The following is a 57421-nucleotide window of genomic DNA, read 5'->3' as shown; positions in this document are numbered from 1 at the left end:
AATTCCGGCGCCGTAAACACAGCCGCAAACAGCAGGGACACCGCCAATGGTTCACTGCTATTAAAATCTGCAACATTACCTTTTAAATTAAGAGGATAGGAGCACCACTCACATGGCACATAAAAAAGCCGGGGGTTCCACCCGCAATGGACGTGATTCCGAAAGTAAACGCTTAGGGGTCAAACATTTTGGTAGCGAATCGGTAAAGGCTGGCAACATTATTATTAGGCAACGGGGCACCCATTTCCACCCGGGAGTCAATGTTGGCTGCGGTAGAGATCATACCCTGTTTGCCCTAGTCAACGGCACGGTGCAATTTGAAGTCAAAGGCCCGCGGCGCCGCAAATACGTGAGCGTGGTTGCAGCAGCAGCGTCACTCATCTAACGCGCACCACACACGCGTTCTCTTCTTGGTGTCTACACCGGCTCGTCAGCAGGATAGCTGTTCGGGCGGTTTTCTTCTGCGCTTTGTTGCTAGCATCGTCGTTCAGGAACCCGCATGAAATTTGTCGATGAAGTCCTCATTCGCGTTGAAGCCGGTGATGGCGGCGATGGCTGTGTCAGCTTTCGCCGTGAAAAATATATTCCGAAAGGCGGTCCCAATGGGGGGGACGGTGGCGACGGTGGCAACGTCTATATCATCGCTGAGGATAATCTCAATACGCTGTTTGACTACCGGTTTACCCGACTCCATCGGGCGACGCATGGCCAGCCAGGTCGAGGCCAAGAGTGCACGGGCCATCGTGGTCAAGATATTACCTTAAAAGTCCCGGTTGGCACCCGCATCTTTGATCAAGACACTGACGAAATTCTCGGTGATTTAACACATCACCAGCAGCGGATTAAAGTCGCGCAAGGGGGATTCCATGGATTGGGCAATACCCGCTTTAAATCTTCAGTCAATCGAACGCCACGGCAAAAAACCGCTGGCACGTTAGGGGAAAAACGTCATCTTCGACTAGAGCTGCTGTTACTGGCTGATGTCGGTCTGTTAGGGCTGCCGAACGCTGGAAAATCAACGTTTATCCGTAGCGTCTCCGCGGCGACGCCTAAAGTGGCCGACTACCCGTTTACCACGTTAGTCCCCTGCCTTGGGGTGATGAAGCGGCCTGGTCGGCCAGCCCTGGTCATTGCCGATATCCCCGGGTTAATTGCTGGGGCCTCTGCTGGGGCTGGCTTAGGGATTCAGTTTTTGAAGCACCTGGAGCGCTGCCGAATTTTACTGCATCTCATTGATCTGCTGCCTATCGATGGCAGCGACCCACTGGACAATATTCAGATTATCCATCACGAGTTGCAGCAGCATAGCCCAGCGCTGAGCGATAAACCCCGCTGGTTGATCTTTAATAAAGCCGATCTATTGAGCCCAGACGAGGCCCAGGAACGGGCAGTCGCTATTGTGCGGCAGCTCGCGTGGCAAGCGCCCTATTGGGTGATCTCAGCAGCAGCGCATCAGGGCACGGAAACCCTGTGTGATGCCCTACTGGATCAATTGCCACTACTCGAACCAGCGATTGAACACTCGACCCCTCAGGGGGGAGCCGCCGAAGGCGTTGATGAGTGCGAGGCAATCACCACTCCACTGCCTCAAGTCACCTCCGTGATCGCAGAGCCGTGCGCGCTTTCCTTGAACCAGCAGGACTCATCTCCCTCCTGATGGCTTAAAACCGCTCGCAAATCGCTAGGCAGTCAATTGATCGCAAGCCTGCCCAATACGGATACAAGCGCTCTCTAATTCCTCTAGGGAGAGTGCATAAGAGATCCTAAAATACCCTTCGGCACCAAAGGCGCTGCCAGGAACCACCGCGACACGGGCTTGATTGAGTAGGTAGTCTGCAAAAGCGTGATCATCTTGAATGACCTGGCCTGTAGGCGTGCGCCGTCCTAATAGTGACTGACAGCAAATCAACAGATAGAAAGCACCCACGGGGGTGTAACACTCTAAGCCACTGATCGCCTTTAAAATCGATAAAGCACCATCCCGTTTTTTTTGAAAGGTGAGTGCCTGCTCTTGAATAAAACTCTGATCCCCCTGTAACGCCTCAATAGCCGCCATCTGGCTAATCGAACAGGGATTAGAGGTACTCTGCGATTGCACCAAAGTCATGGCTTTGATCAACGGAGCTGGTCCCGCACCATAGCCGATTCGCCAACCAGTCATCGAATAAGCTTTGGAAACCCCATTGACAATCACTATCCGAGGTTTTAAATCTTCAGCGACTTGAGCCAAAGTAAAAAATTGATAGTCGTCAAAGATAATGTGTTCGTAAATATCATCCGACAGAATATGCACCTGCGGGTATTGACGTAGGCACTCTGCCAGCGCCTGCAGCTCTTGTGCAGAGTAGCCAGCACCGGTCGGGTTGTTGGGTGAGTTAAGAATTAACCATTTTGTTTTAGGGGTGATCTGCTGTGCCAAGCGCTCAGGCGTCAGTTTAAAGTGATCACGTCTACTACAAGGCGTCAGCACCGGCACGCCATCAGCCAAGCGGACCATATCTGGATAAGAGACCCAGTACGGGGCGGGGATAATCACCTCATCCCCTGGGTTCAGCGTGGCCATGAAGAGGTTGTAAATCACCTGCTTCGCGCCGCTGCTGACCATCAGTTCCGCTAGGGTATAGTCTAAGTGATTGTCACGTTTGAACTTAGCTTGGATGGCTTGCTTGAGTGCTGGCAAGCCCTCTACAGCCGTATACTTGGTAATTCCCCCTTTGATAGCTTGAATAGCCGCCTGCTTGATGCTCTCTGGGGTATCAAAATCAGGCTCTCCGGCACCCAGTGAAATAAGATCAACCCCCAATTTTTTGAGTTCAGCACTCTTTTTGACAATGGCGAAGGTTGAAGAGGGTTTAATGCATGCTAAACGGTTAGCCACACCTAACATCATAGGATCTCCCTAATAGGTCTAATGACACAGTAATGAACCATCATGAATAAGACTCCTAGGGTAACCAGCGGCCCAGCGCTCAAATCCCCCTTGAATGTTATAAACCGTGCTAAAACCCTGCTGTAACAACCTCATCACGACCCCTTGGCTACTGATCCCATGGTAACACATGACCATGATCGGCGTTGTGAAGGCGAACTGCTGAAGCATAGTCAGCTCATGGTCATAACTCCAATGAATAGCCCTCAGTACATGAGCCCTGGAAAAGTGACTGAGGGCACGACTGTCAAACAGTAACGTGCTGCCCTCCTGCCAACGCTGATAGGCCTGTTCCACAGAGAGGCTGGCTAAGGAGGGAGTATCCTGGATCCCCTGATCGGTCGCTGGTGTCATTAAGTGCGCCCTGAGTGGCCAAAGCCGCCGCTGCCGCGATCGCTTTGCTCAAAGCTGTCTACGAGGGTAAAGGTGGCTTGTACTACCGGCAATAGTACCATTTGTGCAATGCGCTCTCCGGGCACTAGGGTAAAAGCCTGTTGACTACGGTTCCATACCGAAACCATCAGCTCCCCTTGATAATCTGAATCGATTAATCCAATTAAATTCCCTAAGACAATGCCCTGTTGATGCCCCAATCCAGAACGGGGCAAAATAAACGCCGCCAGTTGGGGATCTTTGATATGCACTGCCAGGCCGGTGGGAATTAATTGGGTAGCATTCGGTAGCAGATCCAAGGGCTGATCTAAGCAAGCACGCAGATCTAACCCTGCAGAGCCTATTGTCGCATACGCTGGCAATGGAAAGGTTGTCCCAAGCCGTGGATCTAAAATTTTAAGGTCGATAGTTTGCATGATAGTGTTGCATGATTTCGTCAATGAGCTGGTGTGCTAGCTGGGATTTACTGGTCAGTGGCAGCCGTTTTTCACCTTGAGACCAGTAGAGATGTAACGCGTTGGTCTCGCTGTGGAAGCCTTGATCCACGCGTGAAATATCATTGGCACAGATAAGATCAAGCTGCTTATCTAACAGCTTAGCCCGGGCATAGCGGGCGAGCTGCTCGGTTTCTGCAGCAAAACCAACCGTATAAGGACGCCGCTCTTGGAGTTGCGCCACTTGAGCGACCATATCGGGATTTTTGACCAGTGTTAGGGTCATGATGGGCTCACCTGATTTCAGCTTTTGTGGGGCACAGCTTTTCGGGCGATAATCCGCCACAGCAGCACAAGCGACGAAGAGATCCTGCAGCTGGACCCGCTCCATCACCGCCGCTGACATCTCTAAGGCACTGGTCACGCCCACTCGGTGTACCCCAGGTGGAGTAGCCAACGCCACGGGACCGCTAATCAAAGTCACCGCTGCTCCTCGAGCGGCCGCTGCCTGTGCTACAGCGAAACCCATTTTACCCGAGCTGTGATTACTAATAAACCGCACCGGATCGAGTGCCTCTTGAGTCGGCCCTGCGGTGAGTAACCAGCGCATCCCCTGTAAATCATTGCGTGGCGCCAACAGCTGTTCGATCTCAGCCACTAACCCTGCTGGTTCTAGCAAGCGCCCTAACCCTTGATCACCACAGGCTTGTGAACCCTCCCCAGGCCCCCACAGGGATACCCCCTGCTGGATTAAGGTTTGTAGATTGTGTTGGGTCGCACTCGCTTGATACATCTGTTGATTCATTGCCGGAGCCACCGCGATCGGCGCCGTGGTTGCCAGGCAGAGCGTGGTGAGTAGATCGTCGGCTAGGCCACAGGCCAGTCGCGCTAATACAGCAGCGGTCGCCGGGGCAATCAGCACCAAATCAGCCCATTTAGCCAAAGCGATATGCCCCATGGCCGCTTCGGCGGCCGGATCGAGTAGATCTTGACTGACTGGGTAACCAGACAGGGCTTGTAGGGTTAGGGGGGTGATAAAAGCCGTAGCAGCAGGGGTCATCACAACCCGCACCACCGCACCGCTATCCCGCAGCCGGCGCACCAATTCTGCGGCTTTATAGGCCGCAATACTCCCAGTCACCCCGAGCACAATCTTTTTGCCCGCTAGGTTAGCCATACAAAGCCCCTCATGAGGGTTGACGATCCCCGATCAAATCAGCCGTTTGATACAAAACGGACATCCGCTAAGGCCTTGGAATAAGCGCAGAACAGCGTGGATGATCGGTTTTATGAGGCATTGGTTCCATAAGTCACGGTACTCTAGCGTTAGCAGGGCTATCGAAGCGTATCATCGGGATCGACATGAGAGAGGTACGATGATCATACCACAGATGCCAAAAACCGAAAGACCACGTGAACGCTTACTGCAACAGGGGGCCACGGTCCTCTCAGACGCTGAACTGTTAGCGCTCTTTTTGCGTACTGGTCTGCCTGGAATGAATGCCATTGCCTTAGCACACCAGTTACTCACTGTATTTGATTCTTTGGCCAATTTAGTCAAAACGGACTGCCTGACTTTTTGCCAACAGAAGGGCTTAGGGCCGGCAAAATTTGTCCTTCTCCAAGCGGCCATGGAGATGGCCAAACGCTGCTTAGCCTACCAACTCAAGCAGGAAAGCGTCTTAAACTGCCCTGAGACCACGCGACACTATTTGCAGAACCTCTTTTATCACACTCAACGCGAGCTATTTTTGGTGCTATTTTTAGACAACCAACACCGGGTGCTGCGCAGTGAAACCCTGTTCGCTGGCACCTTTAACCGCGCCGCCATCCATCCACGCGAGGTGGTTAAAGCGGCGTTAACCTACAATGCCGCTGCCCTTATCTTGGCACATAACCACCCCTCCGGCGTCGCGGAACCCAGCGTGGCTGATCACCATATCACCCGGTTAATTGTACAGGCGTGCGACTTAATCGAGGTCACCGTACTGGACCATTTCATCGTGGGCCACGGCACCATACTCTCCTTTGCCGAACAGGGCTGGATTTAAAGTTATCTCTTGATGATGAGCTACTCTGGAAGCTGGGGATAAGCGGCTTCAACCGCTGATAGTTCCTGAGTAGTCGTCGGAAAACTCCATGGATGACTGACGACAGATTTCAGCAGCACAGTATTACACTCTTTCTCTTCATCACTCAAGCAGCTCATGTAAAATGCTAACAGAGCCCAGTCGTCATCATGGATAGCGTATTGATAAATCATTCTGGATTAATGACTATTCGTCAAACTCGGAAGAGTCTGGTTAACAGGCAAGGGAGCATTTGGCTGGACAAGATGGTGACCAGCAGTCCAGTTAGAAAAATTTTTATTGATAAAACTTTCACTGCCGGCTAACCACTGAATTAAATTGTCCGATTGATTCATCAACTGTCTACCCTTCGTTAAGGTTTCCGCTAATTCATGATCAATAGGCGGTAATAATAGGGTATTCACTAAGTTTTTTAACCGTTTTAAGCCATTCCGTAAACTGCTAGTTTGATTGACTGATGCAGTCGCAGGGGGTTCTGCCGAAATAGTCCCTACTGTAGCAGCAGTCGTTAATTCATCGCTGTGTGCGTCATCGGCAAGCCCTGTACGAACCCGAGTCACTGCCTGGGTGGTAGTGGTCTTCATCTGATTCAAATCAACGAATCCCTGAATACCGTTGACCCTCCCTTGACTACTCTGCTGCCAAATCATCCAATCGCTCCAACCCACCGGTAGTCTTGGTTGTGCTGCTGTAGTCCAATGCGCAACCCACAGTGGTTGCTGAGACAGTCGATGACCAACGTCCTGCACATGGCTATCCCACCAAGCGGGTGAGGTATAGAGGATCACCTTCTCTTGAATAATGGGTGCGGTGAGATTACTGATTATCCATAGCAGGTAATCTGCAACTTCAGCGGGAGTGAGCTTATCCTGTTTCGCGACACTGATTTCAAATAGATCATCGGCATGATTGAAACTGACCTGTTTGAGCTGAGTCACGATATTATTCGCTTGATCGCTGGGCAGTGAGGTGCCTCTAAAGTAGTGGTATGCCCCGGTGATCAGTACCCCCTGACGTTTCATGGCTTGCCAATAAGATTGAAATTTAGGATCTTGCCAAGTGGCGCCTTCCGTTGCTTTGGCAATCACAAACTTGACGGGGCTGCCACTCATTACAGTAGGCCAATCAATAGCTTTCTGCCAGTGTGAAATATCGATACCGCTTAAAATATTATTTTCTTTGTTAATGTCCATCATAGTCACCCTGCTTGATAGTAGTCTTATGAGATCAGCTATTGCTGTTCTTCATTAGCAGGTACCCTAGGGTTACCCGTTGATCATCGTCAAGGTTTTTTACCCACTGCCCAGGTTGGAATCAGCGTTCGACCCTAACCATCTTGCCGCAGGGCGCAGGCCGATCAGAGCGCCTAGGGATGAGTCCCTCACTGTTTGGTGAATAGGGATGACTTCTGCACCGTCAGTGGTTACAATGCGGGCCAGCACTCCAGAAGCCGGGCCGGGATGGCGGAATTGGTAGACGCAGCGGACTCAAAATCCGCCGGTGGCAACACCGTGAGGGTTCGAGTCCCTCCCCCGGCACCAACAAAAATAAGCCTCTCTGCCTTGAGAGCGCCCTCGGCCTGTTGATAATCACCTGAAATTCACCCTGTTCGCTCTTATGGTTGCTGACTGATTCAATCAGATACCCCCTCAGCCTCATAGAGTTTCACTCAATGCAACGCTATCGGTTTGTACGCTGCTTTCAACCACAGGCAGGGATTAAAACAGTTACCAATAAAAAACCAAATGGCTATCCCATGATCATTATTTAAATCATTGACCTAAAAATAAATAATAATAGTTCATGATTTAAAATTCATTACACAACTGACCCATTCAATAGCCCAGATTAAATACAGATTGGTAGGTAAAATTACCGGTTGCTCCTGATAGAGTGGCGCAGTATACTCCAGGATAGATGTATGCTCGGCTTCTCACAGTCTGTAGAGAGGCAGAGAAAATGACAGGCAGTTATCTCGATAAAATTTACCCTTCAAAACCAGGCACTCTCTAGCTAAATTCAGTAAAACTACTCAGGATGCTTTGATTAATCTGGATGCTACGATAAATTCCTATGAACGATTTAAGATCATCACTATGGAGAATACTATCATGCCCTTATTTCATTGCGGAAAAAACAGTAGCGTCCGTGAAAATGTTGTTAACTCACAAGCAGAAATTAATAAAAATAAAAATTTACAGAACAATCAAACCACTACAACTTTAAGGGGTGATCTTGGGGTTAATACACCACCCTCGCGCACTATTCAACAGACTAAAGAACCTCTGCAGAGCGAGCAATATTTATCCAGTAAACTGCATCTTAATGCTCAGCAATATGCCCTACTGCATTATTCTGGCCTAGCAAAAGATAATGCTATTGACCTATTGCGTAGATTTTCTTTTAGGGAGCAACAAAATCCTGAAAAACTTAAAAACTTTGATGCCAGGCTGGAAGAGTCTGCAGCTGTTGAAAAAAATTTATTAATCAATTTTTACAGAAATCAGCTTCAACTGATACTACCCTACCTTTACTTTCAGAAGCTCATAAAATTATAGAAACTACAAGAGTTTTGTTCAATGATCCACAACGGATTAAAAAACTAGTCTATCAACCAGACGCTAGATACTTTTTTCATCAAAAAAATTTCGACTGCATCAGAGTAGCTGATTTTAACCACCATTGTCAAAAAATAGCGTCTGGGACTATAGACACTGATCCAAAATTATTTTTAACTAACCTAGCGTGTGATTATGTAGTCAGCGATATTGTCAGAGGTCAATTGCCTGAAGTAAAACACAAACTAGAAGTAGTTAAAAATAAAGGTAATTTAGATAAAGAATTTATAGAATTGATTGATAACGTTATTCATCATGTGGACGTTTCATTGTATAACATGGATAATAAAAAACGTAAAGTTATTTTAGAAGCGATTGCCCCGATTGCCCAGGAAGCACGCCCTATTAATCAGCTAGATGCCGCTTTTCTTGTTTTTAAAACCAATCCCAAAATAGAAAAAAAATCAGATGATGAAATAGTGAATATATTAAAAGCGCTCAAGGCTATCCCCTTAGTGTTAGCCTGACAATCTATGACCTGAGGAGGTCATAGAGAGCTTGAAATGACTGGGCAGTTATTAGTAGCATCTTAGCATTGCTAGAATGCAAGGAGAGCTATGATGTTAAACACCACGATACCGGACGCCGGTGGGGCGACTGCTCCCGGGATTAGGAGTAGCCCCATCGGACAGAGCCCGCCAAGCAACTCGATACCTTGGCATGGTGACCGTACGATAGCTTATCTTCAGGACTCCACCCTCTTAAGTGAGATTAGTCAGCTCCTACTGATCTTGCTACCCTTTAACGGACACAACGAAGAGGAACAAAGCGTATAATTTTTTGTTACTTTTTGAGGTGAAGTTATGAATCAAGGGGAATCAAGGAGCTATGATAAGGAATTCAAGCTGAATGCGGTAAAGCTGTATCACAGCACTGGTAAAACGCTCTGTCAATTGAGCGAGGAATTGGGAGTTCCCAAGAGTACATTGGCAGGGTGGGTCCATCAGCATAACAAGGATGGTGCAGAGGCTTTCCCGGGCAAAGGATACCTGAAAGCGTCTGATGCTGAGCTCAGTCAATTGCGGAAAGAATTGGCGATAGCACGCGAAGAGAGGGATATCCTAAAAAAAGCCTTGGGCATCTTCTCAGTGGCCCGCAAGTAAAATACCAGTTTATGCAAAAGCATGCTGGGGAATTCAGCGTAGAGAGGATGTCCAACGTGTTAGGTGTATCCCGCAGTGGCTATTATCAGTTTATCAAGGCTGAGCCATCCAAGCGCTATTGTGAGGATGAGCGTTTAATATCTGAAATTAAAGAGGTTTATACCATAAGCAACCAAATTTACGGTAGCCCACGTATCCATGCTGAGTTACGAGCTAGAGGTGAGCGCTGTTCACGCAAACGGGTTTGTCGGCTAATGAAAGCAGCCCATATTGCGGCTAAGATGAAAAAACGATTTAAGGTAACCACAATAGTCGATCCAAAGGCCGCAGTGGCGCCTAATTTACTCAAGCAGAAGTTCACAGCCACTCGCCCTGATCAATACTGGGCAGCAGATATTACCTATATTCCGACCCAAGAGGGATGGTTGTATGTTGCTATCGTACTGGACCTGTTCTCTCGTAGTATCGTGGGGATGGATATGCAAGCTCACATGACCACCGAGTTAGTAGCCGCAGCATTACGCCAGGCAATAACACGGAGGAAGCCTGCTGCAGGTCTCATCCACCACTCCGACCGAGGCAGCCAGTATACCAGCAAAGGATTCAAGGCTGTATCGGCGCATCACCAGATAACGCTTAGCATGAGTAGTACGGGCAATTGTTATGACAATGCAGTAGCAGAGAGTTTTTTCCATACCTTAAAAACAGAGCACACCCACTTTGAACGTTTTGAGAGCAGAGAACAAGCCAAATTGAGCATTTTTGAATACGTAGAAGTGTTTTATAACCGACAGAGACGGCACTCAACGCTAGGCTATCTGTCTCCTGTAAATTTTGAAAAAAATTGGTTATCCCAGGTCGCTTAAGGTTTCTCTTCTCTGTGTCTAAAAAAAGGTGGCAAGATCACAGTTAGCCGCGATGGCCTGTAGAAAAAAGAAGCAGCCCTCATAACGGTCACGTGAAGTCTGACCTTCTATAGTCTCTCTTCTTACGAACCACCCTGGGTATCCTGGTAGCCACTATCCAATAAAGCGCATGGAGAGATCGAGCGCATGGATATGTTTGGTGAGCGCGCCAACCGAGATAAAATCCACCCCACACACAGCGTAGTCCCGGATCGTCTCTAAGGTGAGGTTGCCGGAGACTTCAAGGAGTGCGCGTCCTGCCGTGAGCTGTACCGCCTCCCGCACCCAGGGTAGTGGGAAGTTATCGAGCATAATCCCGGGGGCTTGAGCGGCTAACGCTTGCTGAAGCTCCTCTAGTGTTTCTACCTCTACTTCGAGGAAAGCCGTTGCATCGATCTGCCGTGCCTGCTGGAGCGCCTGGGCAATTGAGCCAGCAGCCATAATATGGTTCTCTTTGATCAGAAAAGCATCGGCTAACCCTAAACGGTGGTTATTACCACCACCACACAGTACCGCATATTTCAGGGCACTCCGCCACCCCGGTACTGTTTTTCGGGTATCTAATAAGCGGGTAGGGGTCCCTGCGAGTTGGGCCACGTAGCGCTGTACTTGTGTGGCGACGCCACAGAGGGTTTGCAGAAAATTGAGCGCGGTTCGTTCAGCAGTGAGCAGGCTGCGGGCGCTGCCCTTGAGGTAACAGAGGGATTGCTCGGCGACTAACGGCTCGCCCTCTGCAACCTGCCACTCCAGCGTGACTTGGGGATCTAATTCAGTGAATAGCGTCTCGACCCAAGCCCGCCCACAAAAAACTCCAGCCTCACGGGTTTTAATCAGTGCAGTGGCCGATTGTGTCGCTGGGATCAACTGTGCGGTGAGATCAGCCGCTGCCTCGAGGCTACCCCCTAAATCTTCACGTAAGGCTAAGCGTACCAGCACCCCTTGATCGTGTTGCAGCTGTTGTTGCAGTCGCGTACGCCGAGCTCGGGTTAGTTCGCTGATCGTTGACATGCGGTAGGGCTCTTGGTAAGAGATTCAGATCAGTCGATAGCGTAACACACTTTTTTATCCGATGGAGGGGCGATGCCCACCCGAACAGCCCAGGATTGGCCACTGCCTGCTGTTATCCGCAGGCATAAACCATTAGAATGTCCAATACCCTTTTAGTCACTGCTCAGTAGGAGACCGCATGACCGATCGACAGCCAGCACGCTCCACTCCCCTACTGCCGCAATGCGACTGGTTTACCCACTCCTTGGCTGTGTTGCCAGCATCCGTGGCCGGCTGGCTACACGATATGCGTTCGACCACCGCTAAATTTAAACAACGGAGCCGTTGTCTGCAGATTGAATGCTGTTTTGAAGGGAGGGTGGCCAGCCGCGACTTAGGTGCTGAGGCTTTGGTGCTGCCACGGTCGGTTGATGTAGTCTGGCTACGTGAAGTCTTGATGATTGCTGATGGGATGCCTTGGCTCTACGGCCGCACGCTCATCCCGCAACCCCTGCTGGAGCACGCGGAATTAGGATTGACGACCTTGGGAACCACCCCATTAGGGGAGCGACTATTTAACCTACCGGTGCCACCACAACGATCGGACATTGAGGTGGCAGTCGTTACACCGCCGCTGGTACTAGTGACTAGAGTGGCCGCTCCCCCCAGGCAACCCTGGTGGGCCAGGCGTTCACGCTTAATGCTGCCACAAGGCTCACTGTTCGTCACCGATCTGTTCTTGCCAGCCTGCCCGATCTATCAAGAAACCCATGAGTAATCCACCACCTTCGAAGACCGATTTTGGTTTTCAAACGGTCTCCCCTGAGGAAAAAACCGCCCGGGTGGCACAGATTTTTAGTGCCGTGGCTAACCGATACGATGTGATGAATGATCTGATGTCATTGGGACTACACCGTCGTTGGAAGCGCTTTGCAGTCGACTGTAGCGGCCTCAGTGTCGGGCAGCGGGTGCTGGATTTGGCCGGGGGTACCGGTGATTTGGCCTTGCAGTTAGCCCCCCTGGTGGGAGCGACAGGCCAGGTTATTTTAGCGGATATCAATTTAATGATGCTCAAAGTTGGGCGTGACAAGCTGCGCGACCGGGGGATTCTGGGGAATGTTCATTACGTGCAAGCGGATGCTGAAGCCTTACCCTTTCCCGATCGCTATTTTGATTGTGTGACTATCGCCTTTGGCCTACGCAATGTCACCAATAAAACACAAGCTTTGTCGGCCATGTGGCGGGTGCTCAAACCAGGAGGACGGCTACTGGTATTAGAGTTTTCCAAGCCGATCTACCCTTGGCTGCAGTGCGTTTATGATCGCTACTCTTTTGCGCTGCTACCGTGCTTAGGGCAGTGGGTCGCTAATAACCGCGAAGGATACCGCTATTTGGTCGAGTCGATCCGCCGGCACCCCGATCAACACCAGCTCACCCTGCTGTTACAACAGGCGGGATTTGAACAGATCAGCCACCATAATTTAACGGGCGGCATTGTGGCACTACATCGTGGCTATCGAGTTTAAGGAGCGCGGATCACCGTGAGTGCTTCATTAGTCGCCGCGGCAGTAGGGAAACTCCTTAATATTCTCTTATCAAACAATATTGATACCAGATCACAGCTCAGCCGTTTAGCTGGCATCAGGGTGCAATGCAAGCTATCCGAGCTGGCTACCCCCCTAACGCTACAGATCCAAGAGCAAGCCTTCGTTGTGGTGGCTAACGGTGATCACCCTTTCGATTGTCGGATCACTGCCCGCTTATCGGCGCTACTCAAACTGCGTGATCCCAATCAACTGATTCCGTTAATCCGTGCTGGTCAACTGGATATTGAAGGCGACTTAATACTGTTACAACGCTTAGTCAGTTGGTTCACGCTGATCGACTGGGATCTAGAAGAGCAGTTGTCGCGTTCGGTGGGTGATGTCGTGGCTCATGCCGTGGTGCGACGCATTCGGCGCACACAGCGATTAGTACAACAGCAGGCTCAGCAGCGGCGAGACTGGTTACGTGAACTGCTCGTTGAAGTGTGGCGCTTGCTGCCTAGTCGTGCAGAGGCGGTCCCTTTTTTCCAGGCGATCGCCCAGTTACAAGCAGAGACCCAGCGACTAGCCAACCGGTTACAGGCTTTACCCCTACCTCCAGTCACTGCCTTAATCTGTACCGCTCATGAGACTGAGTGATCTTCGGCGTCTCTACCAGATTGCGCGCCTGTTAATACGCTACGAACTGGTGACGTTGATCCCGTTGTACACCCTCAAGCTGCCACTTTACTTGGCCGGTCGGCTGTTCTGGTTCCGCGATCGCGCTTATCGACATCACCCCCTAGGTGTGCGCTTACGTTTAGCGCTGCAGGAACTCGGTCCTATTTGGATTAAGTTGGGTCAGATGCTCTCGACACGCCGTGATCTGTTGCCGGTTGCGGTCGCTGATCAATTAGCACTGCTGCAAGATCAAGTCCCCCCCTTTGATGCGACCATCGCGCAGGCAACGATTGAACAGCTGCTGGGAGGACCATTAACGCAGTGGTTTGATCACTTTGATGAGCAGCCGCTCGCTTGCGCTTCTGTGGCGCAAGTCCATACTGCGTATTTAAAAGTCCCTGGACGTGCAGTGGTTTTAAAGGTGATTAGACCGGGGGTGCGGGCGCTGTTACTAGCGGATATTCGGCTGCTGTATGGGTTAGCACGCTTCATTCAGTGCTGGTGGCCGGACGGTCAGCGTCTACGACCGCTGGAGGTGGTCCAGGAGTATGAAAAAACGTTGTTGGATGAGCTGAATTTGCTACGGGAAGCGGCGAATGCTATCCAATTACGCCGCAATTTTACCAATAGCCCTCTGCTCTATATACCAGAAGTCTTTGTGGATTACTGCCGAGAGGGGCTATTGGTGATGGAACGTATTCACGGCATTCCCATCTCGGATATTCCCAAGCTGCAAGCCCAAGGTATCGATCTGCAGCGGCTAGCAGAGCGGGGGGTAGAGATCTTCTTCACCCAAGTCTTCCGTGACAGCCTGTTTCATGCTGATATGCATCCCGGTAATATTTTTGTCAGCTATGAGCACCCGCATGATCCCCAGTATATTGGGGTAGATTATGGCATTGTGGGCTCTCTCAGCCGCCAAGATCAACACTACCTGGCCAGCAACTTTCTAGCCTTTTTTAATCGAGATTACCGTCAAGTCGCTACGTTGCATGTTACCGCTGGCTGGGTCCCTCGTGAAACCAATATCGAAGCCTTTGAAGCGGCTATCCGAACGATTTGCGAACCGATTTTTCAAAAACCACTGGGGGAGATCTCTTTTGGTCAGGTGTTACTGTCACTGTTTAGCACCGCACAACGATTTAATATGCCGATCCAACCTCAGCTGCTACTGCTGCAGAAGACGCTGCTCTATGTCGAGGGACTAGGCCGACAACTCTATCCTCAGCTGGATCTCTGGACCACAGCAAAACCCTTTTTAGAGTCCTGGATGCGTGATCAGATGGGTTGGTCTGCCTGCTGGCGTCGCCTCAAGGAGAAAGCACCGCTCTGGTTAGATCAGCTACCACAGCTGCCTGGACTGCTGCATGAGACCCTACAGCAACAGCAGTGCCTACAGCGTCAACTCCTACAGCAATCAGCGGCCGCTCAGCACCGACAGCGTGATAGGGTGGCACGCTACTGGTCTCAACTGGGAACGACCCTGCTGCTCTGTGCCGCGCTGCTGCTGGCGGCTCAGATCGCTTATTGGGTCTACCCAGCGATTATTGGAGTAGCCGCTTGGCTGATCAGTGGGTTCATGCTTCATGTATTGACTAGGGGAGTGTAATCCTCTAAATCAAAGGGAGGTGTATCCCCTGTTTTCAACAGTAACCTTTGAAAGGAATCACTATCCTCAAGCTCGCTGGAGATTAAATAGATGTTAATAAAAAATATCACTATGGTTTATCAAAACACACTAAAAACCCTGCAGCGCTTTCCTTTGCCAACCATTTTTAGTCTCTTAATCTGTTACTTTTGTTTGTATTGTTTCGATAGCAGCCGTTTTTGGTTACCACACAGCGTGATACAGAATTTTGGTAAATATTGTCATATTCTATTATTTGGTTTTTTGTTTTTTATTGTTTTAAAACTGTTTATGGAATATCGCAAAGAATCGTTAAACAGTGTCTATTTTTTGGGAACTACTTTGTTCTCTACGATAGCGTGGTACCTCTATACACGTCCTACGTCAATTGAACTAATTTGTACCTCAGGATTTTTAGTAACAGGGCTTTTTTTTAGCCTAGTAGCAACCCCCTGTTTTTATAAACCCAGCTTTAGCTTACAAAGCTGGAACTTTATTTATAAGCTCTGCTCACATCTCTGCTTTTCGATATTGAGCTCCAGCGTTTTATACCTGTGTCTGTTCTTTATACTGAAAAGCATTGAACAGCTTTTTGACTTTGTTTTTTATGACAATCTGTTCGTAGATATTCGTTGTATTACTTTTACAACTATTTTTCATATTGTATTTATGTCAGGTATTCCAAAAAAAATCGATAACCTAGATCATTGCGAGTTAAAATACATTAACACTATTTTAAATTACCTCATAGCACCAATGTTATTGATTTACACAGTAATCATATGGGTTTATCTGTTAAAAGCCACTTTCACTTATAATCTTCTAAAAAATCGTATTATTTTGTTAACCTCTATATTTGGTTGTCTAGGCATTATCACCTACTTGTTGAGTTATCCTATACACCATCATCAAAGTATAATTGGTGCATTTGGAAGGCATTTTTTTAAGTTGTTACCTCTCCACCTGTTGGCATTTTCTGTGGCACTGGGGACTCGTATTTATCGCTATGGCATCACAGAACCCCGTTATTTTTGTCTCTTACTTTTGATTTGGTTAATATTTTCAACAGGCGTTTCACTTTTAAGAAAAGCTGATGAAGTTCCTAAATACGTATTGTTAAGCCTGCCCATTTTATTGTTCACAGCCTCTTTGGGTCCTTGGAGGGCTGTTAATATTTCGACCGCTAGCCAACATCATCGACTGGCCATAATTTTAGAGAAAAATCAGATATTGATAGCGGGAAAATTACAGAAACCCCAACAGCAGTTGACACTGACAGATTACCGAAATATCAGTTCGATAATCACTTATCTCGTGAATAGAGAAAAAATAGATTGTCTCCAACCCTGGCTTACCCCCGATCAAATTGCTCAGATCAAACAAAAAGCAAGAAGATCCCGAGAAAAAATGATAATGCAAGCCATCGGAGTAGAGATCCCTGTTGACCCTAAGCGGGCAGAAGGCTAGTTCATGCCGCTGCTGTTGTTTGCTAGAGACCCTGGATACAACTAATACTGCTTATTTTGATACGAACTATTCCTGTCATGATCAGTACCATTCATGACAGATAGGGATAGATCGGTGTAGTGATCTAAAGCATCAGGTTCTGAAATGAGTGAGAAAGGCGAAAGTAGATAGCAAGAAGCCACTGAGGTCAAAGAAAAAAATGGTCGGTGAGGAGGGATTCGAACCTCCGACCCTCTGGTCCCAAACCAGATGCGCTACCAAGCTGCGCTACTCACCGAGTGTAAATTGTGGTGCGAAGAGAGGGACTCGAACCCTCACATCCTAGAGGACACTAACACCTGAAGCTAGCGCGTCTACCAATTCCGCCACCTTCGCACAAACTGATAGGGGCTATCAGTCAAAACATGGGGTGGCTAATGGGACTCGAACCCACGACAACCGGAATCACAATCCGGGGCTCTACCAACTGAGCTATAGCCACCATAAACAGTTATCAACGTTGGTGCGCCCGACAGGATTCGAACCTGTGACCTCTGCCTCCGGAGGGCAGCGCTCTATCCAGCTGAGCTACGGGCGCACAGATGCTACTCTCGTCGTTAGGCGACAATACAGTTGCCTAGCGAGGTGTTGCAAGATACCTGGAAAGTCTGAAAAAATCAAATGGCCTACGTCTATTTTCAAACTAAATCTTTCAGCCGAATCCTCCGAGCATAGTAAGCCCCAACCGATAAACAGAGAATAAAGTAGATCGAGTGGGTAGCCAAATGGGCTTGCAACGCCCCTAGTACACCCTGAGTAGGAACGAATTGATGAGAAAAAATGAGAGTCAGGAGAAAGAGGATCAGTTCTGAGAGGAGGTAGAAAGGCAACAATGCTTTACTTAAAATAAAACTCCTAAAGACCGCTGAACCAATCCTGAAGACATCCGCACTGAGCTGCCAGATACAGAGATCACGCAAAGCGCCGAATTCGGGGGAGAATTGCTGTCGAATTAACCCATCCCGTAGCACCCACAGGAGTAAACCGCTCCCTACCGCTATCGGCAGAATAAAGCGTAATGTCCGGACAATGGTCCGCACAATCGCTGGCTTGTGCTGTGTATACGACAGAAGAGGCAGCAGGTAGACGGATAAGAAAGTGGTGACTATTTGAACATAATTTTCTGAAAATTTATGCATGGCCTCCCAGAGGCCTACTTCTACCCAGCCGTCATAATTGGTTAGAAGGTCCCTGACCATACAAAAACTCTTCCAGCCTAGGAGCGTGCTGGTAAAGGTCATGACGCTAAATCTAAGCAAAGATCTGGCTAATGGCGGGTTCCAGGTTGGTTTGAGCCACTGTATCGGGAGGCGGATACGTCGGTAAAAAATAATACTCGTGGGGATGAGTGACCAGGCAGGCATGAGGGCTAAGCCCAATTGAGCCCCTCGATAACCAAAATGCTGGATAGCTAACCAGAAAGCGATGAGGCCTAGTAGGTATCCTCCCATGGCTGATAACGAACTACCGGTGGCATCACCTGCCCCTTTTAGCATGGCAGGCAGCAGATTAGCTCCAGCAATAGCAAATTGGATAATGGCAATGCTTTTGATCAGCCAGAGATACTCTCCTGGAGCACCTAACCAGTGGCTGACGCGTCGTGTCGCTATTAGCAATACCAACGCCACCACCGTGGAAACACTCAGAATCATAGCGGATGCTGTGCCTAATAGTGATTGTAGCCGTTGTGGATCATCACGAAATTCTGCAACATACTTATTGATGCCGTTAAAGATTGCCAACCCCGAGAGCAGATCGAGTGCCCACGATAGGAACATAATATTACTGACACGCCCAAGCCCTTCAGGTCCTAATTGAACGGCTAATAGTTTGAGAACCACAACCCCTTGGCCAAATTTGACTGCCGTAGAGAGAGCACTCCAACCTAATATTTTGATTAATGACTGGTTAGGAGAGGAAGAGGAAGAGGGAGAGGGAGAAAGTGAAGAAAAAGAGGTCATTATTGTATAAAACACCTATAATCTCGATTCTACTGTTGTCATCAACATAACGGCAGACCACGCAAACCAGCGGCTTCTATTGTAGCATTAAAGATTGTTAAAAATTCTCAAAAGTTTCATAGCGGGCTGATGGGCAAGCTATTGGTTAGATGACTATCTTTGAGAGGATTCAATGGCTAAACATCACACTGAAAAAACTTCCTGGCTGGGGTTGTTGCTGCTAGTGGCTACGAGCCTGCTCTTCTGGCATATAGCACCCCCTCAAGGCTTGAGTCTCCCCGCATGGCACTCGGCCATTATTTTCATGGCGACTATCGTTGCCATTGTGCTAAAGGTGTTACCTTTAGGGGCGATTGGCTTTATTGGCATTACGATATTTGCCCTCACCAATGCCGCAGGCGGTGCGTCGTCAACGGCAGCAGTGGAAACTGCATTGGGTGAGTTTAAAAGCCCGCTGTTATGGCTAGTAGTCGTTGCCTTTTTGATTGCCCGAGGTTTTATTAAGACCGGATTAGGACGACGAATTGCCCTGCTGTTAGTCAGTCTGTTTGGGAAACGCACTTTGGGTCTAGCCTATAGTCTAGCAGCCACTGATTTCATTTTAGCGCCCGCTATGCCTAGTAATGTGGCTCGCTGCGGTGGGGTGATTTATCCTATTGCGTCGGCTTTAGCACGCAACTTTGACTCTAATCCAGAAGATGCTTCTCGTAACAAAATAGGAACATTTTTAATTCTTTGTGTGAGTAATGTGAATGACATTACCTCTACTTTGTTTATGACAGCTTATGCCGGTAATTTAATTGCGGTGAAATTGGCTGGTGATGCTGGGGTCGATCTGAGTTGGGGTAAGTGGGTGGTAGCAGCCAGTGTGCCCTGTCTGATCTGCCTCTTGCTGATCCCCTTGGTGGTATATTGGCTGACCAATCCTGAGATCAAGCAGACCCCTAACGCGCCAGCTCTGGCACGAGCTGAACTGCAGCAAATGGGCTCCATCAGACGTGGTGAAGGGTTGATGTTAGGCACCTTTGTTGTGTTATTAGGGTTGTGGATTTTTGGCGGCCGCCTAGGGATTGATGCCACGCAAACCGCTTGTATTGGTCTCTCCATGCTTCTACTCAGTGGGGTACTCACCTGGGAGGAGGTGAAGAGTGAAAAAGGGGCTTGGGACACCTTAATCTGGTTTTCGGCACTATTAATGATGGCCAATATGATCAAGACACTAGGGTTTACGACCTGGCTAGGTCATCACATTGGTAGCACGATTGGAAGCTGGATGGTTGGCGTGCACTGGCTCTGGGTGCTATTGGTCCTGAACACCGCTTATTTTTATATCCATTACTTTTTTGCCAGCGGCAATGCGCAGATCGCAGCACTCTACTCCGTCTTTTTGATGATGGGTGTTCAGTTAGGCATCCCGGCGCTACCGGCCGCTTTAATGCTCGCTTTTTCCAGCGGATTGTTCTGTTCTATCACGCAATATGCCAGCGCTAGAGGGCCGATCTTGTTTGGTTCAGGCTTTGTTCCAACCGGGATCTGGTGGCGTGTTGGATTTATTGTGAGTGTGATCCATCAAGTTATCTTCATGACCATCGGCTTATTATGGTGGAAATTTCTCGGTTACTATTAATCTAGCGTCATAGATAACCCACATCGACCTAGCTGCTAGATTAGGTCGATGTGTTCTGGTCCAGAACAAGACCGCGGCGGCGGTTATGCAGTCAATTTGTATCCTATAATCGGAACCTGCAAATTAGACCAGAACAGTGATTGGCCCCTGTTGGGCGCTACCACTACTACCCCCTCTAATGTCCTGTCGCGCTTTGAGAGCGATTAGGCACTGCTTCACATTCATTCGACTATTATGCCTACCAGGCGTGTGCTATGAAGCTTATTCAGGTTTTTTTCTGAATAGGCAGCTGTGCATTGAGAACCTATCGTAGGATCCTACCGTTGATAATTTCAGTCAATAAAATAATGGCCGCTAGTCTAGGGTAAAAGATTCAACATGCTTAATGCACTGTGGGCTACCCAGCAATCTATTCCAAAATCTGTTACAGAAGGTATCTTTTTTGAGGAATCCAGAACGGTTGTTCAGTAACCACTTCTTAAGGCAACGTAGTACTGCTTTTTAAAAAATTCTGTGGGGGAGGTGTCAATAATGACTACGATGATGATTCAACCTTGGTACACTGCCGTGATCACCAGCCATATCTTACTCCTATTATGGTTATTAGATGAGTGATGCTGTCAAAGACGTTTTAAAAAATTCGTGAAAAGTCCTATCATTATGAGGCATGCATGGCTTGGATCCAGTTAAAATTAGGCGTGACCGCAGGCCAAGCGGCGGCGGCAGGTGAAGCCTGTTTAGCGCAGGGGGCGGCGGCCGTTACCTGGCAGGACGCTCAAGATACCCCAGTGTTTGAACCACTCCCGGGGGAGACCCGTTTATGGGGACACACTGAGCTGGTAGCCCTCTATCCTGAAGGGAGCGACTTGACCGTGGTGGTTGCTGCCCTAGAAGCCGCCCTAGCTCCAGGGCAACGACTCCATCCGCTGGTGGAGCGTGTAGACGATAGAGCCTGGGAGCGAGAAGCCTTAGCCCATTGGACTCCACAGCGATTCGGAGAACGGTTATGGATCTCTCCCAGTTGGCAGACCGTAGCCGATCCGGCGGCCATCACGGTACTGCTCGATCCAGGGCTTGCTTTTGGCACTGGCAGTCACCCGACTACTGCGCTCTGTTTGACGTGGTTGGCCACACACCCACTCAAAGGCAAACGGGTGGTGGACTTTGGTTGTGGCTCCGGGATTTTAGCCATTGCTGCACTGAAGTTAGGCGCCCTCAGTGCACTCGGGATCGACCAGGAGCCACAAGCACTGCAAGCGAGTCGCGATAATGCCCAACGCAACGGGGTAGCCGATCGCTTGCTGCTGCTGACTGCAGAGGTGCCACCGGCGGAGTTCTCAGCTGATGTGGTGCTAGCCAATATTTTGGCCGAGCCCCTCAAACAGCTGGCTCCGCAGATCGCTGGCCTGGTGCGGCCCGGAGGCCATTTGGTACTCTCAGGCATTCTCATCGATCAAGTCGAAGCGGTGCTGGCTGCCTATACACCCTACCACTTTACCTTCGATCCTATCCAACAGCGGGAGGAGTGGTGCTGTCTGAGCGCCGTGTCTCTGATGTGATCAGGGCCGTTTAATACAGTCCACGAGGGCTTATTCTCTGAAAAATAAGGCGTATTGGTGGTTGTTCTGTTGACCATCACTAAAAATTTTTTGATATAATCAACTCGTATGGGGTGAACTTACCATGAAAAAACCCTTAAAACAGCAGAAAAAATATTTTATTTAAATTCAACACGAATGGGGAAAAAATTGGTAGTGGAGTGTATTCCAATCCTCAAATGAGTCTGAAGGGTGTTAGTGTCAGCTGGCCTGCCTTTGCTCATGGATTTGTTTAAATAATGTTCTTTTAGCCTGCTGAAGTTGCTGAGAAGCCTGCCTATCATTGATACTCATCGCTAACTTATCCAGAGCCGCTAAAGAAACGCCTGGTTTGAGATAGTTTACCGCATTCGACAGTGATTTAAATTTGTCATATGGCGTCATCATAGAGTCGTCAGGGTACTGTTTACGCTCTTTACCCTTGCTGGGAAGAAGCAAGGTCTCTGGTAGTTACTGTCAGGCATTAGATAACGACTGATCTTGCTACCCTTTAACGGACACAACGAAGAGGAACAAAGCGTATAATTTTTTGTTACTTTTTGAGGTGAAGTTATGAATCAAGGGGAATCAAGGAGCTATGATAAGGAATTCAAGCTGAATGCGGTAAAGCTGTATCACAGCACTGGTAAAACGCTCTGTCAATTGAGCGAGGAATTGGGAGTTCCCAAGAGTACATTGGCAGGGTGGGTCCATCAGCATAACAAGGATGGTGCAGAGGCTTTCCCGGGCAAAGGATACCTGAAAGCGTCTGATGCTGAGCTCAGTCAATTGCGGAAAGAATTGGCGATAGCACGTGAAGAGAGGGATATCCTAAAAAAAGCCTTGGGCATCTTCTCAGTGGCCCGCAAGTAAAATACCAGTTTATGCAAAAGCATGCTGGGGAATTCAGCGTAGAGAGGATGTCCAACGTGTTAGGTGTATCCCGCAGTGGCTATTATCAGTTTATCAAGGCTGAGCCATCCAAGCGCTATTGTGAGGATGAGCGTTTAATATCTGAAATTAAAGAGGTTTATACCATAAGCAACCAAATTTACGGTAGCCCACGTATCCATGCTGAGTTACGAGCTAGAGGTGAGCGCTGTTCACGCAAACGGGTTTGTCGGCTAATGAAAGCAGCCCATATTGCGGCTAAGATGAAAAAACGATTTAAGGTAACCACAATAGTCGATCCAAAGGCCGCAGTGGCGCCTAATTTACTCAAGCAGAAGTTCACAGCCACTCGCCCTGATCAATACTGGGCAGCAGATATTACCTATATTCCGACCCAAGAGGGATGGTTGTATGTTGCTATCGTACTGGACCTGTTCTCTCGTAGTATCGTGGGGATGGATATGCAAGCTCACATGACCACCGAGTTAGTAGCCGCAGCATTACGCCAGGCAATAACACGGAGGAAGCCTGCTGCAGGTCTCATCCACCACTCCGACCGAGGCAGCCAGTATACCAGCAAAGGATTCAAGGCTGTATCGGCGCATCACCAGATAACGCTTAGCATGAGTAGTACGGGCAATTGTTATGACAATGCAGTAGCAGAGAGTTTTTTCCATACCTTAAAAACAGAGCACACCCACTTTGAACGTTTTGAGAGCAGAGAACAAGCCAAATTGAGCATTTTTGAATACGTAGAAGTGTTTTATAACCGACAGAGACGGCACTCAACGCTAGGCTATCTGTCTCCTGTAAATTTTGAAAAAAATTGGTTATCCCAGGTCGCTTAAGGTTTCTCTTCTCTGTGTCTAAAAAAAGGTGGCAAGATCAGACGATGGCAACGGTTGAGTGCGGACGCAAAATGTTTGGGGATAGGGTGAGCCCAGAACCTGACGAACAGAGGTAAGCGATCACCATCCCCTTACTGCGCTTGTTGAGGCTACTGTAAGCGAATTTAGACAACCTCTTACTGATAGTTTGATCAACGGCCCTCTTAGCTTCATCGATACAGAAAATGACTGGCTGAGTGCCTGCCAGAAAGCTGGATAGTGGTTGAATGGTACTGAGTTCATTAACGTTCATGATGGTTTTCAGCTCTCCATCATGAGCAAAAATTAGCTTTTTGCCACTTTTTGGGTCATTTCAGGTTAGAAACAACCCCTCCTTCAGACTCATTGCATGTTGGATAAGACTGGAAAACACCTAATAGATTTTCCATTGGCCACGGAGTTTTTGCAGCAATAAAAACAAACCCGGCCATAAGAGCCCACTAATCAAAACACTCCAAAACAGCTGTGACGAAAAAAGCGCCTGTGACAGCAGGCGCTCTATACAAAAAATGAGTCCATGCGTTGCTAAGATCAAGGGTATGATCAGCACTGTTTGTTGACTGAGCGTCAGGTTACGGAGTAAGGCTGTGTTGCTGGCTACACTATAGGCGAGCAGCGAAAGCGCTAAGGCCCGCACACCCAGTAGGCTGCCTAATTCGAGATCCCAGATCAATCCGATATAGAAACTTGTGCCAATATTGACACACTCTGGCCTGCTCAAGACCCAATAGATTAATAGCATCGGTAGCCATGAAGCCGGAACTTTGTCAAAAGGTTTGGGGCAGGCAATCACCTGTAATATCAGCACAAGGATAAAAGATATCCAGAGGATTAGGGGGTCCCGCAGACCTGAAGGGGTATTCATCCCTTAACCTGATCGCTCTGCAGATTCAGGCCACAGCAGCAATACGGAATGGAGCTGTTCTAGGGCTGCGGCCGTTCTGGTTTTGACCAGAATCTGCGCCCGTTGTTGATCGATAGTTACTGTGCTGATCTCTGCCACCGGGTAGCCCTCTGGAAAACGGCCATCTAATCCGGACGTCACCAACTGATCACCCGGTTGGATATCGGTAGACAATGGCAGCAGAGCCAGCTGTAGACTTGAGAGTTCGCCACTCCCTTGGGCTATTGTAAGATGACCAGTCCGCGCTATACGGACCGGGATAGCATGCGTCATATCACTGATCAACAATACACGGCTGCTGCCACGATTCACCACGACGACTTGGCCCACGACCCCTTTGTCATTAATCACCGGTTGTCCCTTATAAACGCCCTGTAGCGATCCCTTATCCAGGAGTATTTGATGGCTGTTGGGATTAAACTCGGCGGCCAGCAAACGGGCTATCATCTTGCGTTGTGGTTGCCGTACCGGTGTGTCTAGCAGTTTTCGTAAACGACTATTCTCTTGCTGCAGCTGCTCCAGAAACAACAGATCGCTCTGTTGAAGCAGTAATACCTGCCGCAATGCCTGGTTGTCTGACTGCAGTTGGCTATGCGTCATAAAATAGGCTGAGCAGTCGGCGACTAGCCGCCAGGGGCTATTGGCTACGTAGTACAGCGGCGTGAGAACCGTATCTAAATAACGGCGTATGTCGGCAAATGGTGCCCACCGACTGTCTATGAGCATGAAAGCGCTGGCAGCAATGAGGGCACCCAACAGGCGTACTTCTAAGGAAGAGCGTTTGTTAAATAGCGGTTTCATAACCTCGTGGCTGTTCAGTATCGGCGTTAAGCTGGTGTCCGATCAGGTCGTCTACTCATCACTAAAGAGATGACTCCCATACAGATCGATCATATCCAGTGCTTTCCCACCACCACGGGCTACACAAGTCAGTGGATCCTCCGCGATAAACACAGGAATACCGGTCTCTTCCCGCAATAAACAATCTAAATGATGCAACAGAGCGCCACCACCGGTCAGTACCATCCCTCGCTCAGAGATATCCGAGGCCAATTCGGGAGGACACTGCTCTAAAGCGGTCATGACTGCGCTGACAATACCCGCTAACGGCTCCTGCAGCGCTTCCAGAATTTCATTCGAGTTCAGAGTGAAGCCTCGAGGGACCCCTTCAGCCAGATTGCGCCCCCGCACCTCAATTTCCCGAACAGTATCGCCCGGATAGGCCGAACCGATGCCATGTTTGATACGTTCCGCAGTGGCCTCACCAATCAACGATCCATAATTACGGCGCACATAATTGATAATGGACTCATCAAACCGATCGCCACCAATACGGACTGAGGAGGAGTAGACCACCCCGTTGAGCGAGATGACCGCAACCTCGGTAGTCCCGCCACCGATATCGACCACCATAGAGCCTAGGGCTTCAGAAACCGGCAGATTAGCCCCAATAGCAGCGGCCATCGGCTCCTCAATCAGGAATACTTCACGAGCGCCAGCACCCTGGGCTGACTCGCGGATAGCACGACGCTCCACTTGGGTGGCACCGACGGGAACACAGATCAGCACGCGAGGACTGGGACGGATAAAACTATTGCTGTGGACCTGCTTAATAAAATATTGCAACATCTTTTCAGTGATAAAAAAGTCAGCAATCACGCCATCTTTCATGGGGCGAATCGCAGCAATATTACCAGGTGTGCGTCCTAACATCTGTTTGGCTTCATGACCCACAGCTGCAATACTTTTGTGAGAGCCGGCAGGATCTTGCCGAATCGCCACCACTGAGGGCTCATTGAGGACAATTCCTTGACCTTTCACATAAATCAAGGTATTGGCAGTGCCTAAGTCGATAGACAAGTCACTAGAAAATAGACCACGAATTTTTCTAAACATAATAAATGAATTACCCTACTACGCCGCATAATAAAGAGCAGAATGCCTTTCAATGACCAAGCTTACTCAGCCATCGCCAGTGCACGAATTGATTTCCATAAACCCGACACCTGCTGAGGGAGCTGATGTCCTTAACACGCTTATTCATGAGTTTGTTGATTGTCATCACCTGACTGAATGCACAGTGACCAACCTTGCCAGAATTTTTAGTGGCTTAAAAGAATAGCCAACCGATGAAAATCCCATTATAGTGCGCTATTTTGTTTTCGTCTGATTTAATTTTTTTCAGAGGCGATCGACCCATGGCACGTGTCTGGCGTATGTTACTGTTGAATGGTCCCAATCTCAATTTACTGGGTTGGCGCGATCCGGCTCAGTATGGTACTGTTAGCCTGTCAGAGCTTGTGGCACTACTTCAGCAACAAGCCAATGAATTAGGGGTCGCCCTGCAGCATCAGCAATTTAACGCAGAGCATCTGCTGGTAGAGGCCGTGCAACAGGCGCGAGATCAGGTTGATTTTTTATTGTTGAATGCCGCAGCCTTTACCCACAGTAGCATTGCCCTGCGAGATGCGCTTGAGGCAGTTCAAGTGCCTTTTATTGAAATCCACCTCTCTAATATTTATGCTCGAGAACCGTTTCGTCACCTTTCGTATCTCTCTGATCTGGCGGTTGGAACCATTAGCGGTTTAGGCGCTGACGGCTATCAGTGTGCTTTGCAGGCAGCCTGGCGCTACTTGCAACGTCACTCCTCATAATAAAGGGTACCACTCTTGATGGATATTGAAAAAATTAAGCAGTTGGTTGAACTAGTCAAGCAAACAGGCATTGATGAGTTGGAGATCAGTGAGGGGAAAGAGTCGGTTCGCATCCGCTCCACCCCGCTGCTGCAACCATCTGCCATCACGGCAGTCACCCCCTCGCTAGCCCCCTTTCCACGACCCATCGACGTGCCGACAGTCACCACACCGTCTGGCCCCTGTGGTCATCAGGTTCGCTCACCGATGGTCGGCCTGTTTTATCGCCGCCCGAGCCCGGGAGAAAAACCTTTTGTAGCAGTGGGGCAAACGGTTAAAGTGGGTGATGCTTTGTGCATTGTCGAAGCGATGAAAATGATGAATAAAATTGAGGCGGACCACGCGGGAGTCATCACGGCCATTTTCATTGAAGATGGCCAACCGATAGAGTTTGATGAACCCCTGATGGTGATTGAGCCTCTAGAGGGACCATAAGGCATGCTAGAAAAAGTGCTGATTGCGAACCGTGGTGAAATCGCACTGCGGATCTTGCGGGCCTGTAAGGAGTTGGGGATCAAAACCGTGGCGGCCTATTCGACAGCCGATCGCGACTTAAAGCATGTTTTGTTGGCGGATGAGGCGGTCTGTATTGGTCCTGCAGCAGCGACCAAAAGTTATCTCAATGCTCCGGCTATTATCGCTGCCGCCGAAATCACCGGTGCCAACGCCATCCATCCTGGCTATGGCTTCTTATCAGAGAACGCTAACTTCGCCGAGCAAGTCGAGCGTTCTGGTTTTATTTTTATTGGACCCAGACCTGAGACTATCCGTTTAATGGGGGACAAAGTATCGGCTATCCAGACGATGAAACAAGCTGGCATGCCGTGTGTCCCAGGATCGGAAGGCGCGCTGAGTGATGATCCGCTGGCTAATAGTGCCATGGCCAAAGCCATTGGTTATCCGGTCTTGATTAAAGCTGCCGGCGGTGGCGGTGGCCGGGGTATGCGGGTGGTCCATGATGCGCGTGAGTTACTACCAGCCATTGCTACGACGCGTGCTGAAGCGAGCAGCGCCTTTGGCAACAGCAGCGTCTACCTAGAGAAGTATTTAGCCACCCCACGCCATGTTGAAATCCAAGTATTGGCCGATGGCCAGGGACAAGCGCTCTACCTGGCCGAGCGCGACTGCTCCATGCAGCGGCGCCATCAAAAGGTGATTGAAGAGGCACCCGCCCCTGGGATAAGCCAAGTACTGCGTCAAGAGATTGGTGAGCGCTGTATACAAGCTTGTCTGGATATCGGTTATCGCGGTGCCGGAACCTTTGAGTTTTTATATGACCAAGGCTGTTTTTATTTTATTGAGATGAACACCCGTATCCAAGTAGAACATCCAGTCACCGAAATGATCACAGGGATAGATTTGGTCAAAGAGCAGCTACAGATCGCCGCAGGATTGCCCCTAACCCTACAACAGCCACAGGTTCGGCTGCAAGGACATGCCTTAGAGTGTCGTATTAATGCTGAGCATCCGCAGAGTTTCTTACCTTCGCCCGGCAAAATCACGCGCTTTCACGCGCCTGGCGGGCTCGGCGTGCGCTGGGACTCCCATCTCTATGCCGGTTACAGTGTGCCAGCACATTATGATTCCCTGATTGGCAAATTGATCACCCATGGGGCCACCCGAGAGATAGCCATCGCCCGCATGCGCAATGCCCTATCAGAGCTGATTATTGAAGGGATCCAGAGCAATATCCCCCTACACCAGGCCATTCTGGGTGATCCACAATTTCAACAAGGGGGCACCGATATTCATTATCTGGAGAGCCAACTGGGTCGTTACTACTAGGCAAAACGGTGTTCAGTTTAACTGGGTGAAACGGTGAATATCCCGATCAGTTGGCAGGGAGAAAGCCGGTTCCACCACGAAGTTCTGCAACTGGAATAGTCATGATGGATACACGATTTGTTCAAGCGCACCGAGAGGCCCGCTGGGCATTTGGTTTGGCAGTCGCCTATTTACTAGCCTGGGTGGCTGCCTTCTGCTGTGCTGGGCATGAGTTAGGCAGTACCGGTCTGCCGGTGTGGTTTGAGTGGATTGGCCTACGACTGCCACTGCTGTTTATGGGGCTCTGTGCGATCATGGTTCGTTATTGTTTTCAAAACCTGCCCCTAGAGCCCTGAACTCAGTGCATCATTCTGGGCTGTTGACGGCGTTCGTTGTCTACTTAGTACTACTTTTTCTGATCGCTGCTTATGCCGCGCGGATCCAACCCGCACAATCTCTACAAGCCTACTATCTGGGTAATCGTGGTTTGGGGGGTTGTTTATTGGCCATGACTTTGACCACCAGCTACATCAGTGCCAGCTCGTTTATAGGTGGCCCGGGGGCCGCCTATCACTATGGTCTAGGCTGGGTGGCCGTCGCCATGATTCAGTTGCCAGTCGTCTGGTTTACCTTGGGGGTTTTGGGCAAAAAATTTGCCATCCTGGCACGACGGTATCAAGCCATCACTCTGAATGATCTACTCTATGCGCGCTATCAGAGCGGGCTACTCGTCTGCTTATCGAGCATCAGTTTATTAATCGCTTTCTTTGCCACGATGACCGTCCAATTTATCGGAGCGGCACGCTTACTCCAGACCGTACTGGGGCTCCCCTATGGGCACAGTCTGCTTATTTTTGGAGCCACCATTAGCCTATACACCCTGATAGGGGGATTTCGGGCAATGGTCCTGACTGATCTACTGCAAGGGTTCATCATGCTAGTGGGCAGTGGACTATTATTACAGGGCGTCATCACTGCGGGGGGTGGATTGGCCCACACGATACACACTTTGCAACAGATCGATCCACAGTTGATCACCCCCGGTGGTGCCCAAGCGGTTTTGACCGCACCGCTACTCTGCTCATTCTGGATCGTAGTCTGTTTTGGCACACTGGGGCTGCCGCACACAGCGACCAGTTGTATGGCTTATAAAAATAGTCGTGCGATGCATCAGGCGATGGTGATAGGAACCCTCGTGCTCGGGATCGTGATGTTGGCCATGCACCTGAGTGGCACTTTGGGACGGGCACTGTTTCCAGATTTATTGGTGCCCGATCAGATTATTCCGACTTTGATGATGAGTGTACTCTCACCGATCGCTGCGGGAATTTTTTTGGCAGCACCGTTGTCTGCCATCATGTCAACGGTAGATGCCCAGCTGCTGCAGTGCTCTGCTACGGTGATCAATGATCTCTATCTACGCTATGATCCCCAGGCTAGGGAGCAGCCGCAGCGACTGGCTCGTTACTCCCGGGCGGTGATCCTGCTGTTAAGTCTGCTGCTGTTATTAGCGGCTTGGCATCCCCCCCAGTTATTAATCTGGCTCAACTTATTCGCCTTTGGCGGATTACAGGTGGTGTTTCTATGGCCACTGGTATTAGGGTTATATTGGCCCGCTGCCAACGCCACCGGTGCGTTAAGTTCCTTTCTGGCAGGCGTAGGCAGCTATCTTTGCTTCAGTGCGCTCTCCTTAAAGCTGTGGGGTTTTCAGCCTATCGTGCCGGCCCTGCTTATCAGCCTAGGCGCTTTTTATGGGGGTAATCGCTGGGGAATCTATCAAGCAAGGAGGGATCTCATCATCAGTCCAAGGTGAGTTTTGGGTAAGCGCTCCCCTGAGTGGCTGTACCGCAAATCACTTCCGCCTTCCTCGCCCGTTATCTTATAGGCCACCCGGTGATGACAGTAGGCAGCCCTCTAGAGGGTGCTGGAAATCAGAGGCTAACAGCAAGGGCAGATCACAAACCCTCCACTTGGCTTGATGCATAAATTAATGTAAAACAGCACTAATATTGATGAGGAAATTCCCCTATGAGAACCACGGTCACTATTGACAATGCCCTCTACGAAAAAGCCTTGGAAGTGGCCGATCCCAATATGGGCAAGGCAGATCTTTTTCGACAGGCGATCAAGACCTTCATGCGCGTACAAGCAGCCAAGCGCCTGGCGGCGCTAGGTGGCACAAGGTCCGAGATTCAGGATGTCCCGCGTCGCCGGGAGGACCCCGTCTCGCAGTGAGGGTGCTCTTCGACACCTCAGTGTGGATAGACCACTGCCGAAACGGCAATGCAGCATTAGTTGACCTCATCAGCCTAGATCTCGCACTCATTCACCCAATGGTCATAGCCGAAATTGCCTGTGGAACGCCCCCATCGCCACGTGCTCAGACGCTGAACAACCTTGGTCTTCTACAGCCCTGCAACCCGGCAAGCTTATGTGCAGTAACGGCGTTCATTGAGCGCGAAAGGCTTTATGGTATTGGGTGTGGGTTGGTGGACATCGCCTGACTGGCCTCTACACTCATTACACCAGGCGCTGAGCTATGGACGCTTGATAAGCGCCTGGCTGACTTAGCTAGGCGCTTCGGCGTAGCTTACCAGCCAATACTGCATTAAGGGCAGCCGTGCTACCGATTACTCCAGGCAAGCTATCCCCCCCATATAGGGACGCAAAGCTCCTGGAATAGTGATACGGCCATCCGCTTGTTGGCCATTTTCCAGCAGTGCCACCAAGGTTCGACCAATGGGTAAACCAGAGCCATTTAACGTATGCAGTAAGCGCGGTTTTTGATCGGGCTGGATGCGATAGCGGGCCTGCAAGCGGCGCGCCTGGAAATCCCCCGCATTGGAGCAGGAGGAGATTTCACGGTAACCGTTTTGCGCCGGTAGCCACACCTCTATATCGTAAGTCTTGCAAGCGGCAAAGCTCAGATCCCCCGTACACAATAACATCACGCGATAGGGCAGCTCTAGCCGCTGTAAAACCCGCTCAGCATCGGCTGTTAGCGCTTCTAAAGCCTGCATCGACCGCTCGGGTTCAACGATCTGCACCAGCTCTACTTTATCAAATTGGTGTTGGCGAATGAGGCCACGGGTGTCACGGCCATAGGCCCCAGCCTCTGAACGAAAACAGGGGGTATGGGCCACCATTTTCAGGGGCAGCTGGTCGACTGGGACAATGGTGTCTCGAACTAAATTGGTGAGCGGCACCTCAGCGGTAGGAATCAACGCATAACGGCTTTTTTCCTGATCCAAGGTGGTGACATGAAATAAATCCTCAGAAAATTTAGGCAACTGACCTGTTCCGTAAAGCGCCTCATGCTTGACCAGATAGGGGACATAAACCTCTTGGTAGCCGTGTTCAGTGGTTTGCAGATCCAGCATAAACTGTGCCAAAGCACGGTGTAGACGTGCCAGCTGCCCCTTCAATACCATAAAGCGCGAACCGCTTAACTGACTGGCAGCGGCTAAATCGAGGCCACCCAACAGCTCTCCCAAACTGACATGGTCACGCACGGCAAAGGGATAGTGTTGCGGTGTACCCCACTGGCGCACCAGTTGATTCTGTTGCTCATCGCTCCCAGAGGGAACGGCTGGATCCGGTAGATTAGGCAATGAGTCATAGAGGGTTTGTAGCTGTGACTGCACCTGTTGTAGCTCAACCGTGGTGCTCTCTAAGCAGTGACTGAGCTCAGTTAACTGCTGCATCAGCGCTTGTTGGGTAGTCTCACCTCGCCGTTTTGCCTCCCCAACGGCTTTAGCGCCAGCATTACGCTCAGCTTGTAGCTGCTCCTGCTGGCTTTGTAATCTCTTACGTTGATCTTCTAACTGCTGATAGTGTGCAGTATCGAGCAGATAACCACGGCGCGACAGTTGGTCGGCCACCTGGAGTAACTGTTTTCGCAATAAGTTTGGATCGAGCATGGCGTATCGCTCTTAGGCTAAAGGTGCTCAGCAGCTGATTATGCCACGCAACTGGAAGCATTCACAGACTCCCCTCCCTAACAAACTGCATCAGCGTGGTGTGAATCCTGGCAGTGGGTACCTGCTTCAGAGAAGCAACTGCAGCTGATTCAGGGTGAGGGTGAGGGCTAGATCAAGTCTCAAACACTGTCCATACGGCCTAATAGCGAGTGTAGCCGCGTTTGCCAACTCTGTTGCTGCTCTTTGAGTTGTTGATTTTCATCAATAACTGCTTGGTATTGGTCCGTGGCTGCTTGGGTGCTTTGTTGCAAATCCCGGTTTTTTCCCTTTAACTCATCAATCTCCATTTGCAATAAGGCAATTGTATCAATGGCTTGCTGTACTTTAACTTCTAATTGCTCAAAAACTTCAAAAGACATGGATTCCTCTCTATAACAGCTGACAAAAGCTTAGTCATGCGACAGCAACCGATTGTACTCTGATTGGCTGTTTTACACCGTCTGTTTTTTAAGTTCATAGACCGCGGTGCTTTTGCAGCCAATCTTACTCTGATATTTCAGCCTGTTTGGCACGCTGAATCATCGGCTCAATCGTCGATCCTTGCACTAAGATAGAAAACAGCACTACAGCATAACACATTACCAACAACAAATCCCGGACATCCAGTTGCGAACAGGGCTCATAAGCGACACCCACGGGGATAGAGAGCGCCATGGCCAATGCCAAGCCGCCGCGCAGCCCCCCCCAAGTGAGGATCTGCAGCGTATAGGGATTATAGTGACGAAAACGACGAAAACAGGCGAAAGGCAGTGCTACACTCAAGTAGCGAGCGACTAAACAGATGGGGATGGCACTGATCATCAACAGAACAGAGCGATGGGTAATCTCAATCAATAATAACGTTAAGCCGATGAGCAGGAACAGTAGCGCATTCAAAAATTGATCGATGAGCTCCCAAAAATGGTCGAGGTACAGTGTACTTTGCTTAGAAAAGCCGCTTTGCCGTGTCCAATTGCCAACCATAATCCCCGCCACCACCATGGCTAAGGCCCCTGAAATATTGAGCCTATTCGCCAGGGAAAAAGCTGCTGTAGGGATTAATAGTGTTAACAATAGTTCCAAACTGCCATCATCCGTCGCACTGATCAATAAATGAGCGATGATTCCAATGAACAGCCCATAGGCCATGCCCCCCAGGGCCTCTTGTAAAAACAGCTTAAAGACTGAGATCAGAGAGGCCTCTTGATGACCAAAGGCGACCGCAAACAGGGTAATGAAAATGACTAAGCCTACCCCATCATTGAACAGCGACTCTCCTTCAACCTGAATCGCCATGCGTGGTGGCGCGCGCATAGATTTGATAATCGCTAATACGGCAATGGGATCAGTCGGAGAAATGAGTGCGCCAAATAATAGGCAGTAGATCAAAGCGAGATTGAGATGAAATAGTGGTGCAACCCTATAAATTCCGTAGCCAATCAATAGGGTGGAGAGCAGGGTGGAGAGCAGCGCTAAGATGGCCACTTCCCACTTTTGATCCCGTAAAGCGGGTAATTTAATCCCCAAAGCCCCCGCAAATAACAGGAAGCCTAAGACGCCCTGGAGTAAAAATTCTTGAAAATTGATCTGTTCCACCAGATTGCGGGCCAGCGGTTCAATCTGTAGCCACCCTAACCCCCCAGCCGTCAGCAGTACCAAAGAGGCTACTAGTGCACCTGCCGTGATGGCAATGGTGTTTTGCACCTTATGGATAAATTGGTTGAGAAAGGCGATACCCACCGCCAATGCTGCCAAAAAGCAAAGATTGTAATAGATATTCATGAGGGGACCTCAGTGGCCTTTAACGGTATTCTACGGTTTTTGAAAAAGCGATCCAGTGGGCACAGGCGCCAGGGACGCTCGGGTGATTCAACAACGCTGGGTAGGCTACTATATTCTGTGAGCAGTAAATAGCGTCTGTGTCTCAAAAATGGTCACCAGTTGGTGAACTATTCGGCACAGAAATCGCTAGAGCACCACTGAGCTATTAGCTCCTGTGCACTAGCGTCTCCACCATCCAGGAAATAGGATAGGTAGGATAATCCTGCTGGTTGATGACTGTTGAGAAGATTAAGGTTAAGAGAAGTCCAATTGGGGTAACTTGTCGCCCTGCGCTTTAAGCCAAGCCTCTATCTTACGCTTCGTCGGTAAAGCGAGATCTGGCTCTCTAACCAACAACATCAAAGAGGTGATAGCGTGGTACTCCCCTTGCTCAGCAGACTTTAAAAACCAGTGTGCCGCCTTAGAAAAATCTTGCTGGAGATCATCACCATTCACATAAACAATGCCGAGTTCTAATTGAGCGATTTGATCCCCATGATCCGCTTTCTGCTGTAAGCACTTCAGTTTCTCAAGGTCCTCTAGGGAAGCTTTTTTAGGTATGGGGGCAGCTCGGGGAGTAGTCGACTGAACGGGTTTATTTTCCGCAGAGAATAGGGGCGAGCTGAGCACTGTCAGCATGCAAATCAGTAGCGCCCAAATCCTTTTTTTATACTTTAGCATGTGTGCTCTCCTTTATTTCCTAAACGATCGCCATCCCAGTGGGATGAGTGCTTAATTGCCCCATCAGCCTATACTTTTTTAATGAACTTGAAAAGAGCCAGGTACACGCTTGGCTGATGAGCAACCACCCCCACGATGAGGGGTTTAGGTTTCCTTCTCAGGCGCTCTGCTTTATGATGGCCGCCTTCGTTGGGCTCTCACGTGAGGAGTGTCGATGCTCTCCCTATTTGCACGTACCGCTACTGGGCTAGAAGAGCTACTAAAGCAGGAGCTACAATCCCTGGGTGCTGCCGCGTGTCAAATTGTTCCCGGTGGGGTACTCTTTCAAGGTGAATTAGATCTGCTCTACCGTAGCGTGCTGTGGAGCCGGATCGCCTCTCGTATTCTGCTTAAACTGACCAGCTGCTCGGTGCGTGAGGAGTGCCAGCTCTATCAAGGCGCACTTGCGGTGGATTGGCCATCGCTATGGAGCGCGGAGGCGACCTTTGCGGTCCGTTTTATCGGCACCTCTCCGATCATCCGCCATAGCCACTATGGGGCCTTGCGGATCAAAGATGCCATTGTTGATCGTTTCCAGCAACAGGCTCTGCCACGTCCTAGGGTGGCTAAACAGGATCCAGATCTGCTGATTGAGGGCTATCTGCAGCGTGATCAGCTGATTTTATCCCTCGATCTCAGCGGCCATTCACTGCACCAACGCGGCTATCGCCAGGCGGCGGGAGCGGCACCACTGAAAGAGCATTTAGCGGCAGCCCTGGTGCGGCGATCAGGATGGCAACCGGGTGAACCCTTGATCGATCCGCTGTGTGGCGCCGGTACGCTGTTGATTGAAGCGGCTTTGCTAGCGGCCGATATTGCTCCCGGACTGCAACGGCAGCAGTGGGGTTTTAACGCCTGGTCGCAGCATCAACCAGCACACTGGCAGCGATTACAGCAGCAAGCGCAACAGCGCGCCGCAGCCGGTGTAAAAGGCTACCAGGGTCTCCTGATAGGGTACGATCAAGCGCCAGCGGTGCTGCAGCAAGCGCGACTGAATGCACAACACGCTGGGGTCGCCTCCTTGATCACCTTTGGGGTAGCGGATGTCTGCCAGTTAATCAATCCTTGTCCACAGGCCGGCAGTGGCGTGCTATTGACCAATCCACCGTATGGAGAGCGGCTGAGTTGCCCGCCTGCCCTATTGGCGCTCTACACTAACTTGTCACAGAATCTAAAGCGGCAATTTGCCGGTTGGCGCTTATCACTGTTGGGTCAACACCCGGATCTATTTCATGCCCTGCAACTGCGGGCTGAGCGACAATTTAAGATGAATAATGGGCCGTTAGCCTGTGTACAAAAAAATTATCGACTGGCCGCTCAACCGAATGAGACCAGGCGATTGGCGACTGATTTCGCCAATCGTTTAGCTAAAAAACAGCGGCAATTAGAGCGTTGGGCCAAACTGGAAGGGGTGAACAGTTACCGCCTGTATGATGCTGATCTGCCTGATTATAATGTCGCTATCGATCGCTATGCCGATTACTTGGTGATCCAAGAGTATCAACCCTCCCAACCCATTGAGGAAAAAAAACGCCAAGGTCGCCTAGCTCAGGTTTTGCAGGAGACCTGCCGTATCACGCAGCTCCCAGAAGAGCAGCTGATTGTCAAAGTACGGCAGCGGCAACGGGGCCATACCCAATATCAAAAGCTCGCGCAACAGGGAGAGTGGCTAGCGGTAGTGGAGTATGGAGCAACCCTCTGGGTTAATTTGACGGACTATGTCGACACCGGGTTATTTCTTGATCACCGCCGTACGCGCCGTTTAGTGGGCCAATTAGCGAGCGGCCAAGATTTTCTGAATCTGTTTTGCTATACCGCCAGTGCAACTGTGCAAGCGGGACGTGCTGGCGCCCGCTCAACGACCTCAGTCGATCTCTCGAACACTTATCTCAACTGGGCCGCTCGTAATCTACAGAGCAGTGATCTCCTCGGATCACAACACCGCTTGATCCAAGCTGATTGCCTCACGTGGCTAGCGGTTTGCGAGCAGCAGTTCGATCTCATTTTAGTCGATCCTCCAACCTTCTCTCGCTCTAAACGGATGGAACAGACCTTTGATGTCCAGCGGGATCAGCTCAAGCTGTTCACCGAACTGCGTCGGCTACTGCGTCCGCAAGGTTTGGTGCTATTTTCGAACAGTCGGCAGGGTTTTCGATTGGACAGTGCAGGGTTACGAGCGCTGCAATTAGTAGCAGAAGAGATCACCGAGAAGACCCGTTCTCCTGACTTTAACCGTGCACGCTCAAGCCACCGTTGCTGGAGTATCCGCCATCAACTCCTAGCGGATTCCTAGCCAAGCCGTGTAAGACAAAGATTACCAAAACCATTTCACTTTTTTGACCTACTGTTATAATGGCTGACACTGTTGGCCTTTTATCGAACGGTGTCAGTGAATCAATCAGCCACGCTCTAGTGTGGTCTAGATTTAGTTTGACAAAGTGATACTGTTTTTTGTTGCAACGCCACGGTAAGCGTCCTAGAATACGCAGCGCTTAGGCCGGCTTAGCTCAATTGGTAGAGCAACTGACTTGTAATCAGTAGGCCGTGGGTTCGACTCCTGCTGCCGGCACCAAAAAATCTGGAGGGGTTCCCGAGCGGTCAAAGGGAGCAGACTGTAAATCTGCCGGCTTAGCCTTCGAAGGTTCGAATCCTTCTCCCTCCACCAGTTTGCTCCCATGCGAGCAGTAGTTCCCGGATAGCGGGCATGGTATAAAGGCTATTACCTCAGCCTTCCAAGCTGATGATGCGGGTTCGATTCCCGCTGCCCGCTCCAAGTATAAGCTGATATGGCTCAGTTGGTAGAGCACACCCTTGGTAAGGGTGAGGTCGGCAGTTCGAGTCTGCCTATCAGCACCATAAAAAACGCGCACGAAGCGTGATCAGCGACTGTCCTGTTTTGTTGAGAAAGTCGGTGTGTTAGCGCTCCGTTGTGGTTAACCCTATTATCATTGATTGTCTCTAGAGGGACTAACGATGTCTAAAGAGAAGTTTACACGGAGCAAGCCACACATTAACGTGGGCACCATCGGCCATGTGGACCATGGAAAAACCACATTGACGGCGGCGATTACGTCAGTATTGGCGAAGCATTACGGTGGGCAGGCGCGGGCCTTTGACCAAATCGATAACGCGCCGGAAGAGAAGGCGCGCGGCATCACCATCAACACCTCTCACGTCGAGTATGACACGCAGAACCGCCACTACGCGCACGTCGACTGCCCCGGCCACGCCGACTACGTCAAGAACATGATCACCGGTGCTGCCCAGATGGACGGCGCGATCTTGGTAGTTGCTGCGACTGATGGCCCGATGCCGCAAACTCGTGAGCACATCCTATTAGCGCGTCAGGTGGGTGTCCCTTACATTACCGTCTTCCTGAACAAGTGCGACATGGTGGATGACGAAGAGCTGCTGGAGTTGGTGGAACTAGAGATCCGCGAACTGCTCACACAATATGATTTCCCCGGGGATGATACCCCAGTGATTCGCGGTTCAGCGCTGAAAGCGCTGGAAGGGGATCCCGAGTGGGAGAAGAAAATTGTTGAGTTAGCGGAGATCTTAGACAGCTATATTCCAGAGCCTAAGCGGGCGATTGATAAGCCCTTTTTATTGCCGATTGAAGATGTCTTCTCAATCTCTGGCCGTGGAACCGTGGTGACTGGCCGGGTTGAGCAAGGGATTGTCAAGGTGGGTGATGAAGTGGAGATCGTCGGAATCCGTGACACCACCAAGACGGTGGTGACTGGTGTTGAGATGTTCCGCAAGCTTTTAGATGAGGGGCGTGCGGGTGAAAACGTCGGCGTGCTGCTGCGGGGTACTAAGCGAGATGACATTGAGCGCGGTCAGGTTTTAGCCAAGCCTAAGAGCATCACCCCCCACACCAAGTTTGTCGCGGAAGTGTATGTATTGACGAAAGAAGAGGGCGGCCGCCATACCCCGTTTTTGAAGGGGTATCGTCCGCAGTTCTACTTCCGTACGACTGACGTGACGGGCATCGTTGAGCTGCCGGCTGAGGTGGAGATGGTGATGCCAGGAGACAAGTTGCAACTGACCGTCACCTTAATTGCTCCTATCGCCATGACAGAAGGGTTGAACTTCGCTATTCGTGAAGGGGGCCATACCGTCGGCGCCGGGATAGTCTCTAAAATCATTGAGTGATGCTCCAATAAATCACAAAAAGCACCGGGGGGTTAGCTAACCCCCGGTGCTTTTTTCCTATCTACTCGCTTAGTTCCACCATCAACCTCCCTCTGCTGGCCGAATGGGTATGCTGCCTGTTAGGGTGGCCGGTTTGGTGTACTCTTTAAGCAATCCCTCGGCTTCCAGTCGATCAACGCTAGCACTCATCGCTTGTGCTATTAGGGTTGGATTGCCCTGCAACTGCTGCTTTATCTCCGCTACATCGAGATAACCACCCTGCAGTGTACGAAGTAATCCTTTCCCATAGGGAACGCTCTGCGGCACTTGGTTTCTAGAGAATAGACTCTGCAGGTGGCTAGCGAGTATGGAGAATTGTGCTAGTGCAGTATCAGATTTATAGGCATCAGTGCCTGCCTTTATCCCCCGCGTCAGCAGCTGCTCTAAAGTACGTAGCGGCTCTTCGCTATTAATAGACTCGGCAATCTCGGGAACCTGTTCTCGCAGAAACGTGTTTCCAACATCCGTTGCAGAATAAAATATTCGGATAAACTCGTCAGCCAGCTGTTGCCGTTTATCAATGGGCAACGCCAAAAAGCAGTTTTGCAAAGTGACGTAACGCTCTAATACTTGTTGATAGAGAGTGGCCATCTGCCTGACACGTCCAAATACATAGCATCCCTGCTCATCAAAAGCAGCGGTATGGCTCTTGGGTGGTTTGGGGACCGCTAGGAAGTTTGATGGCTGTTGCTGTTCATAGTCCGCTACATGCCGATAGAGTTCCGCTCTATCAGCAATGAGTAGCACCTGGTCCCCATCAAAGTCCCCGTAGAGCTTGCGCTGTTCATCAATAGGGAGCGCTACCACGCTGCCGGGGGCATAGGTGTTGATGGCAATCAGGATACCGGGCGCTTGTAGGTGAGTAATCTCTGTCACTCGCTGTTTTTCTTTGCGCCAGCTGCTATGACTCTTGACATCGGCAGCCGAGAGCAGTACCTCACTTCGGCAACCCTCTGGCCAATACTCATCCGGTATCACGATCAGCAACCCTTTAGCAAACCATAGCGGGGGCGCCGTCTCAGCAGTATCGGGGGTAGCTTCTAAACCAACAAAACTATATTGAATCACCACCGCTTCTTGAGCTAAAAAGTCAGCCGTCTTATCGGCCACTACCCGCTCCGCGGCAATCGGCCGTAGATTGGCTTGTTCATAAGGAGCACGACCGATCAGTATCCCGGGGCTCACTCTGTCTGCACCTATCCAATGCACCTTGTTATCAGCAGCAGGCAGCGCCCGTAGCATCTGACCGCTGATGTTGCCAGAGGTAAGATATCGGAAACAGTGGTTGCAATCCCCGGCTAGCGGCGGTTCTTTCAAGTGCCCGATTATCTCCTGCAACAGACTCAAGTCTCCTGGTTTGTAGTGCTGCAAGGCTTGGGCTGGGAGGTAGCTCTGCTTATTCTGAGTTTTTTCCACGTTAGTCACGACCGTCATTCTCTGTGCTAAGCTGGCTTTAATAAAACCACAACCATCTTGCAAACGCAGCTGCAGCTCCCCTTTAAGCACCAAGGCATGGGGTATCCTGTCACTATCTGGGAAAATGGTTATCGGAAACAGCCCCTCTAGCACCGCCGTATTCGGTTCAATACCTTCAGGCGGCGCTGCCAGCAGTGCCCGTTGAAAATAGAAAAAGCTCTCTTTATAGGGAAATAGCTGTTTTAGCAGCTGTGCTAAATCACTCTCTTGTTGCGTTTCAGAGAGTGGCACTGCCAGCAGGGTGCCATATGTCGCGACACTCGGAGACGGCGGCACATTAGCATCGCTTGAGCGCTGCTCGACCTTCGGCCGTTTGCACTTCATGCGATTGCCGCCAAATAAGTCTAAACGGTAAGCGTTTCCCTGATGGTAAAATAGCTTACTGAGTAGGTAGTGGCTCATGTAGCCGGGCAGTGTCACCTCCAGTAGCTGTGGGGAGAGCTCTTGACCGAATAGACGCCCTAACACACAGTAGCTGACTGTTCTCTGATTCTCTTCTGCGATAGGTTGGCCGCGGAAGTCCGTCTGGATGAGGGTTAAAGTGCCAATACCGGGCTCAGTAGGTGCTGCAGGTGGCTGGGTAAATGCTTTGAAACGCTCTAGCCAGGGGAAGTGCCAGCAAGGGTTGCTACTGCGCTTCGTGGTGAGATGTTGTGTGATAAATTGGTCTAGGGTGTTTTCTGGCTCAATCTCAGCCGCCTCGGCCTCCAATTGAGCAATCAACTGCCAGGTATAGGGAGAGAGCTCTATTATGTTAGTGTTATTCGCCTCCAACAGCTTTTTTAGCCAATTCTGTAACTGCGTACTATCGATAGGACAGTCGGCAGCGTCCCTGGTTGTTTCGGGTGCAGAGAGTACTGCATGGTAGCCCTTCAGGAGTTGATAGAGGGTTAAAGCAGCACAGCGTGTTTGATGGGGCGCCGTTGGGGTGGTAGCGGAGGCACTCTGTTGTTGCAGATAGGGATCAGCCTTGCTCTGCACGGCTGACCATACGTTAGCCATGAGCTGTAGGGCGCTCTGTTGATGAGAGATCTGTGGTTGTGACGGCTTAACTAACAGTGGCCATAACCCGATGGCCAGATTACCTAGGGTCTCTAAAGCAATATTTTCTGAGAGGTCCCTCTGTTGTGATAGCTCAGAGGCGCTCTTCAATAACAGCGTGATCAATTTAAGGGGAAGTTTTTTGAAACGGGTAAAAACTTTAATCAACTGAGTAATGCCTAATAGGTTGCTTGCTTGCGGCCTCTGGAACGACTGTAGGTGTAAAATTATTTTCTCTAAAGCTTTATCGAATAAAGGTTCTCCTAGCCATTTGCTAAAGGCATTGGCTAAATTGGCCAACCCTTGTTCGTTAAAGTCACACGGCGCCTCGCCCCAGGTTTGACCGGTTATGAATTCAGCAATCCGCTCTATCGCGCTTTTACAGTGGCGGTCATCAGGCTGTTTGCTAAAGGCATTGGCTAAATTGGCCAACTGTTGTTCGTTAAAGTCACACGGCGCCTCGCCCCAGGTTTGACCTGTTAGGTATCGAGCAATCTGCTCTACCATGCTTTTGCAGGCGATGGCCTCCGGCCATTTGCTAAAGGCATTGGCTAAATTGGCCAACTGTTGTGCGTTAAAGTTACACGGCGCCTCGCCCCAGGTCTGACCTGTTAGGTATCGAGCAATCTGCTCTACCATGCTTTTGCAGGCGATGGCCTCCGGCCATTTGCTAAAGGCATTGGCTAAATTGGCCAACTGTTGTGCGTTAAAGTTACACGGCGCCGCGCCCCAGGTTTGACCTGTTAGGTATCGAGCAATCCGCTCTATCGCGCTCTTACAGTGGCTGTCATCAGGCTGTTTGCTAAAGGCATTGGCTAAACTGGCCAACTGTTGTGCGTTAAAGTTACACGGCGCCTCGACCAAAGTTTTATCTGTTAGGTATTGAGCAATCTGCGCTATCGTTCTTTTACAGTCGCTGTCATCAGGCCATTTGCTAAAGGCATTGGCTAAATTGGCCAACTGTTGTGCGTTAAAGTCACACGGCGCCGTGCCCCAGGTTTGACCTGTTATGAATTCAGCAATCCGCTCTATCGCGCTTTTACAGTGGCTGTCATCAGGCTGTTTGCTAAAGGCATTGGCTAAATTGGCCAACTCTTGTGCGTTAAAGTTACACGGCGCCGTGCCCCAGGTTTGACCTGTTATGAATTCAGCAATCCGCTCTATCGCGCTTTTACAGTGGCTGTCATCAGGCTGTTTGCTAAAGGCATTGGCTAAATTGGCCAACTGTTGTGCGTTAAAAGAACACGGCGCCTCGCCCCAGGTTTGACCTGTTAGGTATCGAGCAATCCGCTCTATCGCGCTTTTACAGTCTCTGTCATCAGGCTGTTTGCTAAAGGCATTGGCTAAATTGGCCAACTCTTGTGCGTTAAAGTTACACGGCGCCTCGCCCGAAGTTTTATCTGTTAGGTATTGAGCAATCCGCTCTATCGCGCTTTTACAGTGGCGGTCATCAGGCTGTTTACTAAAGGCATTGGCTAAATTGGCCAACTCTTGTGCGTTAAAGTTACACGGCGCCTCGCCCAAAGTTTTATCTGTTAGGTATTGAGCAATCTGCTCTATCATGCTGTTGCAGGCGATGGCCTCCGGCCATTTGCTAAAGGCATTGGCTAAATTGGCCAACCCCTGTTCGTTAAAGTTACACGGCGCCGCGCCCCAGGTTTGACCTGTTAGGTATTGAGCAATCTGCTCTATCACGCTTTTACAGTGGCTGTCATCAGGCTGTTTGCTAAAGGCATTGGCTAAATTGGCCAACTGTTGTGCGTTAAAGTTACACGGCGCCTCGCCCAAGGTTTTACCTGTTATGAATTCAGCAATCTGCTCTATCGCGCTTTTACAGTGGCTGTTATCAGGCTGTTTGCTAAAGGCATTGGCTAAATTAGCCAACTGTTGTGCGTTAAAGTTACACGGCGCCTCGCCCCAGGTTTGACCTGTTAGGTATTGAGCAATCTGCTCTACCATGCTGTTGCAGGCGATGGTCTCCGGCTGTTTGCTAAAGGCATTGGCTAAATTGGCCAACCCTTGTGCGTTAAAGTCACGCCGCGCCTTGCCCCAGGTTTTACCTGTTAGGTATTGAGCAATCTGCTCTACCATGCTTTTACAGAGGGTGTCATCAGGCCATTTACTAAAGGCATTGGCTAAATTGGCCAACCCTTGTTCGTTAAAGTCACACGGCGCCTCGCCCCAGGTTTGACCGGTTATGAATTCAGCAATCCGCTCTATCGCGCTTTTACAGTGGCGGTCATCAGGCTGTTTGCTAAAGGCATTGGCTAAATTGGCCAACTGTTGTTCGTTAAAGTCACACGGCGCCTCGCCCCAGGTTTGACCTGTTAGGTATTGAGCAATCTGCTCTACCATGCTTTTACAGAGGCTGTCATCAGGCTGTTTACTAAAGGCATTGGCTAAATTGGCCAACTGTTGTGCGTTAAAGTCACACGGCGCCGCGCCCAAGGTTTTACCTGTTATGAATTCAGCAATCCGCTCTATCGCGCTTTTACAGTCTCTGTCATGAGGAAATTTGCTAAAAGCGTTGGCTAAATTGGCAAAATCTTGTGCGTTAAAGTTACACGGCGCCTTGCCCAAGGTTTGACCTGTTATGAATTCAGCAATCCGCTCTATCGCGCTTTTACAGTCTCTGTCATGAGGAAATTTGCTAAAAGCGTTGGCTAATAACGCTATATCCTTGGGTTTATGCTGTTGCTTAGCAATATCCAGTGCTTGGATATACTTAGCAGCTCCCTGAAAAAATTTAAAGTCCTCTTTTTTTCCTTGGTTATTCTTAATCAGTTTTGATAAACGATTACATCGGTGTGCCAATTTAGCGAGAGAAACATTCTGATACGCTACGAATGGTACCCTATTGCTTGAACGCCCTTCACTCCTTCCAAAATCTGTGGCCGTTTTATAGTGCTGAGAATATTGGGAAAAGCTGTTACCGCCCCTGTTAGAGACATGAATAGCAGCGCCAGGATGGTTAGGTTCCCCTGGTCTTTCAGTGCGGTAACTCCCATAGCTAATCTGCTCCCCTCGGTAGGTTTCCGAATCTCTGTGCCCCCTAGCATTACGTTCAAAGTCTGCTGAAGAGGTTTGATAGGGCTGCTCAGTTTGTGAAACACCCTCTCTATTACTGCGTGGCCGACCAGGGGATGACAATGACTGACCATATTGTACAGGCGTTACACCTTTCTGCTGACGATGCGGTTTTTCATTATTTTCCATGACTAAATGCTCTGAATTGACTAGAGGCTACTAACATCACTATATAATAGACTAATTATAATATAAAAATATTAAAATAGCGGGTGCTATTGCAACTGGTCTGTCCCGGAAAAAGTTCGCGCCGAATTTACAGTGTAAAATATCTTCTCTGAAGATTATAAAATGATTTTATAGCGTCAAATATTACATTAGATGCCCGCTATTCTGTCATTAATTTCATGGTATAAGTATATTCCAATCCTTAAATGAGTCTGAAAGGTGTTAGTTGCTGGTTCCGATCATATCCGAACACTGATTCCGATTTGATTCGAACTGATCTTGCCACCTTTTTTTAGACACAGAGAAGAGAAACCTTAAGCGACCTGGGATAACCAATTTTTTTCAAAATTTACAGGAGACAGATAGCCTAGCGTTGAGTGCCGTCTCTGTCGGTTATAAAACACTTCTACGTATTCAAAAATGCTCAATTTGGCTTGTTCTCTGCTCTCAAAACGTTCAAAGTGGGTGTGCTCTGTTTTTAAGGTATGGAAAAAACTCTCTGCTACTGCATTGTCATAACAATTGCCCGTACTACTCATGCTAAGCGTTATCTGGTGATGCGCCGATACAGCCTTGAATCCTTTGCTGGTATACTGGCTGCCTCGGTCGGAGTGGTGGATGAGACCTGCAGCAGGCTTCCTCCGTGTTATTGCCTGGCGTAATGCTGCGGCTACTAACTCGGTGGTCATGTGAGCTTGCATATCCATCCCCACGATACTACGAGAGAACAGGTCCAGTACGATAGCAACATACAACCATCCCTCTTGGGTCGGAATATAGGTAATATCTGCTGCCCAGTATTGATCAGGGCGAGTGGCTGTGAACTTCTGCTTGAGTAAATTAGGCGCCACTGCGGCCTTTGGATCGACTATTGTGGTTACCTTAAATCGTTTTTTCATCTTAGCCGCAATATGGGCTGCTTTCATTAGCCGACAAACCCGTTTGCGTGAACAGCGCTCACCTCTAGCTCGTAACTCAGCATGGATACGTGGGCTACCGTAAATTTGGTTGCTTATGGTATAAACCTCTTTAATTTCAGATATTAAACGCTCATCCTCACAATAGCGCTTGGATGGCTCAGCCTTGATAAACTGATAATAGCCACTGCGGGATACACCTAACACGTTGGACATCCTCTCTACGCTGAATTCCCCAGCATGCTTTTGCATAAACTGGTATTTTACTTGCGGGCCACTGAGAAGATGCCCAAGGCTTTTTTTAGGATATCCCTCTCTTCGCGTGCTATCGCCAATTCTTTCCGCAATTGACTGAGCTCAGCATCAGACGCTTTCAGGTATCCTTTGCCCGGGAAAGCCTCTGCACCATCCTTGTTATGCTGATGGACCCACCCTGCCAATGTACTCTTGGGAACTCCCAATTCCTCGCTCAATTGACAGAGCGTTTTACCAGTGCTGTGATACAGCTTTACCGCATTCAGCTTGAATTCCTTATCATAGCTCCTTGATTCCCCTTGATTCATAACTTCACCTCAAAAAGTAACAAAAAATTATACGCTTTGTTCCTCTTCGTTGTGTCCGTTAAAGGGTAGCAAGATCACCTGGTGCGCTGGATGATGCGCAAGTACAAAACCCTTGCCCGTCATAAAACGCGGGCGAGTCATGCCCTTGGGCGGCTTGCGCGTCGATTCCAGAGTGCCTTCGTGCATTGGGAAATGGGATGTCTTCCAGCGGTTGGATGATGGGAGCCGGATGAGTCGAGAGGCTCACGTCCGTTTCTGCGAGGGTCTGGGGGTGCAACTCCCCCGGTCTACTCGACACTACGTTGCGACCCAGGAGGGTTGGTTATATGTTGCAGTCATCTTAGACCTATATTCTCGGTACATTGTTGGACTAGCAATGTAAGCTCATATGACGGCTTCTCTAGTTATAGCCGCTCTACAACAGGCAGTAACACACAGAAAACCCTCGGGGAGCCTGATTCATCATTCCGATCAGGGTAGCCGAACAATAGGGTATTTTACTGAGCATGAGTGGGATTGGAAATTGTTATGATAATGCAGCCGCTGAGAGCTTTTTCCATACCCTAAAGACCGAGCATGTCTACTTTGAGTCCTATGAGACCCAGGAACAGGCTAAACAGAGTATTTTTGAGTACATCATGGTGTTTTATAACCGTAAAAGGCGGCATTCAACACTCAACTACGTTTCACCAGTAGAGTTTGAAAATAGCAGACAACAGCAACTAGCGGGTTTCTCTTCTTAGTGTCCGTTAAAACGGGGCAAGATCAATGGAATCTTCGCCGCACTTAATGCTTAAGGTCCAGTATATGAATACGATCAAAAACCGGACATTTTAGGAGATTGTTGACAATTGATAAATTATTGTTAACTTTTACTTTAAAAAAGTATTATTATTATGTGATAATTCTGGATGTTTTTTTCGAGGAGCGAGTCCCTGATATTATGAATACCCTATTAAAAACTTCTTTATTGTGTTACCTAGCCGTTGGCACCAATGTCGTGGTCGCCAGGGCTCTAGAACAGCCCTTAGCCATGGCCGGTGAGTCTTCAGCGACTCTTCAGACCCTTCCTGCTGTTGATGTAATCCTCGGTAGGCAGGAGGACGCTGCTCAAAAATTTTCAACCATTGAAGGATTATGGCCTTTTTTCTACGAGGAGCAACAGCTGCTGTTTCTGCAAGGCGGGTGGCATCGCCAGCAACAGCGAAACCTACTGAGTCTTGGTTTAGGATGGCGTTATTTCCCCAAAGTCCATTGGGGATTAGGGTTTAACCTATTCTATGATCAAGAGACCAAAAGACAGCAACGTCGTTTAGGATTGGGGGGTGAGGCGTGGTGGCAGTCATTGACGCTTGCCGTCAATGGCTATCTCCCAGTCAATGGCTGGAAGAGCGCTCATGAGTTGACAGGATATCGACAGCGGACGGCCAGCGGTTATGATGCGACTTTGAGAGGCTATCTACCGGCTTTGCCGCATCTGGGTGTTTCCCTACGCACGGTTCGCTATTGGGGTGATGAAGTCGCTTTAGACAGCGAGCAACAACGCCATCGAAATCCTCAGCAGTGGGGCTGGGGGGTGAGTTACACGCCCGTTCCGCTCCTGACTTTGGCTTATCAAAGGCAGGCCGGGTGTGGCAACGCTAAACATCAGATCAGTGCCGTGCTAAGTTATCGTTTTTCTCTCCCCCTATCCCAACAGTTAGATCCACAGCAGGTCTTCGTACTGCATTCAGCAGAGGGCCAGCGGCTGGCTCGGGTGCAGCGTGAGCGAATGATAGTTGTAAAATATGCAAAAATAGCCGATCCAGCAGAAGAAGCATTAAAAGAAGCAGAAGCATTAGAAGCAGCAGCTGTAAGAAAATTAAAGGAAGCAGAAGCAGAAGTTGCAAGAGCAAGAAATGCAGTAGCAGTAGCTAAAAAAGAAGAAGAAGAAGCAGTAAAAACATTAACAGAACGAGTAAGAAAAGCATTAACAGAAGCAGAAATAAAAGCATTAACAGAAGCAGAAAGAAAAACAAGAGAAGCAGCAGAAAAAGACTTAGGACAAGCAGAAGCAGCAAGAGATGCAGCAAGAGCAGTAGTAGAACAAGCAGTAAATGCAGTGAAAAAATTAGAACAGTTGAGAAAGAGGTAAAAAAATCTCAACAAAAGTGGAGTGATAGGGATAGGTGCTGTAGCTTCTATGTATTACTTACGATTTAACCTGAGATTAGCAGTTGAAAAGAGCAGCGTTACCGGTTTTGATAGCAGGTTTCGAGCCTTCTATTAAAACAAGAGGTAACGCTCATACTTCATGGTAACAAACCTACTATCAAACACGCAGTGGTATCCTTATCAATAATAGGTCTACTTTAGGCTTAGGCAAAAAACTCGCTTATACTGGAGGCTGTGTTGCACGTATTGTTTGAATCCAGCCATGCCGACCTCGCTACTAATTAATGTTCTGCCCACTGCGATCCGCATCGCCTACTGTCAAGGTAGACGCGTGCTGGAGTTTCTGATGGTTCGGCCAGAGCAGCCGAGTCTGGTTGGGGCCATTTATCGCGGGCGGGTTTGTCGGCTATTGCCAGCGCTACAGGCGGCCTTTGTCGATATTGGTACCGTTCCACCCGCTTTTTTGCCGGTTAGCCAGATTCGGGATACCCCCCCCTTACAGCGCTCTCAGCAAGCGGTTTCCCTCATTCCACCCATCCATCGATCCCTTTATGAGGGCCAATCATTGAGGGTCCAAGTGATCCAGGATCCCTTTGGAACAAAAGGTCCTCAGCTGACCACGCGGATCACACTATCTGGTCGCTACCTGGTGCTATTACCTCAGCAGAGCGCTATCCAAATCTCACGCCGCATTACCAGTGTGGCGGAGCGTGAACGGCTGATCACGGTGGTTATGAACCATTCCAAGAAAGCCCTGGGGTGGATGATCCGCACGGCCGCCACTGGCATTGATGCTGCCACCATCGCCCATGAAATCACGCTGCTGCAACAGCAGTGGCAGCGCGTGTTACAGGCTGATCAGCCAGCCCAAGGGATCAAGAAGCTTTATGAGGAGCCCTCTTGGATACCGCGCATCCTACACGACTACGGCAGCGCTGAGCTGACACAGATCGTGGTCGATTGTCAAAGCACTGCCGAGCAGTTCAGGGCGTTTAGTCGACAGTGGATGCCTGAGATCTGCCCTAAAATTGAATGCTATCCCGGTGCTAAACCGCTGTTTCAGCACTGGGGGATTGAGTCGGTGATCCAGGAAGCGTTAGGACGCTCGGTGGCACTGCCTAGTGGCGGCTATCTGCTGATAGAACAGACCAGTGCCTTGACGACCATCGATGTGAATAGCGGCAGCTTTGTAGCGGCAAGCGATCCAGCCAGGCTAGCGCTGCAGACCAATCTGGAGGCCGCCCAAGCGATTGCTCAGCAACTCCGCTTGCGGGATCTCGGGGGGATCATTGTGGTCGATTTTATCAATATGCTGCAAGCCCCCCATCGGCAACAGGTTTTAGCCGCACTACGGCAGCTGTTAAGCGGTGATCGGGCTCAAACGACCCTAGGGGAGTTCTCACCGTTAGGGTTAGTGGAGATGACGCGTCAGCGTCGCCGTGATCACCTCGCTGGGGATCGGTGTCAGATCTGTCCCAGCTGCCAGGGACGTGGGATCCTCTCAGGATAGACCCTTGGCTACCATCTGAACCCATTTAGCGTTATGATGATCTGCAGGGGATCTTTCTGACTAGACTGCCGTGCAGTCACCCCATTCCATTATCCGCAACCCCCTACCATAGGTCGACTATCATGAGTGTAACCGCTGTCAGTGAACAGCTTCTGATCCCTTACGGATTAAATCAACAACAGCTGTTTACTGGGTTAACCCTGTTAGCAGAGCGGAACATTGATTATGCCGATCTCTACTGCCAAGCCACTTGGCATGAACAGTGGATCCTGGAAGAACGCATTATCAAGCGGGCGACCTATCATATCGATCAAGGCATTGGGGTACGGGCAGTCTCTGGTGAAACCACCGGCTTTGCTTACGCCGATCAGCTCAGTGTCTCCACACTACAGCAGAGTGTCCAGACAGCACGCTGTATTGCCCGCGAAGCGGGCCAAAGCGCCATAAGCGCTCTGGTGACTCGGCAGCCTCAAGCCTGGTATCCCGCGGTGAATCCGTTACAAACGCTGCGTCGTGAAGAAAAAATTGACTTACTGCATCGGGTTGACCGGGCGGCCCGGGCAGCTGATCCACGCGTTTGTCAAGTGACCGTTACCCTCGATGGCCTCTATGAGTTGGTCCTCGTGGCGGCTACTGATGGCACGTGGGCTGCTGATAGGCGTCCCCTTGTTCGCCTCTCGATTACTTTGTTGGTAGAGCAGCAGGGTTGCCGTGAACACGGCAGTGCCGGAGGCGGAGCGCGGTGTGGCTATGACTACTTTTTACAACCGATGCAGGGGATCAGTCGTGCCGAAAGTTATGCTCAAGAGGCAGTTCGCCAAGCCCTGGTTAATCTACAGGCGATCCCGGCTCCTGCCGGGACATTGCCCGTGGTGCTTGGCCCAGGTTGGCCCGGCGTACTGCTGCATGAAGCGGTGGGTCATGGGTTGGAGGGGGATTTCAACCGTAAAGGCTCTTCGGTATTTGCCGGTCGCCTAGGCGAACTGGTCGCGTCGCCGTTATGCACCGTGATTGATGATGGCACCCTGCCAGAACGTCGGGGCTCATTAACCATTGATGATGAAGGCACACCGAGTTCTCACAATGTGCTCATTGAAAATGGCATCCTCAAGGGCTACTTGCAGGATAAACTCAATGCCCGACTCATGGGAGTGCTTGCTACTGGTAACGGTCGTCGTGAATCCTATGCCCATCTGCCGATGCCACGTATGACCAATACCTATTTACAACCTGGTCAGCAGAGTCCACAAGCGATCATTGAAAGTGTCGATTATGGCCTCTATGCGCCCCACTTTTCGGGTGGACAGGTCGATATTACCTCAGGCAATTTTGTCTTCAGCACGGCGGAGGCTTATCTGATTGAACGGGGACGCGTTACCAAACCGGTTAAAGGTGCGACGTTGATAGGATCTGGCATAGACACTATGCAGAAGATCTCGATGGTGGGGAGTGATTTAGCGCTCGATCCAGGCGTTGGGATCTGTGGTAAAGCTGGCCAAATGGTCCCGGTTGGGGTTGGGCAACCAACCTTAAAAATAGAGGCGATGACGGTGGGTGGGGTTGCCTAGCGTGCTTGCAACGCTAAGTAGAGCTAATCCAGCTGATCTAAAATCTCCTGTGGCAGCGCTTGATCGGGTTCTTTCGCTTGCTCACCCCGCTCCTCTTGAATCGCGAAGTCATTCGATTGAAAGTAGGCCTCACGAACGGTGAGGTAGCTGTCTGAGGAGTGCTGCAGTATTGATTCTCGTGACAGCAGCTGAGCACGCCTTTCAATGCCTTCTAATAACTCCTTGCCAACCCGTCCCCATAAGGTCAGGGTGGTGAGTGGGAAATAGCAGATCTGCTCTATCATTCGACCGGTTAGCTGTCGTGGCGTTGTCGGTCCATAGGCTGGTAGTACCAAGAAAGGCCCATGGCCAAGCTGGTAGTAACCAAGTACATGACCTAATGGGTAATGGGGGTGTTTTGGCAGGCCACTGTAGCTAGCGATATCAATCAGGCCCCCGAGCCCGACAAGGGTATTGATCGCAAAGCGGGCTACAGGTCTTAATGACTTAGTGAATTGGGCCTGCAGTAAATAATTCATCGCGCTGGGCAGTTCATCTAAATTACCGAGCGCATTGTCAATCCCCTGTCGTAGCCGGTATGGCAGGCAGTGATGCCAGACGACCGCCAGGGGTCGGAGTAGTAGGGGATCTAGGAGATGGTAGTTCCATCGCCACATCAGCCGATTGAGGGGTTCCAGGGGATCCGAGCGATGAACGTCAGCAGGGTGCACTGATTCGTGAGGCGTCGTCGTTTTTGAAGGGATGACGAGGGGACGACTCGCACAGCTGGCCATCACTATCGGAGCGATCAAGATCAGCACCCGTGAATAGCACTTTAGCTGGCTTAGTGGAGCCACTCTGTGTAGGGGGTGGTCGTCGCGATGCGGCTCATCCTGATAGGAACCCAGCCCTAGCTTTGGTAAAAAAACCACGGAGGTAGGGTAATCATTGATGGAGGCCGATAGCATACAATCAGCGAGATCCCAAAAAAGTTAATCGATTAATAACCATAGCATACGCTAAACCCCTGAGGGATATTTTTTGAGCAGTAGCGCAGTCGATTCTAGCACCCTGATGATGCATGAACAATATAACTTTAAAGTGTTATTTTATAAGATCTTAGTCATGAGGGTGCTCGTTCTGCTTGGATGGGCGTGCGGAGGATTGTAGGCTTTAGCCTAGAACCTTCCTTGAGCAGTAGAGGCCTACTGATGGAGAGTTTATTTGCTTATGGTGTTTAGTCTCGTTATCTGACAAAATGGTCCGTTTAGAAAGTAAACTCTGGCAACATGATGAAATGCGCTAGTGTACTGTCGAGAAGGAGTTAGTATGCCGGTGATTACGCTCGCCGACGGTAGTCAGCGTCACTATCCTCATCCCGTTTCTCCTGTAGCAGTGGCCGAAACTATCAGCCCCCGTTTAGCCAAACAGTGTCTGGCAGGCTTGGTGAATGGTCAAAGGGTAGATGCCGGCGATCTGATCGAGCAGGATGCCACCCTGATGATTATTACGCCCCTGATGCCGGAGGGCCTGGAGATTATTCGTCACTCTTGTGCCCATCTGCTGGGGCATGCAATCAAGCAGCTCTGGCCAGAGACACGGATGGCCATTGGACCTGTGATCAAGGATGGATTTTATTACGATGTTGATCTGGAGACGCCGCTGGATGAGCAGGCGTTGGCACAGCTTGAGATCCGTATGCTGCAACTGGCGCAAACGAACTATCCGGTCATTAAAGAGCGAGTCAGTTGGCAGGCAGCCCGGGATCGCTTTGTGCAGCGTGAAGAGCCTTATAAAATCACTATTTTAGAGGACAATATTCGCCAAACCGATCGGCCAGCACTCTATCATCATCAAGAGTACGTGGATATGTGTCGCGGACCCCATGTCCCTAACATGCGCTTCTGCCGCCATTTTAAATTACTCAAAGTGTCAGGCGCTTATTGGCGTGGCGACAGTCACAACAAGATGCTGCAGCGGATTTATGGGACAGCCTGGGCGGATCAAGCGGGTCTTGAACACTATCTGCAGCGTTTGGCAGAGGCAGCCAAACGGGATCACCGTAAAATTGGCCAGCAGCTCAATCTTTACCATATGCAGGAAGCAGCCCCGGGGATGGTGTTTTGGCACCCCGATGGCTGGACCCTATTTCGCCAATTGGAAACCTTTATCCGTACGCAACTAGCAGCGCATCACTATCAGGAGGTTAAAGGCCCCCTGATGCTGGATCGCCAGTTGTGGCAACAATCTGGCCACTGGGAAAAGTTTGCCGAGCACATGTTTACGACAGCATCGGAAAATCGTGAGTATGCTATTAAGCCGATGAACTGTCCTGGACATGTACAGATTTTTAATCAAGGGTTGAAATCCTATCGAGATCTACCGCTGCGCTTGGCGGAGTTTGGCTGCTGCCATCGCAATGAACCTTCTGGCGCACTACATGGCTTAATGCGGGTGCGAGCCTTTACTCAAGATGATGCACATATCTTCTGTACCGAAGCCCAAATTCAAGCAGAGGTGAGCGGCTGTATTAAAATGGTGTATGATACCTACGCGACGTTTGGTTTCAAGCGTGTAGAGGTCCGGCTATCGACCCGACCCTCCGAGCGAATTGGTTCTGACGTCGTCTGGGATCGTGCTGAACAGGCCTTAGTTCAGGCGCTGCGTAGCCACAGCCTCACTTTTCAGTTACAACCGGGTGAAGGCGCCTTTTATGGTCCGAAAATCGAATTTACCCTTTATGATTCGCTCGATCGGGGTTGGCAATGCGGGACGATCCAACTCGATTTTTCGCTGCCAGAGCGTTTAGGAGCGACCTACGTCGGTGAAGACAATGAACGGCATGTGCCGGTCATGATCCATCGGGCCATTTTAGGATCCCTCGAGCGTTTTATCGGCATTCTAATCGAGGAGTATGCTGGCCATTTTCCAACTTGGTTAGCGCCGGTCCAAGTGGTCGTGATGAACATCACCGATAAACAGGCTGATTATGTTCGACAAGTTCAGCAACAGTTACAAAATGCTGCGATTCGTGTTATATCGGACTTGAGAAACCAAAAAATTGGCTTTAAAATCCGCGAGCATACCTTACGTCGAATTCCCTATCTGTTGATCTGCGGAGAGCAGGAGATGCACCAGCAGCGTGTTGCGGTGCGAACGCGCTGTGGACAGGATTTAGGGCCGTTTGAGGTCGAGCGCTTTATAGGGCTGCTACAGCAAGAGATTAGCAGCTATCGTTTGCAATTATTGGAGGAATAGAGCATTAAAGGCGGAAAACGAATCCCGGCAACGCGTCCTAATCGCATTAATGAAGAGATCCGCGTGAGCCATGTTCGCCTAATCGATTTAGAGGGTGAACAGGTTGGCGTAGTTAGTATCAACGAAGCGTTAATCAAGGCCGCAGAAGCGGGTGTCGATCTCGTTGAAATCAGTCCAAACGCTGAGCCACCCGTTTGCCGTATTATGGATTACGGTAAATTCCTTTATGAAAAGAGTAAGTCTGCAAAGGAACAAAAGAAGAAGCAAAAAATTATCCAGGTCAAAGAGATTAAGTTTCGACCGGGTACTGACGAAGGTGATTATCAGGTCAAACTACGCAACCTGATACGCTTTCTAGAAGAGGGCGATAAAACGAAAATCACGCTGCGATTTCGTGGTCGTGAGATGGCGCATCAGCAGATCGGTCTTGATATGCTGAATCGCCTCAAAGAAGATCTCGCTCCATTGGCCGTCGTTGAATCGTTTCCGTCCCGGATTGAGGGTCGGCAAATGATCATGGTACTGGCCCCTAAGAAAAAATAGCCAACAGAGCATGAGCGCTAGGGGAAATCGGTTTCACCCATCCCTCTAGAACAGAGTTGTTGTCCTGTTGTCACTGACAATGCGGAGTTTTATTGATATGGCTAAACAAAAAACCTTAAAGAGTGCTGCCAAGCGTTTTAAAAAAACGGCTTCAGGGGGCTTCAAGCACAAACAGTCTCATGTGCGTCACATTTTGACCAAAAAATCGTCAAAGCGTAAACGCCACTTGCGTGCAAAATCCATGGTGGCTCCCGCCGATCGTGCTCAGATCGTGGCGTGTTTACCTTATGTATAATCACGCTGCCGATAATTTGAGAAGGAGAGCACGATGGCTCGTGTAAAACGGGGTGTGGTGGCCCGCGCCCGCCACAAAAAAGTACTGAAACAAGCGAAGGGCTATTATGGGGCCCGCTCGCGGGTTTACCGGGTTGCTGTGCAGGCGGTGACTAAAGCCGCCCAGTATGCTTACCGCGATCGCCGGCAGCGTAAACGCCAATTTCGCCAATTGTGGATCACCCGAATCAATGCGGCGGCGCAGCAGAATGGTTTATCCTATAGCCGTTTGATGAATGGTCTTAAGCGTGCTGCTGTCGACATTGATCGAAAGATTTTAGCGGATCTGGCAGTTTTCGATAAAGCAGCGTTTTCAGGCTTGGTTGAACAAGCTAAATTAGCGTTAGCTTAACTGAATAAAGCGTTTGACCCGCTTCCGTGCTGTGGGAGGCGTGAGCGATTGTGGCCACTCAAGGGGTTTCGCTATAGCCTCTGTTGGCTTCAGTCGCGTGGTTAAATCGCTGGGATCGGGATAGCTTTGATGCCACCTAAAAACCTCTCACTTTGAGAGGTTTTTTACTGATCGGGGGAAGCATGCAACATCTCACACACTGGGTCACTCAAGCGCAAATAGCGATTGATGCAGCAAAAGATATTGCCGCACTTGAACAGATCAGGGTGCACTTTTTAGGCAAGAAAGGGCTGATCACGCAGCAACTGGCCACGCTAGGGGGGCTAGCGCCTGAGGTGCGTCCAGGGGCTGGCCAGCAGATTAATCAAGCAAAACAAGTGATTCAAAGTGCGCTTGCGCAGAGAAAGCGTTTACTGACTGCCGCAGCGGATCAAGCGAAAATCGCTACGGAAACGCTGGATATCACGCTGCCAGGACGACGACTCGATCAGGGAGGCCTACACCCGATAACCCGCACGATTGAGCGGATTGAACGCTTTTTTAATGATCTGGGATTTACCTCAGTCTCTGGCCCAGAAATAGAGGATGCGGAACATAATTTTGATGCCTTAAATATCCCAGAACACCATCCTACCCGTGCCGATCATGACACCTTTTGGTTCGATGCTCAGCGGC

50 protein-coding genes, 9 tRNA genes and 5 pseudogenes (2 of these 64 cut by a window edge) are annotated in these 57421 nt (G+C 49.8%); 39 read left to right on the top strand and 25 right to left on the bottom strand.

Translation table 11 applies throughout. From position 1 onward, the window contains the following. The 3 genes from rplU to cgtA all read left to right on the top strand — a co-directional run. A protein-coding gene (rplU, locus tag NL324_RS01445; protein WP_253306034.1) for a 50S ribosomal protein L21 crosses the window boundary here: on the top strand, positions 1 to 86 show its 3' portion. Its footprint begins 226 nt before the window's first position; only the last 86 of its 312 coding nucleotides appear in the window; the start codon falls outside the window, past its left edge; the stop codon is at positions 84 to 86. Positions 87 to 112: 26 nt separating this feature from the next. After that, positions 113 to 385, top strand: a complete 273-nt coding sequence (rpmA, locus tag NL324_RS01440; protein ID WP_253306033.1) for a 50S ribosomal protein L27 — start codon at positions 113 to 115, stop codon at positions 383 to 385. A 114-nt stretch (positions 386 to 499) separates the two neighbouring features. Next, on the top strand, positions 500 to 1657 hold the full coding sequence (gene cgtA / locus NL324_RS01435) for an Obg family GTPase CgtA (RefSeq protein ID WP_436298197.1): 1158 nt from the start codon (positions 500 to 502) through the stop codon (positions 1655 to 1657). Between the two features lie 24 nt (positions 1658 to 1681). Here the strand turns inward: cgtA and NL324_RS01430 are convergent, their stop codons facing one another. The 4 genes from NL324_RS01430 to coaBC are packed head-to-tail and all read right to left on the bottom strand — an operon-like array spanning position 1682 to position 4933. Continuing rightward, a complete protein-coding gene (locus NL324_RS01430; RefSeq protein ID WP_253307095.1) occupies positions 1682 to 2887 on the bottom strand; it encodes a pyridoxal phosphate-dependent aminotransferase in 1206 nt (401 codons plus the stop codon). 21 nt (positions 2888 to 2908) lie between these two features. Further along, positions 2909 to 3283, bottom strand: coding sequence for a rhodanese-like domain-containing protein (locus NL324_RS01425; protein WP_253306032.1), 375 nt, complete (start codon positions 3281 to 3283; stop codon positions 2909 to 2911). Further along, entirely contained in the window at positions 3283 to 3738 is a 456-nt protein-coding gene (gene dut, locus NL324_RS01420) for a dUTP diphosphatase (protein ID WP_253306031.1), read from the bottom strand. Before dut ends, NL324_RS01425 begins: the two co-directional genes overlap by 1 nt. Further along, positions 3719 to 4933, bottom strand: a complete 1215-nt coding sequence (gene coaBC / locus NL324_RS01415) for a bifunctional phosphopantothenoylcysteine decarboxylase/phosphopantothenate--cysteine ligase CoaBC (RefSeq protein ID WP_253306030.1) — start codon at positions 4931 to 4933, stop codon at positions 3719 to 3721. Before coaBC ends, dut begins: the two co-directional genes overlap by 20 nt. A 199-nt stretch (positions 4934 to 5132) precedes the next feature. On the opposite strand from coaBC, the gene radC reads away from it, so the two are divergent. Then, positions 5133 to 5807: a RadC family protein gene (radC, locus tag NL324_RS01410; protein ID WP_253306029.1), complete on the top strand. Its 675-nt coding sequence runs from the start codon at positions 5133 to 5135 to the stop codon at positions 5805 to 5807. 20 nt (positions 5808 to 5827) lie between these two features. Here the strand turns inward: radC and NL324_RS01405 are convergent, their stop codons facing one another. Continuing rightward, positions 5828 to 5965 (bottom strand): hypothetical protein, encoded by a 138-nt coding sequence (locus NL324_RS01405; protein WP_253306028.1) that lies wholly within the window; start codon positions 5963 to 5965, stop codon positions 5828 to 5830. A 60-nt stretch (positions 5966 to 6025) separates the two neighbouring features. Continuing rightward, on the bottom strand, positions 6026 to 7042 hold the full coding sequence (locus NL324_RS01400) for a glycoside hydrolase family 25 protein (protein WP_253306027.1): 1017 nt from the start codon (positions 7040 to 7042) through the stop codon (positions 6026 to 6028). A 258-nt stretch (positions 7043 to 7300) separates the two neighbouring features. Here NL324_RS01400 and NL324_RS01395 point away from each other — a divergent pair. From NL324_RS01395 to NL324_RS01370, 5 genes and pseudogenes are all read left to right on the top strand, one after another. After that, positions 7301 to 7387 (top strand) — tRNA-Leu (locus NL324_RS01395). Between the two features lie 570 nt (positions 7388 to 7957). Continuing rightward, positions 7958 to 8404, top strand: coding sequence for a hypothetical protein (locus NL324_RS01390; RefSeq protein ID WP_253306026.1), 447 nt, complete (start codon positions 7958 to 7960; stop codon positions 8402 to 8404). Between the two features lie 14 nt (positions 8405 to 8418). Then, a complete protein-coding gene (locus NL324_RS01385) occupies positions 8419 to 8931 on the top strand; it encodes a hypothetical protein (protein WP_253306025.1) in 513 nt (170 codons plus the stop codon). Between the two features lie 90 nt (positions 8932 to 9021). Next, on the top strand, positions 9022 to 9240 hold the full coding sequence (locus NL324_RS01380) for a hypothetical protein (protein WP_253306024.1): 219 nt from the start codon (positions 9022 to 9024) through the stop codon (positions 9238 to 9240). 27 nt (positions 9241 to 9267) lie between these two features. Then, positions 9268 to 10433: pseudogene (locus tag NL324_RS01370) on the top strand (IS3 family transposase). 153 nt (positions 10434 to 10586) lie between these two features. Here NL324_RS01370 and nadC read toward each other — a convergent pair. Beyond that, a complete protein-coding gene (gene nadC / locus NL324_RS01365) occupies positions 10587 to 11480 on the bottom strand; it encodes a carboxylating nicotinate-nucleotide diphosphorylase (RefSeq protein ID WP_253306023.1) in 894 nt (297 codons plus the stop codon). Between the two features lie 178 nt (positions 11481 to 11658). Between nadC and NL324_RS01360 the strand changes: the two genes are divergently transcribed. The 5 genes from NL324_RS01360 (at position 11659) to NL324_RS01340 (ending at position 16757) form a co-directional block, all read left to right on the top strand. After that, positions 11659 to 12237, top strand: coding sequence for a chorismate lyase (locus NL324_RS01360; RefSeq protein ID WP_253306022.1), 579 nt, complete (start codon positions 11659 to 11661; stop codon positions 12235 to 12237). Next, positions 12230 to 12985, top strand: coding sequence for a bifunctional demethylmenaquinone methyltransferase/2-methoxy-6-polyprenyl-1,4-benzoquinol methylase UbiE (ubiE, locus tag NL324_RS01355; protein ID WP_253306021.1), 756 nt, complete (start codon positions 12230 to 12232; stop codon positions 12983 to 12985). The genes NL324_RS01360 and ubiE overlap by 8 nt, the downstream gene beginning before the upstream one ends. A gap of 15 nt (positions 12986 to 13000) precedes the next feature. Then, the gene (locus tag NL324_RS01350; RefSeq protein WP_253306020.1) at positions 13001 to 13642 is read left to right on the top strand and encodes a ubiquinone biosynthesis accessory factor UbiJ; all 642 of its coding nucleotides are present in this window, start codon (positions 13001 to 13003) and stop codon (positions 13640 to 13642) included. Continuing rightward, positions 13629 to 15272: a ubiquinone biosynthesis regulatory protein kinase UbiB gene (ubiB, locus tag NL324_RS01345; protein WP_253306019.1), complete on the top strand. Its 1644-nt coding sequence runs from the start codon at positions 13629 to 13631 to the stop codon at positions 15270 to 15272. Before NL324_RS01350 ends, ubiB begins: the two co-directional genes overlap by 14 nt. 90 nt (positions 15273 to 15362) lie before the next feature. Continuing rightward, a complete protein-coding gene (locus NL324_RS01340) occupies positions 15363 to 16757 on the top strand; it encodes a DUF4153 domain-containing protein (protein WP_253306018.1) in 1395 nt (464 codons plus the stop codon). Positions 16758 to 16957: 200 nt separating this feature from the next. Here NL324_RS01340 and NL324_RS01335 read toward each other — a convergent pair. From NL324_RS01335 to wzxE, 5 genes are all read right to left on the bottom strand, one after another. Continuing rightward, positions 16958 to 17034 (bottom strand) — tRNA-Pro (locus NL324_RS01335). Between the two features lie 11 nt (positions 17035 to 17045). Continuing rightward, positions 17046 to 17132: transfer RNA gene (locus NL324_RS01330), tRNA-Leu, on the bottom strand. 30 nt (positions 17133 to 17162) lie between these two features. After that, positions 17163 to 17238 (bottom strand) — tRNA-His (locus NL324_RS01325). A gap of 19 nt (positions 17239 to 17257) precedes the next feature. Beyond that, a tRNA-Arg gene (locus NL324_RS01320) sits at positions 17258 to 17334 on the bottom strand. 100 nt (positions 17335 to 17434) lie between these two features. Continuing rightward, entirely contained in the window at positions 17435 to 18757 is a 1323-nt protein-coding gene (gene wzxE, locus NL324_RS01315) for a lipid III flippase WzxE (RefSeq protein WP_253306017.1), read from the bottom strand. Between the two features lie 172 nt (positions 18758 to 18929). On the opposite strand from wzxE, the gene NL324_RS01310 reads away from it, so the two are divergent. Both NL324_RS01310 and prmA read left to right on the top strand, forming a co-directional pair. Continuing rightward, positions 18930 to 20384 (top strand): DASS family sodium-coupled anion symporter, encoded by a 1455-nt coding sequence (locus NL324_RS01310; protein ID WP_253306016.1) that lies wholly within the window; start codon positions 18930 to 18932, stop codon positions 20382 to 20384. Positions 20385 to 21055: 671 nt separating this feature from the next. Then, positions 21056 to 21943 (top strand): 50S ribosomal protein L11 methyltransferase, encoded by an 888-nt coding sequence (gene prmA / locus NL324_RS01305; RefSeq protein WP_253306015.1) that lies wholly within the window; start codon positions 21056 to 21058, stop codon positions 21941 to 21943. Positions 21944 to 22183: 240 nt separating this feature from the next. On the opposite strand, the gene NL324_RS01300 is transcribed toward prmA, so the two are convergent. Then, on the bottom strand, positions 22184 to 22369 hold the full coding sequence (locus NL324_RS01300; protein ID WP_253306014.1) for a hypothetical protein: 186 nt from the start codon (positions 22367 to 22369) through the stop codon (positions 22184 to 22186). 165 nt (positions 22370 to 22534) lie between these two features. On the opposite strand from NL324_RS01300, the pseudogene NL324_RS01290 reads away from it, so the two are divergent. Next, positions 22535 to 23700, top strand: a pseudogene (locus NL324_RS01290) (IS3 family transposase). Positions 23701 to 23737: 37 nt separating this feature from the next. Here NL324_RS01290 and NL324_RS01285 read toward each other — a convergent pair. From NL324_RS01285 to NL324_RS01270, 4 genes are all read right to left on the bottom strand, one after another. Continuing rightward, positions 23738 to 23992: a hypothetical protein gene (locus NL324_RS01285; protein ID WP_253306012.1), complete on the bottom strand. Its 255-nt coding sequence runs from the start codon at positions 23990 to 23992 to the stop codon at positions 23738 to 23740. Between the two features lie 120 nt (positions 23993 to 24112). After that, on the bottom strand, positions 24113 to 24604 hold the full coding sequence (gene mreD / locus NL324_RS01280) for a rod shape-determining protein MreD (protein ID WP_253306011.1): 492 nt from the start codon (positions 24602 to 24604) through the stop codon (positions 24113 to 24115). 3 nt (positions 24605 to 24607) lie between these two features. Further along, complete coding sequence (gene mreC / locus NL324_RS01275; protein WP_253306010.1) at positions 24608 to 25444, bottom strand: rod shape-determining protein MreC; 837 nt, start codon at positions 25442 to 25444, stop codon at positions 24608 to 24610. Positions 25445 to 25495: 51 nt separating this feature from the next. After that, complete coding sequence (locus tag NL324_RS01270) at positions 25496 to 26539, bottom strand: rod shape-determining protein (RefSeq protein ID WP_253306009.1); 1044 nt, start codon at positions 26537 to 26539, stop codon at positions 25496 to 25498. Positions 26540 to 26841: 302 nt separating this feature from the next. On the opposite strand from NL324_RS01270, the gene aroQ reads away from it, so the two are divergent. From aroQ to NL324_RS01235, 7 genes and pseudogenes are all read left to right on the top strand, one after another. Beyond that, a complete protein-coding gene (gene aroQ, locus NL324_RS01265) occupies positions 26842 to 27297 on the top strand; it encodes a type II 3-dehydroquinate dehydratase (RefSeq protein WP_253306008.1) in 456 nt (151 codons plus the stop codon). A gap of 18 nt (positions 27298 to 27315) precedes the next feature. Then, positions 27316 to 27771 (top strand): acetyl-CoA carboxylase biotin carboxyl carrier protein, encoded by a 456-nt coding sequence (accB, locus tag NL324_RS01260; protein ID WP_253306007.1) that lies wholly within the window; start codon positions 27316 to 27318, stop codon positions 27769 to 27771. Between the two features lie 3 nt (positions 27772 to 27774). Next, positions 27775 to 29121, top strand: a complete 1347-nt coding sequence (gene accC / locus NL324_RS01255; RefSeq protein WP_253306006.1) for an acetyl-CoA carboxylase biotin carboxylase subunit — start codon at positions 27775 to 27777, stop codon at positions 29119 to 29121. Positions 29122 to 29225: 104 nt separating this feature from the next. Further along, entirely contained in the window at positions 29226 to 29456 is a 231-nt protein-coding gene (locus NL324_RS01250; protein WP_253307094.1) for a DUF997 family protein, read from the top strand. 5 nt (positions 29457 to 29461) lie between these two features. Next, positions 29462 to 30913, top strand: a complete 1452-nt coding sequence (gene panF / locus NL324_RS01245) for a sodium/pantothenate symporter (protein WP_253306005.1) — start codon at positions 29462 to 29464, stop codon at positions 30911 to 30913. A 215-nt stretch (positions 30914 to 31128) separates the two neighbouring features. After that, positions 31129 to 31335: a type II toxin-antitoxin system VapB family antitoxin gene (locus tag NL324_RS01240; protein ID WP_253306004.1), complete on the top strand. Its 207-nt coding sequence runs from the start codon at positions 31129 to 31131 to the stop codon at positions 31333 to 31335. Beyond that, positions 31332 to 31712: pseudogene (locus tag NL324_RS01235) on the top strand (type II toxin-antitoxin system VapC family toxin). The gene NL324_RS01240 and the pseudogene NL324_RS01235 overlap by 4 nt, the downstream one beginning before the upstream one ends. An 18-nt stretch (positions 31713 to 31730) precedes the next feature. Here the strand turns inward: NL324_RS01235 and serS are convergent. The 4 genes from serS to NL324_RS01215 form a co-directional block, all read right to left on the bottom strand. Beyond that, positions 31731 to 33020 carry a serine--tRNA ligase gene (serS, locus tag NL324_RS01230; RefSeq protein ID WP_253306003.1) on the bottom strand — a complete coding sequence of 430 codons (1290 nt, stop codon included), beginning with the start codon at positions 33018 to 33020 and terminating at the stop codon, positions 31731 to 31733. A 179-nt stretch (positions 33021 to 33199) separates the two neighbouring features. Continuing rightward, positions 33200 to 33439 (bottom strand): cell division protein ZapB, encoded by a 240-nt coding sequence (gene zapB / locus NL324_RS01225; protein WP_253306002.1) that lies wholly within the window; start codon positions 33437 to 33439, stop codon positions 33200 to 33202. A 124-nt stretch (positions 33440 to 33563) separates the two neighbouring features. Next, positions 33564 to 34841, bottom strand: coding sequence for a cation:proton antiporter (locus NL324_RS01220; protein WP_253306001.1), 1278 nt, complete (start codon positions 34839 to 34841; stop codon positions 33564 to 33566). A 294-nt stretch (positions 34842 to 35135) separates the two neighbouring features. Continuing rightward, on the bottom strand, positions 35136 to 35561 hold the full coding sequence (locus tag NL324_RS01215; RefSeq protein ID WP_253306000.1) for a tetratricopeptide repeat protein: 426 nt from the start codon (positions 35559 to 35561) through the stop codon (positions 35136 to 35138). Positions 35562 to 35775: 214 nt separating this feature from the next. On the opposite strand from NL324_RS01215, the gene rlmKL reads away from it, so the two are divergent. The 6 genes from rlmKL (at position 35776) to tuf (ending at position 39758) form a co-directional block, all read left to right on the top strand. Then, on the top strand, positions 35776 to 37893 hold the full coding sequence (gene rlmKL / locus NL324_RS01210; protein WP_253305999.1) for a bifunctional 23S rRNA (guanine(2069)-N(7))-methyltransferase RlmK/23S rRNA (guanine(2445)-N(2))-methyltransferase RlmL: 2118 nt from the start codon (positions 35776 to 35778) through the stop codon (positions 37891 to 37893). A gap of 203 nt (positions 37894 to 38096) precedes the next feature. Continuing rightward, positions 38097 to 38172 (top strand) — tRNA-Thr (locus tag NL324_RS01205). An 8-nt stretch (positions 38173 to 38180) separates the two neighbouring features. Then, positions 38181 to 38265, top strand: a tRNA-Tyr gene (locus NL324_RS01200). 33 nt (positions 38266 to 38298) lie between these two features. Further along, positions 38299 to 38373: transfer RNA gene (locus NL324_RS01195), tRNA-Gly, on the top strand. 7 nt (positions 38374 to 38380) lie between these two features. Further along, positions 38381 to 38456: transfer RNA gene (locus tag NL324_RS01190), tRNA-Thr, on the top strand. Positions 38457 to 38573: 117 nt separating this feature from the next. Continuing rightward, complete coding sequence (tuf, locus tag NL324_RS01185; RefSeq protein ID WP_253305998.1) at positions 38574 to 39758, top strand: elongation factor Tu; 1185 nt, start codon at positions 38574 to 38576, stop codon at positions 39756 to 39758. A gap of 81 nt (positions 39759 to 39839) precedes the next feature. Here tuf and NL324_RS01180 read toward each other — a convergent pair whose 3' ends face one another. From NL324_RS01180 to NL324_RS01165, 3 genes and pseudogenes are all read right to left on the bottom strand, one after another. Next, positions 39840 to 45530 carry a hypothetical protein gene (locus NL324_RS01180; RefSeq protein ID WP_253305997.1) on the bottom strand — a complete coding sequence of 1897 codons (5691 nt, stop codon included), beginning with the start codon at positions 45528 to 45530 and terminating at the stop codon, positions 39840 to 39842. A 353-nt stretch (positions 45531 to 45883) separates the two neighbouring features. Then, positions 45884 to 47049 (bottom strand): annotated as a pseudogene (locus NL324_RS01175) (IS3 family transposase). Positions 47050 to 47076: 27 nt separating this feature from the next. Beyond that, positions 47077 to 47235, bottom strand: coding sequence for a hypothetical protein (locus tag NL324_RS01165; RefSeq protein ID WP_253305996.1), 159 nt, complete (start codon positions 47233 to 47235; stop codon positions 47077 to 47079). A gap of 112 nt (positions 47236 to 47347) precedes the next feature. Here NL324_RS01165 and NL324_RS08400 point away from each other — a divergent pair. From NL324_RS08400 to tldD, 4 genes and pseudogenes are all read left to right on the top strand, one after another. Further along, a pseudogene (locus tag NL324_RS08400) lies at positions 47348 to 47792 on the top strand (IS3 family transposase); the annotation flags it as partial. Positions 47793 to 47992: 200 nt separating this feature from the next. Then, positions 47993 to 49183 (top strand): inverse autotransporter beta domain-containing protein, encoded by a 1191-nt coding sequence (locus tag NL324_RS01155; RefSeq protein WP_253305994.1) that lies wholly within the window; start codon positions 47993 to 47995, stop codon positions 49181 to 49183. Positions 49184 to 49465: 282 nt separating this feature from the next. Next, entirely contained in the window at positions 49466 to 50713 is a 1248-nt protein-coding gene (locus NL324_RS01150; RefSeq protein WP_253305993.1) for an Rne/Rng family ribonuclease, read from the top strand. Between the two features lie 122 nt (positions 50714 to 50835). Further along, entirely contained in the window at positions 50836 to 52281 is a 1446-nt protein-coding gene (tldD, locus tag NL324_RS01145; RefSeq protein ID WP_253305992.1) for a metalloprotease TldD, read from the top strand. A gap of 23 nt (positions 52282 to 52304) precedes the next feature. Here tldD and NL324_RS01140 read toward each other — a convergent pair whose 3' ends face one another. Further along, entirely contained in the window at positions 52305 to 53072 is a 768-nt protein-coding gene (locus NL324_RS01140) for an MlaA family lipoprotein (protein WP_253305991.1), read from the bottom strand. A 517-nt stretch (positions 53073 to 53589) separates the two neighbouring features. On the opposite strand from NL324_RS01140, the gene thrS reads away from it, so the two are divergent. The 5 genes from thrS to pheS all read left to right on the top strand — a co-directional run. After that, complete coding sequence (gene thrS, locus NL324_RS01135) at positions 53590 to 55518, top strand: threonine--tRNA ligase (protein WP_253305990.1); 1929 nt, start codon at positions 53590 to 53592, stop codon at positions 55516 to 55518. 3 nt (positions 55519 to 55521) lie between these two features. Beyond that, positions 55522 to 56061, top strand: coding sequence for a translation initiation factor IF-3 (gene infC, locus NL324_RS01130; protein ID WP_253307093.1), 540 nt, complete (start codon positions 55522 to 55524; stop codon positions 56059 to 56061). Positions 56062 to 56158: 97 nt separating this feature from the next. After that, complete coding sequence (rpmI, locus tag NL324_RS01125; RefSeq protein ID WP_253305989.1) at positions 56159 to 56356, top strand: 50S ribosomal protein L35; 198 nt, start codon at positions 56159 to 56161, stop codon at positions 56354 to 56356. A 33-nt stretch (positions 56357 to 56389) separates the two neighbouring features. Next, entirely contained in the window at positions 56390 to 56746 is a 357-nt protein-coding gene (gene rplT / locus NL324_RS01120; RefSeq protein WP_253305988.1) for a 50S ribosomal protein L20, read from the top strand. A 182-nt stretch (positions 56747 to 56928) separates the two neighbouring features. Further along, positions 56929 to 57421, top strand: the 5' portion of a protein-coding gene (gene pheS, locus NL324_RS01115; protein ID WP_253305987.1) for a phenylalanine--tRNA ligase subunit alpha. It continues 491 nt past the right edge of the window; the window shows 493 of its 984 coding nt (coding positions 1-493); it begins with the start codon at positions 56929 to 56931; the stop codon falls past the right edge of the window.

The sequence above is a fragment of the unidentified bacterial endosymbiont genome (genome assembly GCF_918320885.1).
Lineage (GTDB): Bacteria > Pseudomonadota > Gammaproteobacteria > Enterobacterales.
Note: the sequence above shows the minus strand (reverse complement) of the source record. Positions and strands in the feature narration are given on the sequence as shown.

What these genes read in the sequence shown, in the direction of transcription:
- NL324_RS01180 (WP_253305997.1), bottom strand. Translation starts at nt 45,530, where the DNA reads ATGGAAAATAATGAAAAACCGCATCGTCAGCAGAAAGGTGTAACGCCT.
- tuf (WP_253305998.1), top strand. Translation starts at nt 38,574, where the DNA reads ATGTCTAAAGAGAAGTTTACACGGAGCAAGCCACACATTAACGTGGGC.
- NL324_RS01390 (WP_253306026.1), top strand. Translation starts at nt 7,958, where the DNA reads ATGCCCTTATTTCATTGCGGAAAAAACAGTAGCGTCCGTGAAAATGTT.
- aroQ (WP_253306008.1), top strand. Translation starts at nt 26,842, where the DNA reads ATGGCACGTGTCTGGCGTATGTTACTGTTGAATGGTCCCAATCTCAAT.
- accB (WP_253306007.1), top strand. Translation starts at nt 27,316, where the DNA reads ATGGATATTGAAAAAATTAAGCAGTTGGTTGAACTAGTCAAGCAAACA.
- rpmI (WP_253305989.1), top strand. Translation starts at nt 56,159, where the DNA reads ATGGCTAAACAAAAAACCTTAAAGAGTGCTGCCAAGCGTTTTAAAAAA.
- mreD (WP_253306011.1), bottom strand. Translation starts at nt 24,604, where the DNA reads ATGAATACCCCTTCAGGTCTGCGGGACCCCCTAATCCTCTGGATATCT.
- NL324_RS01380 (WP_253306024.1), top strand. Translation starts at nt 9,022, where the DNA reads ATGATGTTAAACACCACGATACCGGACGCCGGTGGGGCGACTGCTCCC.
- rplT (WP_253305988.1), top strand. Translation starts at nt 56,390, where the DNA reads ATGGCTCGTGTAAAACGGGGTGTGGTGGCCCGCGCCCGCCACAAAAAA.
- NL324_RS01240 (WP_253306004.1), top strand. Translation starts at nt 31,129, where the DNA reads ATGAGAACCACGGTCACTATTGACAATGCCCTCTACGAAAAAGCCTTG.
- mreC (WP_253306010.1), bottom strand. Translation starts at nt 25,444, where the DNA reads ATGAAACCGCTATTTAACAAACGCTCTTCCTTAGAAGTACGCCTGTTG.
- NL324_RS01285 (WP_253306012.1), bottom strand. Translation starts at nt 23,992, where the DNA reads ATGAACGTTAATGAACTCAGTACCATTCAACCACTATCCAGCTTTCTG.
- NL324_RS01150 (WP_253305993.1), top strand. Translation starts at nt 49,466, where the DNA reads ATGCCGACCTCGCTACTAATTAATGTTCTGCCCACTGCGATCCGCATC.
- wzxE (WP_253306017.1), bottom strand. Translation starts at nt 18,757, where the DNA reads ATGACCTCTTTTTCTTCACTTTCTCCCTCTCCCTCTTCCTCTTCCTCT.
- NL324_RS01165 (WP_253305996.1), bottom strand. Translation starts at nt 47,235, where the DNA reads ATGCACGAAGGCACTCTGGAATCGACGCGCAAGCCGCCCAAGGGCATG.
- NL324_RS01270 (WP_253306009.1), bottom strand. Translation starts at nt 26,539, where the DNA reads ATGTTTAGAAAAATTCGTGGTCTATTTTCTAGTGACTTGTCTATCGAC.
- NL324_RS01360 (WP_253306022.1), top strand. Translation starts at nt 11,659, where the DNA reads ATGACCGATCGACAGCCAGCACGCTCCACTCCCCTACTGCCGCAATGC.
- rlmKL (WP_253305999.1), top strand. Translation starts at nt 35,776, where the DNA reads ATGCTCTCCCTATTTGCACGTACCGCTACTGGGCTAGAAGAGCTACTA.
- coaBC (WP_253306030.1), bottom strand. Translation starts at nt 4,933, where the DNA reads ATGGCTAACCTAGCGGGCAAAAAGATTGTGCTCGGGGTGACTGGGAGT.
- NL324_RS01220 (WP_253306001.1), bottom strand. Translation starts at nt 34,841, where the DNA reads ATGAATATCTATTACAATCTTTGCTTTTTGGCAGCATTGGCGGTGGGT.
- NL324_RS01405 (WP_253306028.1), bottom strand. Translation starts at nt 5,965, where the DNA reads ATGAGCTGCTTGAGTGATGAAGAGAAAGAGTGTAATACTGTGCTGCTG.
- zapB (WP_253306002.1), bottom strand. Translation starts at nt 33,439, where the DNA reads ATGTCTTTTGAAGTTTTTGAGCAATTAGAAGTTAAAGTACAGCAAGCC.
- serS (WP_253306003.1), bottom strand. Translation starts at nt 33,020, where the DNA reads ATGCTCGATCCAAACTTATTGCGAAAACAGTTACTCCAGGTGGCCGAC.
- rpmA (WP_253306033.1), top strand. Translation starts at nt 113, where the DNA reads ATGGCACATAAAAAAGCCGGGGGTTCCACCCGCAATGGACGTGATTCC.
- ubiE (WP_253306021.1), top strand. Translation starts at nt 12,230, where the DNA reads ATGAGTAATCCACCACCTTCGAAGACCGATTTTGGTTTTCAAACGGTC.
- NL324_RS01340 (WP_253306018.1), top strand. Translation starts at nt 15,363, where the DNA reads ATGTTAATAAAAAATATCACTATGGTTTATCAAAACACACTAAAAACC.
- NL324_RS01425 (WP_253306032.1), bottom strand. Translation starts at nt 3,283, where the DNA reads ATGACACCAGCGACCGATCAGGGGATCCAGGATACTCCCTCCTTAGCC.
- NL324_RS01250 (WP_253307094.1), top strand. Translation starts at nt 29,226, where the DNA reads ATGGATACACGATTTGTTCAAGCGCACCGAGAGGCCCGCTGGGCATTT.
- dut (WP_253306031.1), bottom strand. Translation starts at nt 3,738, where the DNA reads ATGCAAACTATCGACCTTAAAATTTTAGATCCACGGCTTGGGACAACC.
- nadC (WP_253306023.1), bottom strand. Translation starts at nt 11,480, where the DNA reads ATGTCAACGATCAGCGAACTAACCCGAGCTCGGCGTACGCGACTGCAA.
- prmA (WP_253306015.1), top strand. Translation starts at nt 21,056, where the DNA reads ATGGCTTGGATCCAGTTAAAATTAGGCGTGACCGCAGGCCAAGCGGCG.
- cgtA (WP_436298197.1), top strand. Translation starts at nt 500, where the DNA reads ATGAAATTTGTCGATGAAGTCCTCATTCGCGTTGAAGCCGGTGATGGC.
- NL324_RS01155 (WP_253305994.1), top strand. Translation starts at nt 47,993, where the DNA reads ATGAATACCCTATTAAAAACTTCTTTATTGTGTTACCTAGCCGTTGGC.
- accC (WP_253306006.1), top strand. Translation starts at nt 27,775, where the DNA reads ATGCTAGAAAAAGTGCTGATTGCGAACCGTGGTGAAATCGCACTGCGG.
- NL324_RS01400 (WP_253306027.1), bottom strand. Translation starts at nt 7,042, where the DNA reads ATGATGGACATTAACAAAGAAAATAATATTTTAAGCGGTATCGATATT.
- NL324_RS01215 (WP_253306000.1), bottom strand. Translation starts at nt 35,561, where the DNA reads ATGCTAAAGTATAAAAAAAGGATTTGGGCGCTACTGATTTGCATGCTG.
- radC (WP_253306029.1), top strand. Translation starts at nt 5,133, where the DNA reads ATGATCATACCACAGATGCCAAAAACCGAAAGACCACGTGAACGCTTA.
- ubiB (WP_253306019.1), top strand. Translation starts at nt 13,629, where the DNA reads ATGAGACTGAGTGATCTTCGGCGTCTCTACCAGATTGCGCGCCTGTTA.
- thrS (WP_253305990.1), top strand. Translation starts at nt 53,590, where the DNA reads ATGCCGGTGATTACGCTCGCCGACGGTAGTCAGCGTCACTATCCTCAT.
- NL324_RS01430 (WP_253307095.1), bottom strand. Translation starts at nt 2,887, where the DNA reads ATGTTAGGTGTGGCTAACCGTTTAGCATGCATTAAACCCTCTTCAACC.
- NL324_RS01310 (WP_253306016.1), top strand. Translation starts at nt 18,930, where the DNA reads ATGGCTAAACATCACACTGAAAAAACTTCCTGGCTGGGGTTGTTGCTG.
- NL324_RS01300 (WP_253306014.1), bottom strand. Translation starts at nt 22,369, where the DNA reads ATGATGACGCCATATGACAAATTTAAATCACTGTCGAATGCGGTAAAC.
- tldD (WP_253305992.1), top strand. Translation starts at nt 50,836, where the DNA reads ATGAGTGTAACCGCTGTCAGTGAACAGCTTCTGATCCCTTACGGATTA.